At 74.1% G+C, this 44,803-nt stretch carries 38 protein-coding genes, 1 tRNA gene and 2 pseudogenes (1 of these 41 cut by a window edge); 17 read left to right on the forward strand and 24 right to left on the reverse strand.

The genetic code is table 11. The features are described from left to right. Nucleotides 1–264, reverse strand: partial view of a hypothetical protein gene (locus tag AB0P35_RS13105; protein WP_363510045.1) — the beginning only. Its footprint begins 1,074 nt before the window's first position; 264 of the gene's 1,338 nt are visible here — the first part of the coding sequence; it begins with the start codon at nucleotides 262–264; its stop codon lies off the left edge, out of view. Nucleotides 265–415: 151 nt separating this feature from the next. Between AB0P35_RS13105 and AB0P35_RS13110 the strand changes: the two genes are divergently transcribed. The 6 genes from AB0P35_RS13110 to AB0P35_RS13135 all read left to right on the forward strand — a co-directional run bounded on the left by AB0P35_RS13110 (nucleotide 416) and on the right by AB0P35_RS13135 (nucleotide 5,160). Next, nucleotides 416–907 (forward strand): ATP-binding protein, encoded by a 492-nt coding sequence (locus AB0P35_RS13110; protein WP_363510096.1) that lies wholly within the window; start codon nucleotides 416–418, stop codon nucleotides 905–907. 157 nt (nucleotides 908–1,064) lie between these two features. Continuing rightward, a complete protein-coding gene (locus AB0P35_RS13115) occupies nucleotides 1,065–1,202 on the forward strand; it encodes a hypothetical protein (protein WP_363510047.1) in 138 nt (45 codons plus the stop codon). A 14-nt stretch (nucleotides 1,203–1,216) separates the two neighbouring features. Beyond that, entirely contained in the window at nucleotides 1,217–2,407 is a 1,191-nt protein-coding gene (locus tag AB0P35_RS13120; protein ID WP_363510049.1) for a cupin domain-containing protein, read from the forward strand. After that, the gene (locus AB0P35_RS13125; protein ID WP_363510051.1) at nucleotides 2,404–3,309 is read left to right on the forward strand and encodes an aldo/keto reductase; all 906 of its coding nucleotides are present in this window, start codon (nucleotides 2,404–2,406) and stop codon (nucleotides 3,307–3,309) included. Before AB0P35_RS13120 ends, AB0P35_RS13125 begins: the two co-directional genes overlap by 4 nt. Continuing rightward, on the forward strand, nucleotides 3,290–4,138 hold the full coding sequence (locus tag AB0P35_RS13130; protein WP_363510053.1) for a hypothetical protein: 849 nt from the start codon (nucleotides 3,290–3,292) through the stop codon (nucleotides 4,136–4,138). The genes AB0P35_RS13125 and AB0P35_RS13130 overlap by 20 nt, the downstream gene beginning before the upstream one ends. Before the next feature lie 410 nt (nucleotides 4,139–4,548). Beyond that, on the forward strand, nucleotides 4,549–5,160 hold the full coding sequence (locus tag AB0P35_RS13135) for an amino acid transporter (protein ID WP_363510054.1): 612 nt from the start codon (nucleotides 4,549–4,551) through the stop codon (nucleotides 5,158–5,160). Nucleotides 5,161–5,507: 347 nt separating this feature from the next. Here AB0P35_RS13135 and AB0P35_RS13140 read toward each other — a convergent pair. Continuing rightward, a tRNA-Pro gene (locus AB0P35_RS13140) sits at nucleotides 5,508–5,581 on the reverse strand. Between the two features lie 153 nt (nucleotides 5,582–5,734). Then, nucleotides 5,735–7,078 carry an MFS transporter gene (locus AB0P35_RS13145; protein WP_363510056.1) on the reverse strand — a complete coding sequence of 448 codons (1,344 nt, stop codon included), beginning with the start codon at nucleotides 7,076–7,078 and terminating at the stop codon, nucleotides 5,735–5,737. A gap of 65 nt (nucleotides 7,079–7,143) precedes the next feature. Between AB0P35_RS13145 and AB0P35_RS13150 the strand changes: the two genes are divergently transcribed. Next, the gene (locus tag AB0P35_RS13150) at nucleotides 7,144–8,256 is read left to right on the forward strand and encodes a DUF2804 domain-containing protein (RefSeq protein WP_363510058.1); all 1,113 of its coding nucleotides are present in this window, start codon (nucleotides 7,144–7,146) and stop codon (nucleotides 8,254–8,256) included. Nucleotides 8,257–8,275: 19 nt separating this feature from the next. Here the strand turns inward: AB0P35_RS13150 and AB0P35_RS13155 are convergent, their stop codons facing one another. The 3 genes from AB0P35_RS13155 to AB0P35_RS13165 form a co-directional block, all read right to left on the reverse strand. Continuing rightward, nucleotides 8,276–9,076 (reverse strand): DUF1684 domain-containing protein, encoded by an 801-nt coding sequence (locus tag AB0P35_RS13155; RefSeq protein ID WP_363510060.1) that lies wholly within the window; start codon nucleotides 9,074–9,076, stop codon nucleotides 8,276–8,278. A gap of 82 nt (nucleotides 9,077–9,158) precedes the next feature. Then, nucleotides 9,159–10,022, reverse strand: a complete 864-nt coding sequence (locus AB0P35_RS13160; RefSeq protein ID WP_095872598.1) for an acyl-CoA thioesterase II — start codon at nucleotides 10,020–10,022, stop codon at nucleotides 9,159–9,161. A 155-nt stretch (nucleotides 10,023–10,177) separates the two neighbouring features. Then, nucleotides 10,178–10,855 carry an alpha-ketoglutarate-dependent dioxygenase AlkB gene (locus tag AB0P35_RS13165; protein WP_363510062.1) on the reverse strand — a complete coding sequence of 226 codons (678 nt, stop codon included), beginning with the start codon at nucleotides 10,853–10,855 and terminating at the stop codon, nucleotides 10,178–10,180. Nucleotides 10,856–11,090: 235 nt separating this feature from the next. Here AB0P35_RS13165 and AB0P35_RS13170 point away from each other — a divergent pair, with 235 nt between their 5' ends. Next, complete coding sequence (locus tag AB0P35_RS13170; RefSeq protein WP_363510064.1) at nucleotides 11,091–11,894, forward strand: MBL fold metallo-hydrolase; 804 nt, start codon at nucleotides 11,091–11,093, stop codon at nucleotides 11,892–11,894. A gap of 58 nt (nucleotides 11,895–11,952) precedes the next feature. Here AB0P35_RS13170 and AB0P35_RS13175 read toward each other — a convergent pair whose 3' ends face one another. Next, nucleotides 11,953–12,405: a transglycosylase family protein gene (locus tag AB0P35_RS13175; RefSeq protein ID WP_363510066.1), complete on the reverse strand. Its 453-nt coding sequence runs from the start codon at nucleotides 12,403–12,405 to the stop codon at nucleotides 11,953–11,955. Between the two features lie 154 nt (nucleotides 12,406–12,559). Continuing rightward, nucleotides 12,560–13,315 carry a transglycosylase family protein gene (locus AB0P35_RS13180; RefSeq protein WP_363510068.1) on the reverse strand — a complete coding sequence of 252 codons (756 nt, stop codon included), beginning with the start codon at nucleotides 13,313–13,315 and terminating at the stop codon, nucleotides 12,560–12,562. Between the two features lie 573 nt (nucleotides 13,316–13,888). On the opposite strand from AB0P35_RS13180, the gene AB0P35_RS13185 reads away from it, so the two are divergent. Both AB0P35_RS13185 and AB0P35_RS13190 read left to right on the forward strand, forming a co-directional pair. Then, nucleotides 13,889–14,788, forward strand: a complete 900-nt coding sequence (locus tag AB0P35_RS13185; protein ID WP_363510098.1) for a hypothetical protein — start codon at nucleotides 13,889–13,891, stop codon at nucleotides 14,786–14,788. 121 nt (nucleotides 14,789–14,909) lie between these two features. Then, nucleotides 14,910–15,500, forward strand: coding sequence for a hypothetical protein (locus tag AB0P35_RS13190; RefSeq protein ID WP_363510103.1), 591 nt, complete (start codon nucleotides 14,910–14,912; stop codon nucleotides 15,498–15,500). A gap of 87 nt (nucleotides 15,501–15,587) precedes the next feature. Here AB0P35_RS13190 and der read toward each other — a convergent pair whose 3' ends face one another. The 3 genes from der to AB0P35_RS13205 all read right to left on the reverse strand — a co-directional run bounded on the left by der (nucleotide 15,588) and on the right by AB0P35_RS13205 (nucleotide 19,121). Continuing rightward, nucleotides 15,588–17,042: a ribosome biogenesis GTPase Der gene (gene der, locus AB0P35_RS13195; RefSeq protein ID WP_095872604.1), complete on the reverse strand. Its 1,455-nt coding sequence runs from the start codon at nucleotides 17,040–17,042 to the stop codon at nucleotides 15,588–15,590. Between the two features lie 121 nt (nucleotides 17,043–17,163). Continuing rightward, the gene (gene cmk / locus AB0P35_RS13200) at nucleotides 17,164–17,880 is read right to left on the reverse strand and encodes a (d)CMP kinase (RefSeq protein ID WP_095872605.1); all 717 of its coding nucleotides are present in this window, start codon (nucleotides 17,878–17,880) and stop codon (nucleotides 17,164–17,166) included. Between the two features lie 155 nt (nucleotides 17,881–18,035). Continuing rightward, nucleotides 18,036–19,121, reverse strand: coding sequence for a prephenate dehydrogenase (locus tag AB0P35_RS13205; RefSeq protein ID WP_363510070.1), 1,086 nt, complete (start codon nucleotides 19,119–19,121; stop codon nucleotides 18,036–18,038). Between the two features lie 249 nt (nucleotides 19,122–19,370). Here AB0P35_RS13205 and AB0P35_RS13210 point away from each other — a divergent pair, with 249 nt between their 5' ends. Genes AB0P35_RS13210 through AB0P35_RS13220 form a run of 3 tightly spaced genes read left to right on the forward strand, consistent with a single transcriptional unit; the run spans nucleotide 19,371 to nucleotide 23,535 of the window. After that, nucleotides 19,371–21,506, forward strand: coding sequence for a DUF4139 domain-containing protein (locus AB0P35_RS13210; protein ID WP_363510072.1), 2,136 nt, complete (start codon nucleotides 19,371–19,373; stop codon nucleotides 21,504–21,506). Between the two features lie 2 nt (nucleotides 21,507–21,508). Beyond that, nucleotides 21,509–23,125 (forward strand): mucoidy inhibitor MuiA family protein, encoded by a 1,617-nt coding sequence (locus tag AB0P35_RS13215; RefSeq protein WP_363510074.1) that lies wholly within the window; start codon nucleotides 21,509–21,511, stop codon nucleotides 23,123–23,125. A gap of 47 nt (nucleotides 23,126–23,172) precedes the next feature. Next, the gene (locus AB0P35_RS13220; RefSeq protein ID WP_095872608.1) at nucleotides 23,173–23,535 is read left to right on the forward strand and encodes a DUF952 domain-containing protein; all 363 of its coding nucleotides are present in this window, start codon (nucleotides 23,173–23,175) and stop codon (nucleotides 23,533–23,535) included. A gap of 31 nt (nucleotides 23,536–23,566) precedes the next feature. On the opposite strand, the gene AB0P35_RS13225 is transcribed toward AB0P35_RS13220, so the two are convergent. The 10 genes from AB0P35_RS13225 to AB0P35_RS13270 all read right to left on the reverse strand — a co-directional run bounded on the left by AB0P35_RS13225 (nucleotide 23,567) and on the right by AB0P35_RS13270 (nucleotide 36,160). Further along, on the reverse strand, nucleotides 23,567–24,547 hold the full coding sequence (locus AB0P35_RS13225) for a helix-turn-helix domain-containing protein (protein WP_179419343.1): 981 nt from the start codon (nucleotides 24,545–24,547) through the stop codon (nucleotides 23,567–23,569). 208 nt (nucleotides 24,548–24,755) lie between these two features. Beyond that, complete coding sequence (locus AB0P35_RS13230; protein ID WP_363510077.1) at nucleotides 24,756–26,096, reverse strand: pseudouridine synthase; 1,341 nt, start codon at nucleotides 26,094–26,096, stop codon at nucleotides 24,756–24,758. 86 nt (nucleotides 26,097–26,182) lie between these two features. Then, nucleotides 26,183–26,806 (reverse strand): SMC-Scp complex subunit ScpB, encoded by a 624-nt coding sequence (gene scpB / locus AB0P35_RS13235; protein WP_257019249.1) that lies wholly within the window; start codon nucleotides 26,804–26,806, stop codon nucleotides 26,183–26,185. Nucleotides 26,807–27,150: 344 nt separating this feature from the next. Continuing rightward, nucleotides 27,151–28,044, reverse strand: a complete 894-nt coding sequence (locus AB0P35_RS13240; protein ID WP_363510079.1) for a segregation/condensation protein A — start codon at nucleotides 28,042–28,044, stop codon at nucleotides 27,151–27,153. Nucleotides 28,045–28,168: 124 nt separating this feature from the next. Next, nucleotides 28,169–28,609, reverse strand: coding sequence for a hypothetical protein (locus tag AB0P35_RS13245; protein ID WP_095875365.1), 441 nt, complete (start codon nucleotides 28,607–28,609; stop codon nucleotides 28,169–28,171). A 41-nt stretch (nucleotides 28,610–28,650) separates the two neighbouring features. After that, on the reverse strand, nucleotides 28,651–29,808 hold the full coding sequence (locus AB0P35_RS13250; protein ID WP_095872612.1) for a ParA family protein: 1,158 nt from the start codon (nucleotides 29,806–29,808) through the stop codon (nucleotides 28,651–28,653). Nucleotides 29,809–30,176: 368 nt separating this feature from the next. Further along, nucleotides 30,177–31,292 (reverse strand): alanine dehydrogenase, encoded by a 1,116-nt coding sequence (gene ald, locus AB0P35_RS13255; RefSeq protein WP_095872613.1) that lies wholly within the window; start codon nucleotides 31,290–31,292, stop codon nucleotides 30,177–30,179. 243 nt (nucleotides 31,293–31,535) lie between these two features. Further along, the gene (locus AB0P35_RS13260) at nucleotides 31,536–33,566 is read right to left on the reverse strand and encodes a tetratricopeptide repeat protein (protein WP_363510082.1); all 2,031 of its coding nucleotides are present in this window, start codon (nucleotides 33,564–33,566) and stop codon (nucleotides 31,536–31,538) included. Nucleotides 33,567–33,729: 163 nt separating this feature from the next. Then, the gene (locus tag AB0P35_RS13265) at nucleotides 33,730–34,371 is read right to left on the reverse strand and encodes an NUDIX hydrolase (protein WP_363510084.1); all 642 of its coding nucleotides are present in this window, start codon (nucleotides 34,369–34,371) and stop codon (nucleotides 33,730–33,732) included. A gap of 157 nt (nucleotides 34,372–34,528) precedes the next feature. Beyond that, the gene (locus AB0P35_RS13270) at nucleotides 34,529–36,160 is read right to left on the reverse strand and encodes a CTP synthase (protein WP_363510086.1); all 1,632 of its coding nucleotides are present in this window, start codon (nucleotides 36,158–36,160) and stop codon (nucleotides 34,529–34,531) included. Nucleotides 36,161–36,836: 676 nt separating this feature from the next. On the opposite strand from AB0P35_RS13270, the pseudogene AB0P35_RS13275 reads away from it, so the two are divergent. From AB0P35_RS13275 to AB0P35_RS13285, 3 genes and pseudogenes are all read left to right on the forward strand, one after another. Continuing rightward, nucleotides 36,837–37,010: pseudogene (locus tag AB0P35_RS13275) on the forward strand (trehalase-like domain-containing protein); the annotation flags it as partial. A gap of 129 nt (nucleotides 37,011–37,139) precedes the next feature. Beyond that, nucleotides 37,140–38,798 (forward strand): annotated as a pseudogene (locus AB0P35_RS13280) (glycoside hydrolase family 15 protein); the annotation flags it as partial. Between the two features lie 99 nt (nucleotides 38,799–38,897). Then, nucleotides 38,898–39,275, forward strand: a complete 378-nt coding sequence (locus tag AB0P35_RS13285; RefSeq protein WP_363510088.1) for a VOC family protein — start codon at nucleotides 38,898–38,900, stop codon at nucleotides 39,273–39,275. 18 nt (nucleotides 39,276–39,293) lie between these two features. On the opposite strand, the gene AB0P35_RS13290 is transcribed toward AB0P35_RS13285, so the two are convergent. The 3 genes from AB0P35_RS13290 to AB0P35_RS13300 all read right to left on the reverse strand — a co-directional run bounded on the left by AB0P35_RS13290 (nucleotide 39,294) and on the right by AB0P35_RS13300 (nucleotide 43,126). Further along, the gene (locus tag AB0P35_RS13290; protein ID WP_363510090.1) at nucleotides 39,294–40,463 is read right to left on the reverse strand and encodes a glycosyltransferase family 4 protein; all 1,170 of its coding nucleotides are present in this window, start codon (nucleotides 40,461–40,463) and stop codon (nucleotides 39,294–39,296) included. Nucleotides 40,464–40,720: 257 nt separating this feature from the next. Then, a complete protein-coding gene (recN, locus tag AB0P35_RS13295; RefSeq protein ID WP_095875366.1) occupies nucleotides 40,721–42,454 on the reverse strand; it encodes a DNA repair protein RecN in 1,734 nt (577 codons plus the stop codon). Nucleotides 42,455–42,592: 138 nt separating this feature from the next. Then, nucleotides 42,593–43,126, reverse strand: a complete 534-nt coding sequence (locus AB0P35_RS13300; protein ID WP_363510101.1) for a hypothetical protein — start codon at nucleotides 43,124–43,126, stop codon at nucleotides 42,593–42,595. A gap of 266 nt (nucleotides 43,127–43,392) precedes the next feature. On the opposite strand from AB0P35_RS13300, the gene AB0P35_RS13305 reads away from it, so the two are divergent. After that, a partial coding sequence (locus AB0P35_RS13305) for a PLP-dependent aminotransferase family protein (protein WP_363510092.1) occupies nucleotides 43,393–44,803 on the forward strand: 1,411 nt, incomplete at its 3' end.

Consider the following 44,803-nt stretch of genomic DNA (forward strand, 5'->3'; position numbering starts at 1 on the left):
GGCGATACGCTCGATGACGGCGATGTTAGTGATCTTCGGTTTGCCCTTCATGACCTCACCAACCCGACTGGGCGTCAGCTCGCATGCTCGGGCGATCCGCGAGGGGTGAAATCCGCCCTTGCGCTTGGCGAGTTGGAAGACCACGGCGAAGTCCCGCACTGCGCATGCGGCGATCATCTCGGGGTCGCCGAGCAGTCGGCCCGGCAGCCCAGGTGACGCCGTGGAGTCGGTCATGTCCGGCACCCCCAGCACCGGGAAGATCATCGCGCAGTGTCACTTGAGATAACTGACGGCGAGTTTACCCATCGTGGGTACACGTGCTGGCCTTATCGCGAAATGGACCGTGCCGCGATTCTGGGATTCCTCCGGGCGGCAGTCCCGGACATCCGATCGAGACGGAGGGCGGTCCGTGCTGATGAGCCTCACCAACGCCGTCGCGTTACCGCAGCCGCGCACTTGGGACGTCAGCCCCGACCCGGCGGACGTCCCAACGGCACGTCGCTTGATCAGAAAGATCGCCGAGTCCTGGGACGTGCCGCTGTCCGACAGCGCACTGCGGGATATCGAGCTGTGCGCCGATGAGCTACTGGCCAACACGATCGAGCACAGCGGTATCCAGTGCCGCATCACGGTCCGCTGGAGCGGCCAGTGCCTGCGGGTAGAGGTCGCGGACTCGAGCCTGCGGCCGCCCCGCCCGGATCGCGCTGGCGGAACCGCCACCGGCGGCCGAGGCCTGGCCCTCGTGGAGGCGTTCTCCCGCTCGTGGGGCTGGTACCCGGTGAGGACAGGCAAGGTCGTCTGGTTCGAGGTCGCAGCCGACGAGCTCACCCCGCACGGTGCACCGCTGGTGGTGCTCGTGCGGGCAGCACGAACCGGGCCGGATCTTGGGCTCGAGCGACCCGCCTAATCGATCGTGGAGTCTCCACCCGTTCGCTCCTGGGGAGTTGCGGCCGGGTGGATCACGGCGCCGGCCGACGCCACCCCTTGCCCTCGGCCGGCGCCGCCCCTACGTCTTCCCGCCGGGATCCCGGCGGGAGTGTCCAGAAGAAGGGAAGTACAACCCCATGGTGCACAACAGCACCCCGGCAGCCGAAGGCACCGAGGGCGGTCTCCTCGTCGCATCGCGGAAGATCGCCGCTGCCCGGACCCGTACCGAGCAGCCGTCCGACGTCAGCAGCGGCCGTTCCGACGGCAACGACTGATCCGGGCGCCCACGATGCATGACGCTGCTTCGTGGGCGGCGCGTCTGGGTGGGGAATCCTTCCTCGCCCAGACGCTGCACCGCTCCTACGCCGTCTTCCCCGGCCAGGCCGCCGACATGGCCGGTCTCCTGTCCTGGGACGACCTGAACACCATCCTCGCCACCCAGCGCTTGGAGCCCCCTCGGCTCCGGCTCTCCATGGACGGCGAGATGTTGCCCCTCCACCGGTACTCGCTGCCGGTCACCACCCGCCGCTCCATGACCTGGCACCGTATCCAGCCCGCCGAACTGCACGCCCGGCTGGCCGAGGGCGCTTCGCTGGTGCTGGACTCAATAGAGAAGATCCACCCACCGATCGGCTCCGCCGCCGAGGCCCTGGAGCGCTTCCTCGGCACCCTCGTACAGGTGAACGCCTACGCCTCGTGGACCGAACGAGAAGGCTTCGGCACGCACTGGGACGACCACGACGTGGTCGTGGTCCAGATGTACGGGGCCAAGCGCTGGAAGCTCTACGGGCCGACCCGGACCGCACCTACGTTCCGCGACGTTGAAGCCCCGGAGCAGCCCGACGGCGAGCCGCTGGCCGACCTCGTCCTGACGGCTGGCGATGTGCTTTACCTGCCGCGCGGCTGGTGGCATGCGGTCACGGCCGACCAGGGGACGGCCTCCCTGCACCTGACGTTCGGCCTGGTGTCCCACACGGGCGCCGACCTGCTGACGTGGGTGGTCGATCAGCTACGGTCCCGGCTGGCGCTGCGGCTGGACGTGCCGCGCTTCGCCTCCCCGCGCGAAAAGTCCGCCTTTGCGGACGGGCTGCGCGAGGAGATGCTCGCCGAGCTGTCCGATCCCGGCCTCGTGGCGCGGTGGGCCGAGTCGGTGGACACCACGCACTACGGCCGGGCCGTGACCTCGCTGCCGTACATCGAGGGCCTGCCCGCACGGCCGGAGATCTCGGTGCGGCTCACCGCCCCTCGGGCCAGGATGACGGAGAGCGGCACTCAGGGCACCGTGGCCCTCGCGGCGGCGGGGACCGTGTGGGACTTCGCAGCCCAGGCGGCACCCCTGATCCGCATCCTGCTGAGCGGCCAGCCGGTAACTCTCGGGCTGCTCGCCGAGGCGGCCGGCCTGGAGGTCAAGGACGTGGCGTCGCTGGTGTCGGTCCTGATTGAGGGGCAAGCCGCCTCCGTCGTCGGGACGGCGCTGTGACAGCCGCTCTCGGCCTGGGCACGTATCGGGTGCGCGCCGCTGGCCAGGCGGCGCGCACCGCCCTTCCTGCCGGTGCCACCTGGGTGGACACCGCCCCGAACTACGGACACGGGAAGGCCCACCACGACCTCGCCCCCATACTCGCGCAGTACCCGGACGTGCGGGTGGCGACCAAGACCGGATTCCACACTGGGGCCCAGCGCCGGGCGGCTTTCCAGGCGGGGTTGCTGTCGGCGGAGGAGGCCGCGCACGGGCACAGTCTCGATCCGGGCTTCGTGCGCTGGCAGACCGAGGACTCCCTCGGAACGCTCGGCCGCGCCGACATCGTGTTCGTCCACAACCCGGAACACACCGCCCATCACGACGGGATCGGTGCCGCCACCGACCAGCTTCGGGCAGCCTTCGCCGAGTTGGAAGACCTCGCGCTCCAGAGGGCGATCGGCGGCTACGGGGTGGCGACCTGGTCCGGGCTGAGCCGCGGAGTCTTCTCCGTCTCTGGGCTGCTGGCGCTCGCCTGCGAGGCCGCCGGATCACCAAACCACCACTTCCACGGTCTCCAGATGCCGGTCAGCCTGGTGATGGCCGACCCGATTGACCTGGCGCTTCGAGGAGGTGGGCCGCTCGTGCAGGCTCGCGACGCCGGAGTGGTCACCTTCGGTTCTGCGCCCCTGCACGGCGGCGAACTGCCCGACCTGATGACACCCGAACTGGTGGAGCTCATCCGCCCCGGCCGGTCCGCTCCAGCTGCTGCGCTGCTGGCCGCGGCCTCGGCCCCAGGCCTGGATGTCGTGCTGCTGTCCGCCAGCAGTCCCGGGCACTGGCACGATGCACTCACCGCCGTAGCTGAGCCGCTGGCCGCCGACCAACTCAGGAGAGTGATCGATGTACTCGCCGCCGGATGACGAGACCAGGATCCGGATGCTGACCGCCCACGCGCTGGCCGCCCAGCAACTGGACATCGCCTGCGCCGGCGAGCCCGTCTGGGGATTTGCCGGCTGCACCATCGGCCAGCGCGCCGGCGACCGATGGCTCCGAACCGCCTCGACCGCCAAGGGAAATGCTGGCCGGAGGGCCGGGGAAGGCGTCCTCGGCGCTTCCACGCTGATCCCTGACGACGTGCCGCGCCCCCGGCTGCACGACGTGCTCGACTGGACCGACGGCGACTTCGCCTACACGGCCGACGTCATCGACTTCATCCCCCACCCCGTGATCTCACCCCACCGTGCAGACCTCGACCACGATCCGGACCTCACGGACGAATGGTGGACCACCCTGCACCGCTCGCTCACGCGCCTCGGCCAGGCCGACGGGATCCGCACCACCATCCGCGACCGGTGGATCGAGAAGGCCTTCCCCCAGTTCCTCGGCATCCCCGCCCCGGAGAAGATCGAGCGGATGACCGGCCACGGCGACCTGCACTGGGGCAACCTCACCGCACCCCTCGTCATCCTGGACTGGGAGCGCTGGGGAAAGGTACCCGTCGGCTACGACCCCGGACTGCTGCACGCCAACAGCCTGCTCGTCCCCGCCGTGGCTAAGCGGATCCGCGCCGAGTTCCCCATCCTGGACACCCCCAGTGGCCGGATCGGGGAACTCGCCGCCCTCGCCGAGATGCTGCAAGCCGTCGCCCGTGGCTGGTACCCGGAACTCGCACCGCTCCTCGCCGTCCGCGCAAGGGAACTGACTGGCATTCAGCCACCAGCCCCGGCCCACTCCGAGGTCGCGGGCTGACCAACCCGCGGCGTCGCTTCGGCGGGCCATCGTGGACCGGCGTAACTCGCATGTCAGCGGCAAAGCATAAGCCAGCTGAGCAACAACAACCTGGCGGTCCACGCAGGAGCAGTGGCGCTGGAGTTGTGCGCGTTCTGCGGGTCGGGCGGGGGATCCGGCGTGAGCGCCCCGGCTCGCATCCTGCCGCGCCGCGCCCACCGCTTCCGCCGTATCCCCTGACCATCGCTGTACACCGTGGCCCCCCGACGTCCACGCAGGTCGGACGTCGCACCCGGTCCATCGAGCAGCCGGTCACGATTGCATCCCAACCAGCCCCTCGCCATCTCCATGACGGCCCCGGCACCGACTGGGGCCGTCGCTTGTTGGGGCACTTCACCATCAACTCCATACCAAGAGAGGAAACTGACCTGATGACGCGCAGTGAGACCCAATGGGGCCCCTGGGAGCCGGCACCGCTGAATGATGTGGCCGCGCTCTTCTCGACAGCCCAGGTCCGCTGGTGGATCGCTGGCGGATACGCCATCGAGCTTGCTGTCGGCCATTCATACCGGGAGCACGGCGACATCGACGTTCTGCTCCTACGGCGAGACCAGCTCGCGGTGCAAGAAGTGCTGTCCTCGTGGGACTGGTGGGCGGCAGACCCACCTGGAACCCTCCGGTCCTGGCGGCGCGACGAAACCTTGCCGCTTGGCGTCCACGACATCTGGTGCCGGCCTGGGTCCTCGGAGCCTTGGAGGATCCAGATCATGCTGGACGAGGCCGAGAACGACGAGTGGGTCTCCAGGCGGAACAGCGGCGTACGCCGGGCCATCGACCAGGTAGGCGCAGTCTCCGCCGAGGGAATTCCCTACCTCACGCCAGAAGTGCAGTTGTTCTACAAGGCGAAGCAACCGAGGCCTAAGGATGAGCAGGACTTCGCTACGACGCTGCCCACTCTGGGCGATGACCAGAGGCGGTGGCTCGTCGGCGCAATCACCCAGGCGTATGGGCCACATCCGTGGAACGATCGCCTCGGCAACTGAGTACGCCGCGGAGCACGGCGGAAGCCACCACGCAGGCCAGCCACTTCCTCGCTCGAGCAGCGAGCGGTCCACGGCGCCGACAGGAGAGGTCGCCAGAGCGAGATCGAAGCGCTTGGCGAAAGCACGGCTGAGAGGAGAGTGGTGCGACGCGGCGGTGACCGCGTTACTCCTTGCGCGGATACGCGGCGGCCCCAAGTAGTTCTTCGAGGGAAACGTGGGGTCCCCACCTGGTCCCCAGCAAGATTGTTTAGAGGCGCTCGCAGGAGCCGCGTCTCACTGATGAGGCGTCACACAAAAAGCCCTCTGGCCTGGACTTTCGTCCAGGCCAGAGGGCTTCCGACTCATTGTCGGGACGACAGGATTTGAACCTGCGACCCCTTGACCCCCAGTCAAGTGCGCTACCAAGCTGCGCCACGTCCCGTGGTCTCGCTGCCTCCGCTCACCGATCTCGATCGGTGTTCTTCGGCTTCTCGACCTTGTCTCCGGTCTCCCGGCGACGTGGAAAACAATACAGCACGTCGAGGGGTGCTCGCTGCCAGGTTTCGGGTGACGGGCCCGGGGGTGTCGGGGCTGGTCAGGGGGTGGGGTTGCGGGAGTCGTAGCGGAGGAAGGCGGGGCGGCGGGCCGCGAGCAGCAGGACGGCGGCAACGCAGGCGAGACCACCTGTGACGACGGAGATCGTGACGGAGGAGGTGAGGGCGGCAACCGTCCCGGATTCGAAGTCGCCGAGGCGGGGGCCGCCGGCGACGACGACGATGAAGATGCCCTGGAGGCGGCCGCGCATGTCGTCGGGGGCCGCCACCTGCATGATCGTGTTGCGGAAGATCATGCTGATGGTGTCGGCGCAGCCGGCCGCCGCGAGCAGCGCCAGCCCGAGCCACAGCTCGCGGACGACCCCGAAGGCGGCGATGGCGAGCCCCCAGGCGGCGACGGCGGCGAGGACGGCGGCCCCGTGCCGGTGCACCCGCCCGATCCATCCCGAGAACAGGGCGCCCGCCAGGGCGCCCACGGCGGGGGCGGCGACCAGCAGGCCGACCGTCCCGGCTCCGCCGCCGTAGAAGCCGACCGCGATGGCGGGGAAGAGTGCCCGGGGCAGGCCGAAGATCATGGCGGCGAGGTCGGCGAGGAAGCTGGTGCGCAGGTTGGGCCGGGTGGCGAGGAAGCGCAGGCCGTCGAGGACGGAGGCCCGTCCCTTCCGCGCGGTGCCGTCGCCCTGCGGCTTCATCGTGGGAAGCCGCCACATCGCGTAGAGCGTGGCGCTGAAGGCGACGGCGTCGACGAGGTACGCGGACTGGGCGCCGTACGCGCCGATGAGCAGGCCGCCGAGCATGGGGCCGACGGTCATACCGAGGTTCATGCTCATGGTGTTGAGGGCGTTGGCGGCGGGCAGCTGTTCGCGCGGAACCAGTCGGGGGATCATCGAGGACCGGGCGGGCGAGGAGAGTGCGAAGAAGCCGGCCTGGAGGGCGACCGCCGCGTAGAGCAGGCCGACGGCGTGCAGGCCGAGCAGGGCCTGGGCGGCGAGCAGGACGGAGACGGCCGCGAGGCCGGCGGAGCCGATGAGGCCGAGGCGGCGGCGGTCGACGGTGTCGGCGATCGCGCCGCCCCACAGGCCGAAGGTGACCAGTGGGACGAGCGAGAAGAGTCCGACCAGGCCGGTGGCGAAGGTGGACCGGGTGAGGTCGTAGACCTGGACGGCGACGGCCACGGCGGTCATCTGCTGGCCGACGGAGGAGACGGTCTGGCCGAACCAGACGCGCCGGTAGTCGGGGATGTCGCGCAGTGGCCCGATGTCGGCGAGGGCGCCGCGCGCGATCCGCTTCAGCCGCCCGGGAGCCCCGCCGCCGCCCACCGGGGGCACGGATGGAACGGGTGCGGAGGGGGCTGCCTCGGGTGCCTGCGGCTGATCGGTCGACATGGTCAACCATGTTCGACCACGACGTTTCACTTCCGTCCGCCGGGGTTGCCGCTACGGTGGCCGCCGTGGCGTCCTCCGATCGCGAACTGACCGCTCCTGTCGACCTCTGCCGGCCCGACGGGCGGCTCGATCCGGCGGCCGTCGGCTGGTCCCGGCGGCCGCTGCACCGGGCGAACCTCCGCGGCTGGGGCCGCACCAAGCGCTGGGAGTACTGGTGCGTGACCGCGCCGACCCATCTGGTGGCGCTGACCGTCAGTGACCTGGACTTCCTGGCGCTGAACAGCGTGTACGTCCTCCGCTGGGACGACCCTGCCGACCCGGCTGACCCGGCCGACCCGACCGGCGCCCGGGAGCTGGAGCGCACCGCCCTCGTCCCCTTCGGCCGCGGCGTCGCCCTCCCGCAGACGATCGCCGGATCCGACGTCACCGATACATCCGACGGCACCGGTACAGACGTGGTCGTCGGCCCGGAGCGGCCGACCGGCGGCCGGGTCCGGGTGGAGATCCGCGGTGAGGCGGGCGGCACCCGGCTGCGGGCCCGCTGCGTGACACCCGACGGCAGGCCGGTCGAGGTCGACGTGTTCGCGGCGCTCCCGGAGGGCCACGAGACGCTGAGCGTGGTCGTGCCGTGGGACGAGCGCCGGTTCCAGTTCACGTCCAAGCACACCGCCCGCCCGGCGCGCGGCACGCTGCGGATCGGCGACGAGGTCCTCTCCTTCGGCGGCCCGGGGAAGGACGAGGCCTGGGCGGTGCTGGACCACGGCCGGGGCCGCTGGCCGCGCTCGGTGCACTGGAACTGGGGCGCCGCCTCCGGCCGGACGGACGGCCGGACCGTCGGTCTGCAGTTCGGCGGCCGGTGGACGGTCGGCACCGGGACCACCGAGAACGCCCTCTGCGTGGACGGCCGTCTCACCCGGATCTCCGAGGAGCTCGCCTGGTCGTACGACCTCGCCGACCCGCTCGCGCCGTGGACCGTCCGCACCCCCGGCTCGGACCTGGTGGACCTGGTCTTCACCCCGTTCCACGACCGCCGGACGCGCACCGAGGCCGGCCTGCTCGCCAACCGCACCGACCAGTGCTTCGGCCACTACGACGGCACCGTCCGCACCGAGGACGGCCGCCGGATCGCCGTCCACGACCTGCTCGGCTGGGCGGAGGACGTCCGGATGCGCTGGTGAGCAGGTCCCGGACGACCTGTCAGCCGGTCACGACATGCCGCTCCCCCGCCTCGACGGCCACCGGCAGCCGGTTGCCGGGCGGCGGGAAGGGGCAGATGAAGTGGTCGGCGAAGGCGCAGGGCGGCAGGTGGGCCCGGTTGAGGTCGAGCACGGTGCGGCCCTCGGCGTCCGGGGCGGGCAGGGTGATGAACCGGAAGCGGTAGGTCTCGTGCCCGCTGGTGGCGTCCGCGATCACACCGCTGAGCCGTCCGCCGGAGCGGCTGACGGTGAGGGCGTACTCCTCGCCGCAGAGGGTGAAGGCGATCTGCCCGGTGACGGCGAGCGGCCGGTCCTTGCCGTCCGCGCTGGGCACGGTCAGCGCCCGGTCGCCGCTCTCGAACGGGGTGAACACGGCGGGGACGGCCCAGTCCGGCGCGTACGGGAAGGTGTCGATCCCGGCGAAGGCGGTGCGGGCCGGGGCGTCCGGGTCGAAGACCCGCAGGGCGAGCTCGCCCTCCCGCTCGATCGGGACGAGCCGCAGCCCGCCGATCACGGCGCGTTCCGGGGCCGGATCGGTGTCCGGCCGCAGCGCCACCTCCCCGTCCAGTGCCCCGGCCGGCTCCCCGGATTCGAGCCGGATCCCGTACTCGGCCTTGGCGTTGAGGCGGACGGCGCCGTCGACGGCCCACCACTCGCCCGGCAGGCCGGGGATCTGCTCGGGGTCGGGGCCGAGCCAGTGCGTACCGGTCAGCGCGAGCGGCCCGTGCAGGGCGCTGACGGCGGCGGCGCGGGCCTCGGTCCAGCGCTGCCAGGATTCCGCGGCGGTCTCTGCGGCGGTCATCGGCGGTCCTTCCTGAGCGGTGGCGGTGCGGCGGTAGCGGTACGGGACGCTGACGGGGCGGGGCGGCCGAGCGGCCCGCGGGTCAGCGTGCGGTGAGCGGCCGGAAGAGTCCCTCCTGCACGACGGAGACCACCAGCCGCCCGCTGCGGTCGAAGATCTCCCCGCGGGCGAGCCCGCGGGCGCCGTGCGCGATCGGCGACTCCTGCTGGTACAGCAGCCAGTCGTCTGCCCGGAACGGGCGGTGGAACCACATCGCGTGGTCGAGCGAGGCCATGTCGAAGTTCCGCTCGCCCCACAGTGGTTCGACCGGGACGCGGACGGCGTCGAGCAGCGTCATGTCGCTGGCGTAGGTGAGCGCGCAGACGTGGATCAGCGGGTCGTCGGGCAGGGCGCCGTTGGTCCGCAGCCAGACGCCGCTGCGCGGCTGGACCCCGGCCAGGTCCTCCTTGGACCAGCGCAGCCGGTCGACGTAGCGGATGTCGAAGGGCTGGCGGCGGCTGATGAACGGCGGCATCTCGCCGAGCCGGGAGCCGACCTCGTCGAGTGCGCTCGGCAGGTCCTCGGGGGCGGGGACCTGCGGCATCGGGTCCTGGTGCTCGATGCCGCCCTGCTCGGGGAGGTGGAAGTCTGCGGTCAGCGCGAAGATCGAGCGGCCCTGCTGGATGCCCAGCACACGGCGGGTGGTGAAGGACCGTCCGTCACGGATCCGGTCGACCTGGTAGACGATCGGCACGCCGGGGACGCCCGGGCGCAGGAAGTAGGCGTGGAGCGAGTGCACGGGGCGGTCCCCGTCGACCGTCCGGCCGGCGGCGACCAGGGCCTGGCCGGCGACCTGCCCGCCGAAGGTCCGCTGCAGGGCCTCCTCCGGGCTGCGTCCCCGGAAGATGTTGAGTTCGATCTGTTCCAGATCGAGCAGGTCGACGAGCTGGTCGACGGGCGTGCCCATGTCCTGTGTCCTCTCCCGGCCGCCTGGTGCCTGCCCCGGGATCTCCGGTGCGGCGCCGGGCGGCGCTCTACGTCTACCGAGAAGTCTCCTCCGGATCGGGGAATTCCCGCCGCCCGGGCCCGGAATCCGGCGGGCGCCCCGGTGTCGGGCCGGGCTCAGAGCAGCCCGGACTGCCGGACGGTGATGTTCAGCCGCCCGACCAGGCCGAGCGCCGGATCGGCGGTGCCGGGCAGGGTCCTCACCACGCCGTGGTAGGCGAAGCGGGACGGGCCGCCGAAGACGAACAGGTCGCCGCTGCGCAGTTCCAGGTCGGTCCAGGGCCGGGTGCGGGTCTCGGTGTTGCCGAGCCGGAAGACGCAGCTATCGCCGATCGAGAGGGAGACCACGGGGGCGTCGACGCGTTCCTCCTTGTCCTTGTGCAGGCCCATCCTGGCGCCGTGCGGGTAGTGGTTGACCACGGCGATGTCGGGCGCGTAGCCGGCGGCGCCGGGTACGGCGGCGAGCCCGTCCGGCCCGTACGCGGCGGCGACGGCGCGACCGGCGAGTTCGCCGAGTTCGGGCGGGAAGGGCTTGACCGGGGCGCCGTCGCCGTCGACGACGGTCCGCGCGTAGCCGTACGGGTACCAGTGCCAGCCGAGGCAGACGGTGTGCACGGACATCAGGCCGCCGGTGGGCATCCGGACGGTCCGCATCCCGGCGGGCGGCCGGGCCCAGGCACGGCAGGCCTCGACGAGCTCGCGCTGCTCGGCGGCGTCCAGCCAGTCGGGCAGGTGCACGGCGCCGGGCGCCGGTTCGGCGGGCTCACGCGGGAACGGGAGTGGATCGCCGGTCATACGGCCATCCTCCCAGCCGCCCGGGCCTGCGCGGCGGGGTGCGGGCGGCGAGGTGCGGGCGAGGTACCGGCGAGGTACCGGCGGAGGGGCGCTGATCGGGGGGCAGCGGCCGGCCACTCCCCCGGATCGACATGCGGGGCTCCGGCCGGCGGCTCACGCTGGTCGGGGAGCCGACCCCGCCCCGCCCCGCCCGCGGCGCACCGTCTGCGCCGCTCCGCGCCCCGAAGGAGCCGGCATGAGCAGGCTGGACTTCGCCGTCGTCGACCTTCCCGAGTCGTCGCTGCACAAGACCGCGGTGCTGATCGTCGGCGCGCACGGGACGATGCTGGTGGACACCGGCTTCACCCGTTCGGACGGGCGGCGGCTGGCGCAGCTGGTCCAGGGGATGGACCGGCCGCTCACCACCGTGGTGGTCAGCCACGGCGACCCGGACTTCTACTTCGGCACCGAGGAGGTGCAGAACGCTTTCCCGGAGGCCCGGTTCCTGGCGCATCCGCTGGTGATCGAGCACATCGCCCGGACGTACCCGGAGAAGCTGTCGACCTGGGCGCAGCTGGGCAGTGAGCTGCCGACCCGGCCGCCGCGGCTGCAGCCGCTGGACGGTGACGTGATCGAGTTCGAGGGGCACCGATTCGAGGTGCGCGGCTTCGAGCCGAAATTGCCGGACCGGCACTTCCTCTGGGAGCACCGCAGCCGGCTGCTGCTCGGCGGTGTCGCCCTGTACCAGGGGCTGCACGCCTGGACGGCGGACACGCCGGGCCCGGACCTGCGGGCCTCCTGGATCGATCAGCTGGACGCGATGGAGGCGCTCGATCCGCTGACGGTGGTGGCCGGGCACCGCATGCCCGGGGTCACACCGGACGTCGGCGCGATCACCTACACCCGGGACTACCTCAAGGCCTTCGAGCGGGAGGTGGGCAAGGCCGAGGACGCGGCCGCGGCGGAGGAGGCGCTGCTGCGGCTCTACCCGGACGCCGGGCTGAAGCTGGCCGTCCGTCTCGGCACCCAGGTGGCGAAGGGCGAGCTCGCCTGGGACTGACCCGGCCACGGCCGGCCACCGGAAGGAACGGCCACGCGGGCAGCCGGGGAGCGAGCGCTCAGGGCCGACGGTCGAGCAGGCCGATCCGCCGGGCGCAGCCGGACCACGCCTGCCAGCCCTGCAGGCGGCGGATCTCCTCGGCCACGGTGATCTGTGCGGCCCGGTCGGCGAGGTCGGGGCGCGGGGCGTACTGCGGGCCGCCGGCCTCCTGCCAGGTGGCGGGCAGGATCTGCAGGCCGCCGTAGTAGCCGTTGCCGGTGTCGGCCTGCCGGTCGCCGCCGCTCTCGCAGTCGGCGAGAGCGTCCCGGACGGCCTCGGGCGCGGGGGTGCCGACGTCGGCGGCAGGGCCCGTCGGCCGCACCGCGGCGCGGGCGAGGGCGAGGGCGAGGGCCGGACCGGCGATCGGCAGGGCAGCCGGAGCGGCGATCGGACGGGCGGTTAGGGCTGCGGTCAGAGTCGCCGTCAGCAGCAGCGCGGACGCGGGCCCCGCGGCGTTTCGGGCACACAGCACCCGACGCTGGGCGGGGGAACGCGCGGACGCCCGCCGGTCGCCGCCCGTCCGGGGGGTACGGGGCGGCGGCCGGCGGGCGGCGGCGGGTCCGGGGGCGCAGCAGGGGCGCCCCCGGGCGCTGGTGGGGCGGCGGATGTCACCGCCGTTCCGGGTGTCAGACGGAGAGGACCTGGCCCGGGAAGATCAGGTTCGGGTTGCCGCCGATGACACCGGCGTTGTTCTTGTACACGGTCTTCCAGTCGAGGCCCTTGGCGTTGGCGATCTTGCTCAGGGTGTCGCCGGACTTGACGGTGTAGTTGCCGCCGTTGGTGTTCTTCACCGGAGCGGACTTCTTCGGGGCGTCCTGCTTGGCGGCGGTGTTCAGCTGGGCGCGGGCCTCGCTGCGGCTGGCCTTCTGCTCGTCGGCCTTCGGGGCGGCGGGCTTCGCGGCCGGCGCGGCGGGCTTGGCGGCCGGGGCGGCCGGGGCGGCGGCCTTCGGGGCGGCAGCGGCGGCGGTGTCGACCTGCGGGGCGGCGCCGCCCTTGGTCAGGCCGGCCTTGACGGAGCAGACGGGCCAGGCACCCGGGCCCTGCACGGCGAGGACCTTCTCGGCGATGGCGATCTGCTGGTCCTTGGTGGCCAGGTCGGCGCGCGGGGCGAACGCGGTGCCGCCGAAGGCCGCCCAGGTGCTGTTGGTGAACTGCAGGCCGCCGTAGAAGCCGTTACCGGTGTTGATGTGCCAGTTGCCGGTGCTCTCGCACTGGGCGACGGCGTCCCAGGTGGAGACGGAGGCGGCGGAGGCGGAGGTGGCCGTGACGAGGCCGGCCACCGGGAGGACGGCCACAGCGGCGCCGCCCGCGATTGCCAGCCGGACGCGGTTGCGCTTGGTGGCGGTGGTGGTGGCAGCGGCGGACTCGTTACGGAAGATCATGAGTTTCCTCTCGACAGCCCCGGGCGGGCATGCGGAACCAGAGCCGTGAGGCTCGGTTCGCTCGCCGCGTCCGTTGGACGGCCGTGCACGTGTTCGTACGTGCCATGCCGCCCCGGCCACCTTCCGCATCCGGGCGGTGGTCAGCCGCTCGGTGGGCACCTGCGCCGCCGGCGGGGCCGGTGGGTGGTGCTGGGGGTGAACCCGGGAAGTGCTCGGTGCACTGGGCAAAAACCTACGAGCCGCTCGGCCGGGCACCAAACAGTTTCGGGTCGTCCCAGCTCAGCGTGGCGTTACCGCGAGTATTGATCTAGCAAATAACGGCAGTTTGCCCGATTTGCCCATATTTTCCATGATCAATCCTCGGTCGATCGTGAGGCTGCTCACCGTTTCCGGCCTGTGACCTCGGGCACAGCGTCGACAGATTGCGACCGCTCGCCCACCCATCGCAGTCAGATCCGCGGCAAATCCCGTCGGAGCCGGACGCACCCGTGACCCCGGCCACAGCCGCCCGTTGGAACTGGCGGCCAGGCGCGCCCTGCCATCCCGAGACCGGAGGAGTCCCCCTTGCCGCGCATGCTCGAAGTCAGCGACGACGTACGAACCGAGATCGGAGACGACGAGGCAGACCGGCTTCTCGCCGGCGCCCACGCCCCGGACGCCTATGACTGCACCTCGTGCCGGGCCCCCGGCGACTCGCTGCGCGAGCCCACCAGCACGGTTCTCTTCATCGGCGACGAGACGGCCGTCCTCGCCTTCGCCCACGCCCGCTGTGTGCCCTCCCAGGTCGTGCCGGTGGACGAGGACCAGCTGCTCGGCGCCGTCCGCTCGATCAGCCAGGCACAGGGCAGCGTCGGCGCGCCCGCGCCCGCCCCGGCGTACGCCGCCCCCGGCACACCCGACGGCTACGCCGTCCCCGGGATGCCCGACGGCGCCGCCTGGGCCGCCCCGACCGCGCCCGCCCCGACCCCGCAGCCGCAGGGCCCGGCAACCCCGGGCACCCAGCCCGCCGTGCTCGGCGTCACCTGCGGCCTGGTGCTCTGCGGGGACACCCCGTACGCGGCGCTGGTGGTGGAACCCACCGGGCCGATCGCCCGGCCCGGCAGCGGCTCGGCGGAGGACGAGTTCCTCTCGCTGCTCACCGACCACGGCTTCCAGCTGGTGCAGTCGGTGGACCGGGCACCGAGCCGCCCGCTCACCGGCTGGTCGGTGCTGATGGCGATGGGCCAGCTGCACGCGATCCTGCAGCCCTCGGCGAGCGGCGGCAGCGCCGCCTGGTGGCAGGCCCACCAGCCGCTGCAGGTCACCGAGGCCTGGCGGGCCGCGGTCGCCCGCCGCTCCGAGGTGATCATGTACGCGGTACCGGCCGGCACCATCGGCCGCCAGCCCCGCGAGGACCTGCTGCGGATGGCCCTCGACCGGGCGGTCGCGCACGGCGTGCTGGCGGCCGGCATGCTGCCGCTGGCCGGCACCTGAGCCGACCGGCGGGCACCCCCTCTAGCTGCACGTGGCGGCACCCGGCCGGCACCCGCGGGAATGGCACAGGCCTGGCCGCGGAACCCCGCATCCCCGGGCGGCCTCGCTCGTTGGCCCTCACGTGTACAGCTACGACGTCGCCCCGACCACCCGCCCGTCCGCCGGCCGCACCATCCCGGGCATGCGCCCCTCGTACGACGCGGACCTGCCCGTCTCACCGACCCCGATCTACGACTCGCTGTACTCCGAGTACCGGAGACTCTTCAGGGCCCTGCCCGGCGACCGGACGGACGAGGAGCAGCTGCGGTTCAAGGGCTTCGGCGGGTCGGGCGGGTTCGGCGGGTCCTCGGCCGCGTCGTACCCGCAGCACCAGGTGTTCGAGACGTACGCGGGGCACGCGCAGGGCACGCCGCAGTTCGTCCCGGAGAGCCGGGCGGCGGCCGGGCAGCACGGCGGCCGGGGGCACGGGGCCGAGCAGCACCAGCAGGGCCGGTCGGCGGCCCAGCCGGTCACCGTCGGCCACCAGGCCGGGCACCCGTCCGCCGGCCACGCGGCCACGGGACACACCGCGGGGCACGCGGTCGGCGGCACCGGCCAGGGCTGGGTCGCCGCCGGCTACCTGGGGCATCAGCCGGCCGCGGCCACCGGCGGGGGCCGCCACCGCTCACTGCTCTCGCTGCCGCCGGGGCGCTCCGCCGAGCAGGTGCTCTGAGGCGGCACGGAACGACGGCCGGGGCCGGGCAGCATTCGCGCTGCCCGGCCCCGGCCGTCGTCGGTGTCCCCGCTGCTTCGTGCGGCGTTACTTCTTGCGGCGCTTCTCGCGCACCCGGACGGAGATGGAGATCGGGGTGCCCTCGAAGCCGAACTCCTCGCGCAGCCGGCGCTCGATGAAGCGGCGGTAGCCGGCCTCCAGGAAGCCGGAGGCGAACAGCACGAACCGCGGCGGGCGGGTGCCGGCCTGGGTGCCGAACAGGATGCGGGGCTGCTTGCCGCCGCGGATCGGGTGCGGGTGGGCCGCCACCAGCTCGCCCAGGAAGGCGTTCAGACGGGCCGTCGGGATGCGGGTCTCCCAGCCCTGCAGCGCAGTCTCGATCGCCGGGACGAGCTTCTCCATGTGGCGGCCGGTCTTCGCCGAGACGTTGACCCGCGGCGCCCACTGCACCTGGACGAGATCCTTCTCGATCTCCCGCTCCAGGTAGTAGCGGCGCTCCTCGTCGAGCTGGTCCCACTTGTTGTAGGCGATCACGACGGCCCGGCCGGCCTCGACGGCCATCGAGATGATCCGGGTGTCCTGCTCGGCGAGGGTCTCGCTGGCGTCGATCAGGACGACCGCGACCTCGGCCTTCTCCAGCGCGGAGGCGGTGCGCAGCGAGGCGTAGAAGTCCGCGCCGGCGGTCAGGTGGACCCGGCGGCGGATACCGGCGGTGTCGACGAACTTCCAGGTCTTGCCGCCGAGTTCGATCATCTCGTCGACCGGGTCGCGGGTGGTGCCGGCCAGCTCGTTGACGACCACCCGCTCCTCGCCGGCGACCTTGTTGAGGAGGCTGGACTTGCCGACGTTCGGCCGGCCGATCAGCGCGACCCGGCGCGGGCCGCCGATCGGGCCGTTGCCGAAGGTCTGCGGCGGGGCCTCGGGCAGCGCGTCCATCACGGCGTCCAGCAGGTCGCCGGAGCCGCGGCCGTGCAGGGCGGAGACGGGGTACGGCTCGCCGAGGCCGAGCGACCACAGGTAGGCGGCCTCGGCCTCGGTGGACGGACCGTCGACCTTGTTGGCGCAGAGCACGGTGGGCTTGCCGGCCCGCCGGATCAGCTTGATCAGGGCCTCGTCGGTGTCGGTGGCGCCGATGGTGGCGTCGACGACGAAGAGGACCGCGTCGGCGGACTCGATGCCGTACTCGGCCTGGGCGGCGACGGCGGCGTCAATGCCGAGGACGTCGACCTCCCAGCCGCCGGTGTCGACGAGCTTGAAGCGGCGGCCGTTCCAGGTCGCCTCATAGGTGACCCGGTCGCGGGTGACGCCGGGGCGGTCCTCGACGACGGCCTCGCGGCGGCCGATGATGCGGTTGACGAGGGTCGACTTGCCGACGTTCGGGCGGCCTACGACGGCCAGCACGGGCAGCGGCCCGTGCGCGGCGCCGTCCAGGTCCGCGTCGATCTCGTCGGCGTCGAAGCCCTCCTCGGCGGCGAGCGCCATGAACTCGGCGTACTCGGCGTCGCCGAGCTCACCGTGGTGTGTGGCGGTCTCGTTGCTCATGTGTGTTTTCCGTTTCCCGACACGGCCCTTCCCAGGGGCGTGCCGTGCGTTCCTGCCCTCGCGGGCAGCGCGAAACTACGTGTCCCGTAGTCGGAGGACGGGCCGGACGGCCCGAGGGTGGTCAGACGGCGGACGGCTGCTGGGCCCGCTCCTCGACCAGGGTGGCGACGGTGTCGATCACCTGGTCCAGAGTGAGCTCGCTGGTGTCCACCAGGACGGCGTCCCGGGCCTGCGCGAGCGGAGCCGTCTCCCGGGAGGAGTCGGCTGCGTCCCGGCGGTCCAGGTCGGCGGCCATCGATGCGATGGTCGCCTCGTCCACGCCCTTGGCGCGGAGCTCGGCCGCGCGGCGCGCGGCGCGGGCGGCGCCCGAGGCGGTGAGGAAGATCTTGGCGGTGGCGTCCGGGAAGACGACGGTGCCCATGTCGCGGCCCTCGGCGACTATGCCGCGCGGCGCGACCTCGGCGCAGCCGCGCTGCAGCTCCACCAGCCGGGCCCGGACGGCCGGCACGGCGGAGACCGCGGAGACCTTGGCGGTCACCTCGGGGCCGCGGATCGGGCCGGAGACGTCCTGGCCGTCGACCGTGATGGTCGGGCCGGCCGCGTCCGTCCCGGAGACGATCACCGGCTTGCCGCAGGCGATCGCGACCGCCTCGGCGTCGTCGACGTCGATGTCGTTGGCGAGCATCCACCAGGTCATCGCGCGGTACATGGCGCCGGTGTCCAGGAAGCTGAGCCCGAGCCGGGCGGCGACCGCGCGGGAGACGGTCGACTTGCCTGATCCGGAGGGTCCGTCGATGGCGACGACGACCGGGGCGTGCGCTCGGTCGGCAGTGTCCACGGGGCGAACCTCTCTCTCGGGCCGGCGCGCTCGGGCCGGGATGACTATCTCAAGGTTAATGGACCGACGGAGGCTCCCGGTCCGGTCGCCTCCCGGGCCCTTCCCCACCGTGCTCCCGTCCCTGCCGGTCGTCCCGGACGGTCGGTCGCGCAAGGTCAGTCGCGGACGCTCCAGCCGCGGTCGCGCAGGCCGGCGGTCAGCAGCCGGACGGCCGCCGGAGCGACGTCCAGGTGCACATGGCCGACCTGCTGGCCGTCGGAGTGCTCGATGGTGACGTCCTCGATGTTGACGCCGAGCGTGCCGACCTCGCCGAACAGCCGGCCCAGCTCGCCGGGCTGGTCGCCCAGCACGACGGTGACCGACTCGTACCGGGTGGGCGGGGCGCCGTGCTTGCCGGGGATCCGGGCGTGGCCGTGGTTGCCGCGCCGCATGACCGCCTCGATCCCGGCCGCGCCGGCCCGCCGCTCGCCCTCGTCGGCGGCCTGCAGGGCGCGCAGCGCCGTCACCGTCTCGTCGAGGTCGGCGGCCACCTCCTGCAGGATGTCGGCGACCACCCCGGCGTTCGCGGAGAGGATGTCCACCCACAGTGCGGGGCTGGACGCCGCGATCCGGGTGACGTCCCGGACGCCCTGTCCGGACAGCCGGACGGCCGTCTCGTCGGCGTGCTCCAGCCGGGCCGCGACGATCGAGGCGACCAGCTGGGGGGCGTGCGAGACCAGCGCGACGGCGCGGTCATGGGCGGCCGCGTCCATCACGATCGGCATCGCGCCACAGAGCGCCACCAGCTCCAGTGCGGCGTTCAGGGTGTCGGTGTCGGTGTCCTTGGTCGGGGTGAGCACCCACGGCCGGCCCTCGAACAGGTCGGCGCGGGCGGCCAGCGGACCGGACCGCTCCCGGCCGGCCATCGGGTGGCCACCGATGTAGCGGACGGTGTCGCAGCCGAGCGCGGCCACCTCGGCCCGCGGCCCGGCCTTCACACTGGCCACGTCGGTGTAGCAGCGGGCCAGACCGCGGCGCTGGCAGTCCGCCAGCACCTTGCCCACCAGCGCCGGGGGCACCGCCACCACCGCCAGGTCGACCGGCCCGTCCGGCAGCTCCGTGGAGCCCGCGCCGAGCGCGGCGGCCGTGCGGGCGGCGTCCGGGTCGGCGTCCTCCAGATAGACCGCGACCCCGCGGGCGGTGAGCGCGAGGGCGGCGGAGGTGCCGATCAGTCCGGTGCCGATGACGGCGGCTGTGCGCATGACGGGGCTGGTCTCCTGGTGCGGACGGAACACTGTTCCGCCCATCCTCTCGCAGCCCCCGCCTCCGCGGCGAAGCCGCCCGCCCCGCGAGATGCGTGCACCGCCCGGGGGCGCCGGGGGCACGCCCGCAACCGGGGTGGGGGCCGGGGCCGTCCCCCCATCCGACGCGCAGCGCAAATCCACGGCGGACGGGCGCCGACCCGGGCAGACTGGCGGCCCGGACCGGGGACGGACGAAGGGCAGGGCGGGGTGGCAGCAGAGACGGCAGCGGCGGATCGGTGGGAGTCGGTACTCGACTCGGTGGTGGTGTACGCGAGCGGGGCGCTGTGCCGGCGCCGGGCGCGCGGCACGGTGCCGGCGGACGGCAGGGTGCGGCTGACCGGCCTGCCGAGGGTGGCGGACGCGGGTTCGCTCCGCGCCGCCGTGCTCTCCGGCGGGGCCCGGGTGACGGCGGCCCGGCTGGAGCCGGAGGCGGAGGTGCGCAGCCGCTCGGACCTGCCCGGGCTGCGCCGCCGGGTGGAGCGGGCGCAGGACGCCGCGGAGGCCCTGCGGCAGCGTTCGGCGCGGCAGGAGGCGCGGATCGCGGAGGTCTCCGCGGTGCGGGCCGTGCCGCCGCCGCTGCAGGCGGACGAGCCGCACCGCCGGACGCCCGCCGACGCCTGGCTGCAGCTGGCCGACTTCGTGGACGAGCGGCTGGCCGCGCTGCACGGCCGGTCCGCCGCCCTGACCGAGGAGCTGCGCTTGGCCGAGCACGAACTGTCGCTGGCGGAGGACGCGTTGGCGCGGGCCTCGTCCGCGGTGGCGGTCGGCCCGGTGACGCTCGGCTGTACCGCCGTGGTGACCCTGGAGGGCGCGCCGGAGGGTGCCGAGGTGGAGCTGGAGGTGGAGTACGGGGTGCCGGGCGCGGTGTGGGTGCCGACGTACCGGCTGACCTACCGCCGGGGCGAGGACACCGGGACGCTGCTGCTGCGCGCCCAGCTCGCCCAGCGCACCGGCGAGGACTGGTCGGGGGTGCGGATCGGCCTGTCCACGGCGGACCTGCAGCGCCGCACCGATCTGCCGCAGTTGCGCTCGTTGCGGATCGGGCGGCGGCAGCCCGCGCCGGCGCCGTCCGGCTGGCGGGAGCCCCCGGCGGGGCTCGGCGATCTGTTCACCGGGTACGACGCGGCGGGCCGGCCGCCGCAGCCGCGCCCGTCGCGCGGGGTGAGGCCGATGGCGGGCGGCGGGCGTCCGGGCCGGGCGGCCCGGCCGGGCGGCGGCGCGGACGCGACGCTGGCCGGGGGTGTCCCGGCCGCGGAGGTCGCGCTGCCGTTCGCCGCGCCACCGCCCCCTCCGCCGCCGGCTCCCGGTGCCGCGCCGCAGGCCTTCCCGATGCCGGCGCCGGCCGCGCAGGCGTACGGCGCGGCCCCGCAGCCGCCGGGGGCGATGCCGCCGCCGGCGCCGGTGGCGTCCGCCCGGATGTCACGGAGTCGGGGGATGTCCGGCGGCGGGCTGCGCTCGGCCTCGTTCGCCGCGTACGACGAGCCGGTGCCGGAGCCGCTGCCGGAGCCGGTGCCGGCGGGCCCCTCGCCGGCGCAGCTGGACTACGCGGGCCTGGTGCTGGACGGCCCGGACCGGCCGGCGCACCGGCGCGGTCTGCTGTTCCCGGGGGCGGTGCACGACCCGTCGACGACGGAGTCCCGCAATCTGGCGGAGTCGGTGGCCGGGCTGGCGCTGCCCGCGCACGCGGTGCGGCCGCGGGTCTCCGCGGGCTCCTTCGACCAGCGGTACGACGCGGCGGCCCGGGCGGACGTCCCCTCGGACGGCACCTGGCACACCGTCACGGTCGGGGAGGTGCCGGTGTCGCTGAGCACGGAGTACGTCTGCGTGCCGGCGGTCGAGGAGGCCGTGTACGGGACGCTGGTGCTGGCCAACGCGACCGCGTCGGCGCTGCTGGCGGGGCCGGTGGAGGTCACCGTGGACGGCGACTTCCTGCTGACCGCGGCGCTGCCGACGCTGGCCGCGGGGGCGGCCCGCCGGGTCGGCCTCGGTCAGGCGGAGGCGGTCCGGGTGGCCCGGCGCACGGAGCTGAAGGAGTCCACCGCGGGCATGCTCAACAGCACCACCGTGCTGGACCACCGGATCCATGTGGAGCTGGCGAACCGGCTGTCGCACCCGGTCACCGTGGAGGTGCGCGAGCGGGTGCCGGTCTCCGCCGACCAGGACGTGCGGATCGAGGAGCGTGCCGACTGGCGCGGCCCCGACCACCCGTCCGAGGAGTTCCCGGCGAGCACCCGGCGCTGGCGGGTGGAGCTGCCCGCCGGCGGCACCGCCGAACTCGACGGCGGCTACGAGATCCGCATCCCGGCCGGCAAGGCCATCGTCGGCGGCAACCGGAGGAGCTGACCATGACCGACACACCCGACACCCCGCCGACAAACACCCCGCCGGCCGGCCACGCGCTGCCCGACCACCCGCTGCCGGTGACGGCGGTGACGTGCCTGGAGGACCGCGCGCACGTCGAGCGGACGGCCCGGGTCGAGCTGGCCGCCGGCGTCCACCGGCTGCGGCTCGGCCCGATCTCCGCGCTCGCCGTGGACCGCACCCTGCGCGCGGAGGCGACCGTCCGGGAGGGCTCCGCCGAGGGCGGCGTCCGGGTGCTGGACGCCCGGGTGGTGCGCGGCTGGGCGCCGCGGGCCCCGCTGCCGCCCACCGGCGAGGACTCCGAGCTGCGGCACCGGGTGCACGCCCTGGAGCAGGAGCAGCTCGCCGAGACCCGGACCCGGGAGCGGCTGGAGGCCCGGCTGGCACTGCTCGCCCAGCTCGCCTCCGATCTGCTGCGGGAGATCGGCGAGGGCGCCGGCCGCGGAGAGCTGGAACGCAGCCGCTGGAGCCGCGAGCTCGACCGGATCGACGGCGAGCGCGACACGCACGGGGAGAAGCTGCGGGTCTCCCGGGCGAGGCTGGAGGAGCTGGCCGTGGACCTGGCGGCGGCCCGGCGGGCGCTGGACGCCGCCGAGCAGGAGCCCGCCGAGCTGTTCGCCCACGTCGAGGTGACGGTGCAGGCGGAGTCCGCGGGCCCGGTCGAGCTGAAGGTCGGCCATCTGACGCCGTGCGCGCTGTGGCGTCCGGCGTACCGGGCGTCGCTGTCGGGCGGCCGGCTGGTGCTGGAGACCGAGGCCGTGGTGTGGCAGCGGACCGGCGAGGACTGGTCGGGGGCGCGGCTGACCTTCTCCACGGCCCGCTCGGCGCTGGCCTCGGAGCCGCCCCGGCTGACCGAGGACCTGCTGACACTGCGGGAGCGCACCGCGGAGGAGCGACGAACGGTCGAGGTGGAGCTGCGCGAGGAGGCGATCGGCACCACCGGGCCGTCCGCGGACGGCCTGCCGGGCGTGGACGACGGCGGCGAGGTACGGGTGCTGAGGGCGCCGTCGCCGGCCTCGGTGCCGGCCGACGGCCGGGCGCACCGGATCCCGCTGACCGTGTTCGACACCGCGGCGAGCAGCGAGTTCGCGGCGGCGCCGGAGCTGTCGCCGCTGGTGACGCGGGTGGTGCGGTTCCGAAACGACGCGGGGCACGCGCTGCTCGCCGGCCCGGTGGACCTGGTGCAGGGCAGCGGCTTCACCGGCCGCGGTGAGCTGCGGTTCACCGCCCCGGGGGCGCCGGCGGAGCTCGCCTTCGGCAGCTCGGACGGCCACCGGGTGGTCCGGGAGACCGAGGAGAGCCGCGGCACGGCCGGCATCACCGGACGGACGGTGGTCACCCGGACGGTCCGGCTGCACCTGTCGCGGTTCTCCGGGCCGCAGGAGCGGGACGAGCAGGTGGTGACGGTGCGCGAGCGGATCCCGGTCTCCGAGGTGTCCTCGGTGGAGGTCAAGCTGCGCAAGGAGCTCTGCTCGCCGGCACCGGACGAACTGGACGCGGAGGGCGTCGTCCGCTGGGACGTGCCCCTGCCACCGGACGGCCGACGCACCCTCACCCTGGTGTACGAGGTGTCGGCGGCGGCGAAGGTGGCGGGCCTGTGAGCCCGGTCAAGCCGGATTTGTTCCGTCAACTCCGGTAGAAATGACCCATGATCTACCATCTCGCCCCGCTGGACGACTGGCTGCGCGACCCGGGGCGGCCGTACGCGGCCGCCTCGCTGCTCACCGACGGCTTCATCCACTGCTCGGCCGACGAGCAGACGGTGCTGGCCGTCGCCAACCTGTTCTTCGCCGACACTCCCGACCCGCTGATGGCGCTGCTGATCGAGGAGAAGCTGGTCGAGCCGATGGTGAAGTGGGAGGCGCCCTCCGGCCCGCCGCCGGAGGGCGCCACGCCCGGGGTGCTGTTCCCGCACATCTACGGCCGGCTGAACCGGACGGCCGTGATCGGCCTGGAGAAGGTCGAGCGCGGTGCGGACGGCCGCTGGGAGCGCCTGCTGCCCTGGAGCTGAGCCGGGCCCGCCCCGCCGGGCGGGGCCGCGGTCAGAGCCAGCCGCGCTCGCGGGCCGCCATGCCCGCCTGGAAGCGGGTGGTGGCGCCGAGCTGGCGCATCAGGCTCTGCAGCCGGCGCTGCGTGGTGCGGGCGCTCCAGCCGAGCGAGCGGGCGATCGACTCGTCGGTCAGGCCTGCGGCGAGCAGGCCGAGCAGCTTGCGGTGGTCGGCCTCGGGGCCGGTGTCGGCCTCGCCGTCGCCGATCGCCGCCTGCAGGGGCACGGCGCGCTCCCACTCGGCCTCGAACAGGGCGTCCAGGGCCTGCAGCAGCGCCGAGGGGTGGATGACGTAGGCGGCGTCCAGCACGCTGTCGCCGACGGTGATCGGGATGATCGCCATCTTGTCGTCCGACATCATCATCTTCATCGGCAGCGCGGGCCGTACCCGGGCCTCCTCGCCGTCCTCGACGCCGATGAGGATCTCCTTCTCCAGCCGCCCCGGCCAGGCCACCGCGTCCTTGTCGTACACGGTGCGGAACCGCACGCCCGCCTTGAGCTTGGCCCGCTGGCGGGGCATCTGGGCGACCGGGTCCTGGATGTACGGCGGGCAGTCGAAGCCGCGCACCTGGTACTGGCTGGTGTCGACGAGGTGCTCCAGCCGCTGGGCGATCGCCTCGCCGCCGGTGAGCACCTCGACCGAGTGCGCCGGGTCCGTGTAGCGGGACGCCTCACGGAAGGCGTCCATCAGCCGGTGCATCTCGGCCCGGGCGCTGCGCAGCTCCGCCTCGCGGTGGCCGATGAGGGTGCCGATGGCGACGTCCGGTGCGACCGCGAGGTACCGTTCCCGGTCGACGGGGGCGCGGGTGGCCATGCCCTGCTCGGCCAACCGGTCGAGGGCGTCCTGGCTCTGCTGCAGTGTCAGGTCGCACTGCCCGGCCAGCTCCTCGGCGGTGGACTGCGGCGAGACCACCAGGGCCGCATACACCTGTCCGTCCGGCCGTCCGAGGCCGAGCGCTCCGAATGCGTCGAGCACGCCGCTCCTTCCCCCATGCGGCCAGGACCCCGTGGCGCAGTTCCGCCACTCCTCGAGCCTCTGTCCGGTGGCCATCCTGCGCCACAGATCCACATGATGACAAGGCGGTGCGTCGAGGTTCACACGGGCCCCCCGCCGATGAGCCGGAAGGCCTCCCCGCCGGACGGCGGGGAGGCCTTCGATTCGAAGGTGCGGCGGGGGCCGATCCTTAGAGGCCGACCTCGCGCATCAGCTGGCCGACCTCGGGGTTGGTGAGGCGGCGCAGCCAGCCGGACTTCTGGTCGCCGAGCGCGATCGGCCCGAAGTGGGTGCGCACCAGCTTCTCCACCGGGTAGCCCATCTCGGCGAGCATCCGCCGGACGATGTGCTTGCGGCCCTCGTGGAGGGTGACCTCGACCAGGTAGTTCTTGCCGACGTTGGAGACCACCTTGAAGGAGTCCGCGCGGGCCCAGCCGTCCTCCAGCTCCACGCCCTTCGCGAGCTGCTTGCCGAGGTCGCGCGGGATCGGGCCCTGGATGGCGCACAGGTAGGTCTTGGTGACGCCGTACTTCGGGTGGGTGAGGCGGTGGGCCAGCTCGCCGTGGTTGGTGAGAAGGATGATGCCCTCGGTCTCGGTGTCGAGGCGGCCGACGTGGAAGAGCCGGGTCTCGCGGTTGGTGACGTAGTCGCCGAGGCACTGGCGGCCGTCCGGGTCCTCCATGGTGGAGACGACGCCGGCGGGCTTGTTCAGCGCGAAGAACAGGTAGGACTGGGTGGCGACGGTCAGGCCGTCGACCTTGATCTCGTCGTTCTCCGGGTCGACCCGCTTGCCCTGCTCGGTGACGCGCTTGCCGTTCACCTCGACGCGGCCCTGCTCGATGAGCTCCTCGCAGGCCCGGCGGCTGCCCATGCCGGCCCGCGCGAGCACCTTCTGCAGGCGCTCGCCCTCGGGCTCGCCGAAGGTCTTCGGGGTCTTCACGGCCGGCTTGTCGTGCCGGGCGAGCACCGCGTCCTCGATCTTGGCCTGCAGCTCCCGGGAGCGCTGCGGCTGGCGCCGCGGGTCGCCCGGGGCGCCCTGGCCCTCACGGCGGGGCTTGGGCGCCGGGCCGGGACGGCGCGCGGTGTAGCCGCTGCGGCCGGGGGTGGCGTTCGGGCCGCCGCCGTACTCGGGGCGGTCGTAGCGGCGCTCCTCGGGGCGCAGCGGGCGGTCCGGGTACCGGCGGTCGTCACGCCTGTCGTCGCGCCTGTCGTCACGCCGGTCGTCGCCTCGCCGCTGCGAGGAGCCGCCGCCGTACGACGAGCCGCCACCGTAGGAGGAGCCGCCGCTGCCGCGGCCGTACGACGAGCCGCCGCCCGACGAGGAGCCGCCGCTGCCGCGGCCGCCGCCGTGCGACGAGCCCCCGCCGTACGAGGAGCCGCCGCCTCCGCGGCCGCCGCCGTACGAGCCCCCGCCGGACGAGGACCCTCCGCGTGAGCCGCCGCCGCTCCGGCCCCCGCCCTGTCCGCCGCGTCCCTGGCCTCCCCGGCCCTGGCCGCCGCTGTTGTTCCTGCCGTTGCCACTGCTGCGCATCAAAATGTCCGTACGTCGTGTCCGTCGTGGGAGTGCGTGTCGTGCCGGCCGACCTCACCGCCCCCTCACCGATCGGACGCGGACCGTCAGGCGTTCTCGCCGTCGGCCGCGCGGGCGGCAGCCACCGCCTCCGCGATCATCGTGCCCTCGAGGGACTCCGCTTCCACGTCGTCGACCTCGGGCAGGAAGGGCGCGAGCTCGGGCAGCTCGTCCAGGCCTCGCAGCCCTGTCCGTTCCAGGAAGTAGTTCGTCGTCCGATACAGGATCGCACCTGTTTCGGGCTCGGAGCCGGTCTCTTCCACCAGTCCTCGCTGTACCAGGGTACGCATCACGCCGTCACAGTTCACACCGCGTACTGCGGAGACCCGGCTGCGCGACACCGGCTGGCGGTAGGCGACCACCGCGAGCGTCTCCAGCGCGGCCTGGGTGAGGCGGGCCTGCTGGCCGTCCAGCACGTAGCGGTCGACGGCGGGCGCGCAGTCGGCCCGGGTGTAGAAACGCCAGCCGCCGGCGACGTTCCGCAGGTCGAAGCCGCGGCCCTGGGCGGTGTACTCGGCGGCGAGTTCCCGCAGCGCGGCGGCGACCTCGGCCCGCGGCCGTTCCAGGACGGCGGCGAGGTGCGTCTCGGTGGCGGGCTCGTCGACGACCATGAGGATCGCCTCCAGGGCGGCGCGCAGCGGCACGCCGGTGCCGGTGGCCTCCTCGGGCAGCTCCGGTTCCGGCTCGGGCTCCGGCTCGGGGACGGGCAGCGGGGCGGGGTCGGGCATCGGTTCGGGCTCGGAGGTGTCCGCGGCCGGCTCCGCCGCGGGGCCGGGGATGTACGGGCGCTCCGGGGCGGCCTCCACGGCCGGAGCGGCTCCCGCGCCCGGGGCGGTCCCGGTGCCCGGCGCGGGCGCCGCCTGCGGCCCTGCGGGGGCGGCCTCGGCCCGGGGTGCGGCGCCGTCCGCGGCGTGCTCCGGCTGCTCGGGGCCGTACGCGGGCTCCAGCCACTCGTCGGGGCGGGTCTGGCCGGGGAGGCCGAGGGTGCGCCGGGAGGGGCGCGGCTGCTCACCGTTCACTGCCGTTCTCCGTCCTTGCCGCGACCGTCCGCGCCCTCGCCGGGCGGGCGGTCGAACTCGTCGGTCACCTCGACGCGCAGTCCGGTGTCGGCGACCCAGTGCACCAGCAGCTCGCCCAGCGCGTCCGGCTGCTCGAAGTCGAGCACCTTCTCCCGGTACAGCTCCAGCAGGGCCAGGAAGCGGGCCACCACCACCAGCGTGTTGTCGGCGTCCTCCACCAGCCTGCCGAAGGTCGCGCTGCCGAGCGCGGTGAGCCGGTCGACGACGACCTCGGCCTGCTCGCGGACGCTCACCGGCGGGGTGTGGATGTGGTCGACGTAGACCACCGGTTTCGGCTTCGGCGCCGTCGCCCGGGCGGCCAGCCTGGCCAGCCCCTCCGGGCCGATGGTGATCACCACCTCGGGCAGCAGCAGCGCGTGGTGCGGCTCCAGGCCGACCGAGCGTGGGCGCGTCAGCTGTTCGGCGGCCCAGCGCTCGGCGAACAGGGCGGCCGCCTGCTTGTAGGCGCGGTACTGCAGCAGCCGGGCGAAGAGCAGGTCGCGGGCCTCCAGGAGGGCGAGGTCCTCCTCGTCCTCGATCTCGGCGGCGGGCAGCAGCCGGGCCGCCTTGAGGTCGAGCAGGGTGGCGGCGACCACCAGGAACTCGGTCGCCGCGTCGAGGTCCCAGTCGGGGCCCATCGCCCGGATGTGCGCGACGAACTCGTCGGTGACCCTGGAGAGCGCCACCTCGGTGACGTCCAGGCGGTGCTTGGCGATCAGGCTGAGCAGGAGGTCGAACGGGCCCTCGAAGTTGTCCAGCCGCACCCGGAAGCCGCCGCGCTCCTCGCCCGGCCCGGCGTGGGCCGGGGCGGCGGGGGCGGCCGGGTCGGGGGGCTCGGGCACGCTCGTCATGACCGGTCCATCTTCACCCGGTCCGGGCGCCGCGCCACCCCCCGGGGCGCCCGACACGCCCGCGCCCGGGTCCGGCCGGCGCCCGGTCGGGCCGGAAGAGGCCCGCTGGGGCCCGCTGGGGCCCTCAGCGGCCGCGCAGCCGCCGCACCAGGATGCTGGCCTCGCCCCGCTGCTCCAGGTCGGCCAGGACGACGGCGATGGCCTCCCGCACGACCCGGCCGCGGTCCACGGCCAGGCCGTGCTCGCCGCGCAGGACGAGCCGGGCGTGCTCGAGGTCCATCAGCTCCTCGGCGGAGACGTAGACCGTGATCTTCTCGTCGTGCCGTTCGCGGCCGGTGGGCCGGCGGGCGGCGCGGCTGCGCGGGCGGGGCCGGCGGGCGGCCTCGGCCTGCTCCTCGACGGCGTGCCGGCGGGCGGCCTCGGCGGGCGGCTGGCCCTGGGCGGCCTCGGTGGCGGCCCCGTCGGCGCCGACGGCTTCACCGGCGGCTGCGGGCTGCTCGGCGGGCCGGGCGGTCTCCGGTCTGGGCGCCTCGGCCGGCCGGCCCAGCGAGGGCGACAGGGCCATCCCCCCGGTGGTCCGGAACAGCTCGTCGGCTCCCGGGAGACTCACTCGGCGGGGCGGCACCGGTCGAGCACCTCCCTGGCGAGCTGGCGGTAGGCGGCGGCGCCGACCGAGTTGGTCGCGTACGTGGTGATCGGCTCGCCGGCCACGGTGGTCTCGGGGAACCTGACGGTACGTCCGATGACGGTGTGGAAGACGTGGTCGCCGAAGGCCTCGACCACCCGGGCGAGCACCTCGCGGCTGTGCACCGTACGGGAGTCGTACATGGTGGCGAGGATGCCGTCGAGGCGCAGGTCCGGGTTGAGCCGCTCGCAGACCTTCTCGATGGTCTCGGTGAGCAGCGCGACGCCGCGCAGGGCGAAGAACTCGCACTCCAGCGGGACGATGACGCTGTGAGCCGCCGTCAGGGCGTTGACGGTGAGCAGGCCGAGCGACGGCTGGCAGTCGATGATGACGTAGTCGTAGTCGGGCAGCAGCGGCTTGAGGGCGCGGGCGAGCGCGGACTCGCGGGCGACCTCGCTGACCAGCTGCACCTCGGCGGCCGACAGGTCGATGTTGGACGGCAGCAGGTCCATGCCGGGGACGGCGGTCTTCAGCAGGACCTCATCGGCCGTCAGGCCCCGCTCCATGAGCAGGTTGTAGACGGTGACGTCGAGTTCCATCGGGTTCACGCCGAGGCCGACGGAGAGGGCGCCCTGCGGGTCGAAGTCGACGAGCAGCACCCGGCGGCCGTACTCGGCCAGCGCGGCACCCAGGTTGATGGTCGACGTGGTCTTGCCGACGCCGCCCTTCTGGTTGCACATGGCGATGATCTGCGCGGGACCGTGCTCGGCCACCGGCGCGGGGATCGGGAAGTACGGCAGCGGACGGCCGGTGGGGCCGACCCGCTCGCGGCGCTGCCGGGCGGCGTCGGGGGCCAGCGTGGCGGCGTACTCCGGGTCCGGCTCGTACTCGGCGTCCGGGTCCTCGTAGGGGCCGTAGCCCAGGTCGGCGTAGGAGAGGCCGTAGGCGCCGAGCTCGGCGTCGTAGTCGACGCCGGTCGTGGCGCTGCTCTGGCGGGCCTCGAAGGTGCGGACCGCGACCGAGCCGATCTCTGCCGTACCCACCGTCGCCGGCCGCGCGTACTCGTCGTTCGGCTGTCCGGCGGCGAGCTCCGCCAGTCCTGGCTGACCACCCCCGGGAGCAAATGTCGACTCATTCACAAGTCGTCTTACCTCCTTGGGCTTCCAGGACTCTATGTCGATACGTCAGCGTGGCAGCATGCCGACGGTTTGCGACTCTAGGCCGTTCCAGGCGTTCGCAGCAACACAATCCACGGTAGTGGGCACGATGTGTCGGCTCCCCGACCGCCCGCTGTCAAGGCTTGCGTCGGCCGAGAACCCTCACGTTTCCGGGTTCGTCGCGTGCCCGGGCGGCGTGACCCGGGGTGACCGGATCCGCAGGGCGGGTGACACGTCGCACATGAATTGACATCGCCCGTCCACCGTTCGGTCACCGCACCGACGGCGTGCGGGCGCGCCGAAGCCCCCGACCTGGGGGGCCAGGTCGGGGGCGTCAGAATGGCGGTGCGTCAGGCGAGCACGCTGTCCAGGGAGACGGACTCCAGGTCGAAGGCGTCGGCGACGGCCTTGTAGGTGATCTGGCCCTCGTGCACGTTCAGGCCCTTGGCCAGCGCGGCGTCGCGGCGCAGGGCCTCCTTCCAACCACGGTTGGCCAGCTCGACGATGTACGGCAGCGTCGCGTTGGTCAGCGCGTAGGTGGAGGTGTTCGGGACGGCGCCCGGCATGTTGGCCACGCAGTAGAAGACCGAGTTGTGGACCTGGAAGGTCGGCTCGGCGTGCGTGGTCGCCTTCGAGTCCTCGAAGCAGCCGCCCTGGTCGATCGCGATGTCGACGAGCACGGAGCCCGGCTTCATGCGGGAGACCAGCTCGTTGGTGACGAGCTTCGGGGCCTTGGCGCCCGGGATCAGCACCGCGCCGATCACCAGGTCGGCCTCGAGGACGGCCTTCTCCAGCTCGAAGGCGTTGGAGGCGATGGCCTTCACCTTGGTGCCGAAGACCCGGTCGGCCTCGCGCAGCTTGTTGATGTCGCGGTCGAGCAGGGTCACGTCGTAGCCCATGCCGATGGCGATGGTCGCCGCGTGCCAGCCGGAGACGCCGCCGCCGATGACGACGCACTTCGCCGGGTGGGTGCCGGGCACGCCGCCGGGGAGCACGCCGCGGCCGCCGGCCGGGCGCATCAGGTGGTACGAGCCGACCTGCGGGGCCAGCCGGCCCGCGACCTCGGACATCGGGGCGAGCAGCGGGAGGGCGCCGTTGGCGAGCTGCACGGTCTCGTAGGCGATCGCGGTGGTGCCGGAGGCGAGCAGCGCCTCGGTGCCGGCGCGGTCGGCCGCCAGGTGCAGGTAGGTGAAGACGGTCTGGCCCTTGCGGAGGCGGTGGTACTCCTCGGCGATGGGCTCCTTGACCTTCAGCAGGAGGTCTGCGGTCTCCCACACCTCGTCTGCCGTGGGGAGGATGGTGGCGCCGGCGGCCACGTACTCCTCGTTGGGGATCGAGGAGCCGAGACCGGCGTTGTCCTCGATGAAGACCTCGTGTCCGTTGCGGACGAGCTCATGCACGCCGGCGGGCGTGATGGCCACGCGGTACTCGTGGTTCTTGACCTCGCGGGGGATGCCGACCTTCACGGCTAAACACGTCCCTCTTGCCTGGGGGTCCCGGCCGGGGAAAGACCGGCGGGCGGCGCGCACGGGGAAGGCCTCCGGAGAGCACCGGGGCACGGATCGCTGCGCGACTGCTGTCGAGTGTAATGAAGCCCAGCGGATCCGTCAGCCTTCCAAACTGAATAAATCAGCTGGACTCATTGGCAGGTTCGTAGGCTTGCACCGCACTCCTATGGCCAAAGGCCTGCGACTGCCGCATATCAGACACTACTCCGCAATAGGGTGATTCCACTCGCCTGCCAGCTGCCGCTGGAGGCGGTCCAGGGCCTGTCCCACCAGGGCCGCACCGCGCTCGTCGCCGAGCCGGCGGAAGATCCCGAACGCCGCCCGGTACTCGCGCAGCGCCTCCTCGAAACGGCGCTGCGCGCTGTGCGCCTCGGCCACCCGGGCGAGCAGCCGGGCCTCGCCCGCGGCGTCGCCGGACTCCTGCCGCAGGGCCAGCGCGCGGCCGTACGAATCACCGGCGCGCACCGGATCGCCGAGCGCCCTGTAGCACCCACCCGCGCTCTCCAATGCGCGGGCGCACCCGGCCTCGTCGCCCGCCGACCGGGCCCGGTCCAGGGCGGCCCGGTACCGTTCCGCCGCCTGATCCCAGCGGCCCGCGGCGGCCTGCAGGTCACCGAGGTTGAGCAGCGCCGCGGCGGCCCGCCGGGGCTTCCCGGCCCGTTCGGCGACCTCCAGGACGAGCTCGTGCAACCGGTGCAGATCGGCGGGGACGGTGGCCGGGGTCAGCGGCAGCGCCCGCAGCAGGGCGGTCACCAGCCGGCCCGCCGAGCCGTCGAGGTCGCCCTGGCCGATGGCGTCGCCGACCGCGGTGAGCAGGTGCTCGCGCTCCTCGTCGAGCCAGCGGGCGGCCTGGTCGGCGGTCCGCAGCCGCAGCGGCCCGGGCAGCGGATCGGGGGCCGGACCCGCCGCGGGAGCGAGCAGCGCCTGGGCCGAGTCGACCAGCCGGACGAGCCGCTCCAGCAGCCGGGCACGGGCGAGTTCGACCTCGGCGGGCCGGTCGGCCTCGGCGCGCAGTTCCACCAGCCTCGGGTACAGCCAGCCGGGGACGCGGTAGCGCGCGGTGCCGTCCGCGGCGGGCGGCTCGGCGGCGAGGAGCTCGCGTTCGGCGAGGTCGGCGAGCAGGCCTGCCGCCTCCGGGGCCGGGCAGCCGACCAGGGCGGAGGCGGTACGCAGGTCGGCGGCCTGCGCGGGGGCCAGGGTGAGCATGCGCAGCATCCGCGCCCGGGCCGGGGTGAGGGTGCGGTAGAGCAGTTCGAAGGCGCCGCCGGACGGGTCGCCTTCGGGGACGGGGACGGGGCCGTCCGCGGGCAGCAGGTCCCGGGCCCGGCGCTCGCCGTCGCCGCCCTCGACACCCTTGCCGGCCTGTCCGCCCTTGCCGTTGGCGCCGCCCTTGCCGTTGGCGCCCCGCCTGCCCGCCGGGCCGTCGCCGGCGCTCTCGGGGGCGGACGGGGTGCGGCCGGTGGCGGCGGTGAGTTCGGCGGCCGCGTCGGTCACCGCGGCGCGGGCGTCGGCCCGCAGCCGGACGGCGGTGAGCCGCAGGGCGGCCGGGCGGCAGGCGCAGGCGTCGGCGAGGTCGGCGGCGCCGACCGGGTCGCAACTGATCCGGGTGCCGCCGACCAGGTCGCCGAGCAGGCCGACGGCGGAGGCCTGGTCGAGCCCTCCGAGGATCACCGGGTCGACGTCCTCGATACCGGTGAGCGGGCCGCCGGTGACGGCCAGCAGCAGCGTGCCGGGGCCCGCCTCGAGCAGCGGCCGCAGTTGGGCGGCGTCCTTGGTGTCGTCGAGCAGCAGCAGCACCCGGCGGTCGGCGAGGGCCGCGCACAGGGCGGCGCAGGCCGGGTCCTCGCCGTCCGGCCCGGCGGGCGGCAGCAGACCGGCCGGGACGGCGCCCAGCTGTTCCAGCAGCCGCCGGGCGGTGCGGCCGGGCGGGACGCGGCTGCCGTCGGGTGCGGTCAGCCGGGCGCAGAGGACGCCGTCGGGGTACTGGGCGGCCACCGAGCGGGCCCAGCGCAGGGCGAGCGCCGTCCGCCCGGAGCCGGGCCGGCCCGCGAGGACGACCAGCCGGGCGGCCATGCCGTCCGGGCCGCCGGTCCGCCCGGCGGCGGCGGTCAGGGCGGCGAGCTCGGCGCGGCGGCCGGCGAAGGCGGCGGGCCCGGGGGGCAGGCCGTCCGCGGCCCCGGCCGCTCCGGGGCCGGCGGACCTCTCGTCGATGGTCGCCGTCTTCCTCGCCACCCGTGCCCACTCCTGTCGGTCGCCCGCGGCGGGCCCTTCGCGGGCCCTGCCGCGAAGCGTAGTTCGCGCAGCCGCCCCCGCCGAGGCCCCCCGCCCGGCCCACCTCCCGGATCACCCCCGCGGGTCAAGCCCGCGGATCAGGCCCTCACGGGCCGGCTCCCTCTCAGTCCTGGCGGAAGGGCCGGGCCGGCCACGGGGAGTCTGCGGGGCGCAGCGAGTCCAGTCCGGCGCCGGTGAGGGCGGCGTGCAGGGCGAGGGTGCCGGTGATCAGGGTGGGGTTGTGCAGCCGGCCGGCCAGGACGAGCCCGATCAGCTCCGCCAGCGGCACCCGGGCGGTCTCGATCTCCAGTTCCTCGCCGTGCGCCTCGTAGCGGTCACCGTCGGCCTCGGAGAGGTCGGTGGCGAGGAAGAGCCGCAGCGCCTCGTCGGTGCCGCCGGGCGAGGTGTAGAAGTCGACCAGCACCCGCCACTCGCCGGCCTTGCAGTGCGCCTCCTCGTAGAGCTCGCGCTGGGCGGCGTGCAGCGGGTTCTCCCCGGGCACGTCCAGCAGGCCGGCCGGCAGCTCCCAGAGCCGCTGGCGGACGGGGTGGCGGTACTGGCGCAGGATCAGCACGCGCTGCCGGTCGTCGACGGCGAGAACGGAGACCGAGCCCGGGTGGGTCTGGTAGTCGCGGCGCGCCCAGGAACCGTCGGGCATCTGCACCTCCTCGGTGCGCACCCCGGTGACCCGACCCTTGAACGGGGTCTCGCCGGCCCGGACGGGCCACTGTTCGGCGGCGTCCCGGATCTGCTGCTGAAAGTCCATCGCACTCCCCTTTTCGTCAGTACGACACAATCTAACCCGACGCATGCTCAGCCTGCGGCCACAACCGTCCGCGAACAGCCGGACGGCGGCCGTGCGGGGGAATCCGCACGACCGCCGTCCGGTCACCGAGAGGACACCGCGGGTGTCCGCAGCGTCACTACGCCCCGGTCTTGATCTTGATGGCCGCGGCGACCAGGCCCGCGAACAGCGGGTGCGGGCGGGTCGGGCGGGACTTGAGCTCCGGGTGCGCCTGGGTGGCGACCAGGTAGGGGTGGACCTCGCGCGGGTACTCGACGTACTCGACCAGGTCGCCCTTGGGCGAGAGGCCGGAGAACTGCAGGCCGGTCTTCTCGAGGTCGGCGCGGAAGGCGTTGTTGACCTCGTAGCGGTGGCGGTGGCGCTCCTCGACGTACTGCTCGCCGCCGTAGACCTCGCGGACGATCGAGCCCTCGGCGAGCTTCGCCGGGTAGAGGCCGAGGCGCATGGTGCCGCCGAGGTCGCCCTTGCCGTCGACGATGGCGAGCTGCTCGGCCATGGTCGAGATGACCGGGTACTTGGCGGCCGGCTCGAACTCGGTGGAGTTCGCCTCGGGCAGGCCGGCCAGGTTGCGGGCGGCCTCGATGACCACGCACTGCAGGCCGAGGCAGAGGCCGAGCAGCGGCAGCTTGTTCTCACGGGCGTAGGTGATCGCGGCGACCTTGCCGTCCACACCGCGGTCGCCGAAGCCACCCGGGATGCAGACCGCGTCCACGTCGCCGAGCTGCTCGCGGGCGCCCTCGGGGGTGAGGCAGTCGTCCGAGGTGACCCACTTGATCTCGACGCGGGCGTTGTTGGCGAAGCCGCCGGCGCGCAGCGCCTCGGTCACCGACAGGTAGGCGTCGGGCAGGTCGATGTACTTGCCGACCAGGGCGACCTTGACGATGTGCTGCGGCTCGTGGACGCGGCGCAGCAGGTCGTCCCAGGTGGTCCAGTCGACGTCACGGAACGGCAGGTCGAGGCGGCGCACCACGTAGGCGTCCAGGCCCTCGCCGTGCAGCACCTTCGGGATGTCGTAGATCGACTTGGCGTCGATGGCCGCGACCACGGCCTCCTCGTCCACGTCGCACATCAGCGAGATCTTGCGCTTGATGGCCTGCGGGACCTCGCGGTCGGCGCGCAGCACGATCGCGTCGGGCTGGATGCCGATGTTGCGCAGCGCGGCGACGGAGTGCTGGGTGGGCTTGGTCTTCAGCTCGCCCGAGGGGCCGATGTACGGCAGCAGGGAGACGTGCACGAAGAAGACGTTGTCCCGGCCGACCTCGTGGCGGACCTGGCGGACGGCCTCCAGGAAGGGCAGCGACTCGATGTCGCCGACGGTTCCGCCGACCTCGGTGATGACGACGTCGACGTCCTCGGTCGCCATCCGGCGGATCCGGGACTTGATCTCGTTGGTGATGTGCGGGATGACCTGGACGGTGTCGCCCAGGTACTCGCCGCGGCGCTCCTTGGCGATGACGGTCGAGTACACCTGGCCGGTGGTGACGTTCGCGGAGCCGTGCAGGTTGGTGTCGAGGAACCGCTCGTAGTGGCCGATGTCGAGGTCGGTCTCGGCACCGTCGTCGGTGACGAAGACCTCACCGTGCTGGAACGGGTTCATGGTGCCCGGGTCCACGTTGAGGTACGGGTCGAGCTTCTGCATCGTCACGCGCAGGCCGCGCGCCTTGAGCAGCGCGCCCAGGCTGGAGGCGGTGAGGCCCTTGCCGAGCGAGGAGGCGACACCCCCGGTGACGAAGAGGTGCTTGGTCGTCACGGCGCGGCCTGCGGCCGACTTACCGGAATGGGGCTGTGCCAAGAGGGGGCTCCCGTGGGTCGCGGTGTCGAGGGTGACTCCCGGTGGCCGGACCCCCCGCTCGTCCGCTCGTCGACGCGACCTGGCGCCGGGGCACCGGCGGAGTCGTCGAATCGGCGGATCGGGGGTGGCCCTCAGCTGTGTGCTGCCCACCAGTCCACGGGATACCAGGGTATCAGCGCACCGGGCGGGACGCGGTCCCGGTCGGTGCGGCGCGCCCGCCGGAGGAGCTCCGCACCCGGTGGAAGGATCAGCTCCGGATGACTCGGAAGGATTACCGGCGATCACCCGAGGGGACCAGCCGGGCTGGTCAATCCGGTGCCAGTCCGCCGGGTGACCACCCCTGCGCGTGCCCCGGGGCCCGCCGCGGACGTATTCTTCTCGGACGCATCGCCGACACCAGAGCACACGGAGGGCGAGGGGGTCGGCCGACTCCGCTCGGTCCCCGATGCGCGGTCCGAAGCCCCCCGTCCCGCCCCGCGCCCGGCCAGAGGCACGGGCCCACCGGCCCCGTCCGGTACTCCGCGAGCCTTCCCGCCACCCCAACGGGCCTCGCGAGTGCCCCCGGTCCCGGCGGGCGGCTCCGGCCCGCCGTGCCCGCCGTCGACGCAGCCACATCGCGAACTGGGAGACCCACGTGGCCGGCCGTATCGAGGACTACGCACTCATCGGGGACATGCAGACCGCCGCCCTGGTCAGCAGGGACGGGGCGGTGGACTGGCTGTGCCTGCCCCGCTTCGACTCGCCGGCCGTCTTCGCCGGCCTGCTGGGCACCGACGAGCACGGCTTCTGGCGGATCGGCCCTGCCGAGGTGGTCGAGCCCGAACCGGTGACCGCGGCCGACCGGGACCACACCTTCCACGCCGACCACTCGGTCGCCGCGGTGCACGACACCGGCGAGCTGCGGATCCCGCCGGCCACCGCCGCCGCCCCGGCGCTGCCCGCCGACCGCCGGACCTACCGCGGCGACTCGCTGATCCTGGAGCAGGAGTGGGACACCCAGGGCGGCACCGTCCGGGTGATCGACCTGATGCCGCCCCGGCACCTGCTCGGCACCCCCGACGTCCCGCAGATGATCCGGATCGTCGAGGGCGTCACCGGCCGGGTGCGGATGCGCTCCGCGCTGCGGATGCGGTTCAGCTACGGCAAGGTCGTGCCCTGGGTCCACCGGGTGGAGCAGCCGGACGGCGGCCACCGCACCGTGGCCGTGGCCGGCCCGGACTCCGTCTGGCTGGACGGCGAGGCCGAGACCTACGGCCGCGACCTGACCACCTACGCCGACTTCACCGTCCGCGCCGGCGAGCGGATCACCTTCGCCCTCACCTGGCAGGCCTCCCACCTGGCCGCGCCCGCCGCGCCCGACCCGGACGACGCCCTGGAGGCCACCGAGCGGTTCTGGGCGGAGTGGGTCGGCCAGTGCACCTACCAGGGCCCCTACCGGGAGGCCGTGGTCCGCTCGCTGATCACCCTCAAGGCGCTCACCTACGCCCCCACCGGCGGCATCGTCGCCGCCCCCACCACCTCGCTGCCCGAGGACGTCGGCGGCGAGCGCAACTGGGACTACCGCTACACCTGGCTGCGGGACGCCGCCATCACCCTCTCCTCGCTGATGCGCACCGGATACCGCGAGGAGGCCCGCGCCTGGCGCGAGTGGCTGCTGCGCGCCGTCGCCGGCGACCCGGAGAACCTGCAGATCATGTACGGCATCGCCGGCGAGCGCGAGCTCACCGAGTCCACCCTGGACTGGCTGCCCGGCTACGAGGGCTCGCTGCCCGTCCGGGTCGGCAACGGCGCCGCCGGGCAGCTCCAGCTCGACGTCTACGGCGAGGTCGTCGAGGCCCTGCACCTCGCCCACATGACCGGCCTGGTCCGCAACGACCACGCCCACCAGCTGCAGCTCAAGCTGATCAGCTACCTGGAGAAGCACTGGCGCGAGCCCGACGAGGGCATCTGGGAGGTCCGCGGCCCCCGCCGGCACTTCGTGCACTCCAAGGTGATGGCCTGGGTCGCCGTCGACCGCACCATCCGCCTGCTGGAGGACACCGCCACCGAGGGCCCGCTGGAACGCTGGAAGGCACTGCGCGAGGAGATCCACGCCGACGTCTGCAAGCGGGGCTACGACGAGCAGCGCAACACCTTCACCCAGTACTACGGCGGGCAGGAGCTGGACGCCTCGCTGCTGCTCATCCCGCAGGTCGGCTTCCTCCCGCCGGACGACAAGCGGGTGATCGGGACCATCGAGGCCATCCAGCGCGAACTGTCCACCGAGGACGGCTTCGTGCTGCGCTACCCGACCCACGACGCGGACGGCGACAACGTGGACGGCCTGTCCGGGCACGAGGGCGCCTTCCTCGCCTGCTCGTTCTGGCTCGCCGACGACCTGGCGATGATCGGCCGGGTCTCCGAGGCCCGCGAGCTCTTCGACCGGCTGCTGGCGCTGCGCAACGACGTCGGGCTGCTCGCCGAGGAGTGGGACCCGCGGGCCAAGCGCCAGGTCGGCAACTTCCCGCAGGCGTTCAGCCACGTGCCGCTGATCGACACCGCGCTGCGCCTGACCGCCTGCGGCGGCGCCTACGGGGCGGGCCGGCAGGACCAGTAGCGGCCACGCCGGGGGCGCCTGCGGGTGCCCCCGGCCCGGTCTGACGCGTGATCGACAAACCGGTGGACGGGCCGCGGACGGCGCCGCAGACTGGCGCGCATGTCATCTCTCGTACGTCACATCACCATCGACTGCGCCGACGCCTACCGGCTCGGCACCTTCTGGGCCGCGGCCCTGGACAGCAAGGTCCACGACGACGACAAGCCCGGCGACCCCGAGGCACTGGTCGAGGCCCAGGGCTCCGCGCTGCTGTTCGTCACCGTGCCCGAACCCAAGTCCGTGAAGAACCGCGTCCACCTCGACCTGCAGCCGCAGGACCGCACCCGCGACGAGGAGGTCGAGCGGCTGCTCGCGCTCGGCGCCGCCCCGGTCGCCGACCACCGCCGGCCCGACGGCACCGGCTGGGTCACCCTCGCCGACCCCGAGGGCAACGAGTTCTGCGTCGAGCGGAGCGCCGCCGAGCGCGCCGGCGCCTGACCCCGGGCCGGGCCGCCGTCAGCCGCGCTGCACCAGCTCGTCGTAGGTGGAGAGCACCTGGGCGACGGTGTCCGCCTCGTCCGGCCAGGTGAGCTGCTGCTGGCGGCCGGCCTCGGCGAGTTCGGCCCGCCGCCCGGGGTCGCCGAGCAGCGAGCGGACGGCCCCGGCCAGCGCGGCGGCGTCGCCGTACGGGACGAGGACGGCGGCGTCGCCGACCAGCTCGGGCACCCCGCCGACCGCGGTGGAGACCACCGGCACCCCCGCCCGCATCGCCTCCTGGACGACCAGCGAGCGGGCCTCCCACCGGCTGGAGACGACCACCAGGTCGGCGGCGGCCAGCAGGTCCGGCACATCGGTGCGGTGGCCGAGCAGCTGCACAGGCAGGCCGTCGGCGGCGACCCGCTCGCGCAGGCTCGGGCCGTCCGGGCCGTCGCCGGCGAGCGCGACCAGCGGGTCGAGGTCGCCGAGCCGGCCGGCCGCGTCCAGCAGCAGGCCGAAGGACTTCTGCGGCACGAGCCGGCCGATGGCGACCAGCAGCGGCCGCTCCGGCTCGTCCTTGCCGCCGAACAGGGCCGCGCGGGCGGCCTCGCGGTCCAGCGTCGCGGGCGGCAGCGGCGGGGCCGCGATCGGGCCGAGCCGGGCGTCGGTCGCGCCGAGCTCGCGGGCCCGGGCGACCAGGTCGGAGGAGGCGCCGAGCACCAGGTCCGCGGCGCGCGCCACCCGGCGCTCCATCAGCCGCTGCAGCCGGCGGTCCAGGCCGGTGGCCAGCATCGCGTGGTGCGACGTCACCACCAGCGGCGTCTCCGGGCGCAGACCGGGGAAGCGGCCGGCGGTGCGCAGCGCCAGGTCGGAGAGCAGGCCGGCCCGCAGGCCGTGCGCGTGGACGACCTCCGCGCCGGTGAACGCGCGGCGCAGCTCGCCGATCGCTGCGGCGTCGCTGCGGGCGCCCGCGGTCGGGGTGATGTCCACCGGGTGGAACCGGGCGCCCGTGCGGGAGAATCCGAACCGGGTGTCCGCGCTCTGCGGCGCACAGACCGTCACGGTCACCCCGTGCGCGACCAACCCCTGGGCGAGCGACCGCACATGGGCGCCGATGCCCCCGGTGCCGGCCGACAGGACGAGCACCGCCCGTAGCTGGCCGGGTTCTTCATGGGCCGCTGCGGCGCCCTTGGCGGCGGAATGGTCCACGTCGTCTCGCTCCGACTCGTTCAGGTGACGAGCACCGTCGCCGGACCCCCTGCCCCGGCCCGGGTCGGCCGACAGCTGCCCCCGCCCGCCGGTGGGCGGGGAAGGCGGGTTCCCGCGGACGGTCCTCGGGACTGGAAAGCCATTGTCCAGCCGCCACCATGCCAGGTCGGGCCGGGTCTTGGACAGTCGGCGCCGCGTGCGGGCGCGTCGGGGGCCGCTCCCCCGGTCGGAGGAGCGGCCCGGCATCGGGCCTGCCGTCAGCGGCTGCGCGGCGCACGGGCCGCGGCGAGCAGTTCCTCGGCGTGCGCACGGCCGAGTTCGGAGTCCTCCAGGCCGGCGAGCATCCGGGACAGTTCGCGGACCCGCTCCTCGTCGGTCAGCGCCTTGACGCCGCTTCGGGTGACGGTGCCGTCGTTGGTCTTCTCCACCACCAGGTGCCGGTCGGCGAACGCCGCGACCTGCGGCAGGTGCGTGACGACCACGACCTGCGCGGACTCGGCGAGCTTCGCCAGCCGGCGGCCGATCTCCACCGCCGCCTTGCCGCCGACGCCCGCGTCGACCTCGTCGAAGAGGTACGTCGGCACCGGGTCGGCACCGGCGAAGACCACCTCGACGGCGAGCATCACCCGGGACAGCTCACCGCCCGAGGCGCCCTTGGCGATCGGCCGCGGCTGCGCGCCCGGGTGCGGGGCGAGCAGCACCTCGACCTCGTCCACGCCGTGTGCGCCGTAGGCCACGGTGCGCTCGCCGACCTCCAGGCCGGACGGGTCGTCGACCTGGGTGATCGCGAAGCTCACCCGGGCGTGCGGCATGGCGAGTTCGGCGAGTTCCGCGGAGACCGCGGCGGCGAACCGGTCGGCGGCGCCGTGCCGGGCGGCCGACACCTCCGCCGCCAGCTCCGCCAACTCGGCCCTCAGCTCGGTCTCCTGGGCGCCGAGCTCGTCGATCCGCTCGTCGTCGCCGTCGAGTTCGGCGAGCCGCAGCGAGCCGGCCCCGGCCCACTCCAGGACCTCGGCGAGGGTGCCCTCGGCGCCGGCGTACTTGCGCAGCAGCTGGCCGAGGACGGCCCGGCGGTCCTCCACCGCGGCCAGCCGCACCGGGTCGGCGTCCAGGTCGTCGGCGTACCCGGCGAGGTCGCCGGCGACGTCGGCCAGCAGGTAGCCGACCTCGTTGAGCCGGTCGGCGAGGGCGGCGAGCCGCTCGTCGTGGTGGCGGACGGAGTCCAGCGCGCGGCGGGCCTGGGCGACCAGGGTGCCCGCGTCCACCGCGTCCGGGTCGGCCGGGTCGCCGGCCAGCGCGGCGTGCGCCAGGGTCGCGGCGGAGGAGAGCGCGTCGGCGTGGCCGAGCCGCTCGGCCTCCGCGGAGAGCTCCACGTCCTCGCCGGCCACCGGCTCGGCGGCGGCGACCTCGTCCAGGCCGAAGCGCAGCAGGTCGGCCTCCTGGGCGCGCTCCCGGGCCCGGGTGGTCAGCTCCTCCAGGGTGGCCGACACCTCGCGCAGCCGGCGGTACACCTCGCGGTAGCGGACCAGCGGCTCGGCGACCGCCTCGCCCGCGTACCGGTCGAGCGCGCCGCGCTGCCGGGAGGGGCGCAGCAGCCGCTGCTGGTCGGTCTGGCCGTGCACGGCCACGAGGTCCTCGCCGAGCTCGGCCAGCAGGCCCACCGGGACGGCGCGACCGCCGACGTGCGCCCGCGAACGGCCCTCGGCGGAGACCGTGCGGCTGATGAGCAGCTCGCCGTCGTCCAGCTCGGCGCCGGCCTCCAGGGCGCGGGCCACCACCGGGGATCCCTCGGGCAGGCTGAGCCTGCCCTCGACCACCGCACGGTCCGAGCCGTTGCGCACCAGCGCCGGATCCGCCCGGCCGCCGAGCAGCAGGCCGAGGCTCGTCACCACCATGGTCTTGCCCGCGCCGGTCTCGCCCGTCACGGCCGTGAACCCCGGTGCCAGTTCGACCACGGCGTCGTCGATGACGCCCAGATCCCGTATCCGCATCTCGTCCAACACGGTGACGACCTTACGAGGTACCACCGTCGATGCGCGACGAGCCCGCCCCCCGCAGCGCCAAGTTCATCCCTTCCGGGCCGGTTCCCCCGATCCCCGGGACACCGGACCGGCCGGGCGCCGGGCGGCTCACGCCGCGGGCGCTTCGGGCACGGTGCACCAGCGGAGGAAGAACTGGGCGAGCGGGCCGATGGCCAGCGCGTAGGCGATCGTCCCGGCGCCGAAGGTGCCGCCGAGCAGGATGCCGACGGTGAGCACCGTCAGCTCGATGCCGGTGCGGATGAGCCGCAGCGAGCGGCCGGTGCGCCGGTGCAGGCCGGTCATCAGGCCGTCCCGGGGGCCGGGGCCGAGCCGGGCGCCGATGTAGAGGCCGGTGGCGAGGCCGTTGAGGACGATGCCGGTGAGCAGCAGCGCGATCCGGGCGGGCAGCGACTGCGGGCCGTCGACCAGTCGCAGGGTGGCGTCCATGGCCGCGCCCAGCACCAGCACGTTGCCGACCGTGCCGACCCCGGGCCGCTGCCGCAGCGGCACCCACAGCAGCAGGACGCAGGCGCCGACGATGGTCACCCAGGCGCCGACGCTCAGCCCGAGGTGCCGGGCCAGGCCCTGGTGGAAGACGTCCCACGGGTTGCCGCCGAGCGAGGCGCGCAGCATCAGGCCCATGCTCACGCCGTACAGCACCAGCCCCGTCGCGAGCTGGGTCAGCCGGCGGCCCAGCCGGGAGCGCGCCTTCGGGGCGTTGCCGGCGCTCTGTGCGGCTGTCTCTGCGGCTGTCGGTACGGCTGTCGGTACGGCGTTCTCGTCGGCGGGCGCGGCGGTCGTGGCGGCCATCGGGTCTCCCTTGCGGTGATGCGCGGACTGGCGCCATCATGGGCGGTCCGCACGACCCCCATCCAGGTCCAATTCGAATCAGGTGGACTGGAAGTCCGATGTCCGAGTGGCACACCACCATCACCCCGCCGGCCCTCGCCCGGCTGCTGCGCTCCGCCCGCCTGCCCGACCGGGGCGACGGGCGGCGCTCCGCGTACCGCACGCTCGCCGGCCAGGTCCGGACGCTGCTCGCCGACGGCCGCCTCCCGGTCGGCACCCGGCTGCCCGCCGAACGCGAACTCGCCGCCGAGCTGGCCCTCAGCCGCACCACCGTGGCCACCGCCTACGAGGCACTGCGCACCGACGGCTACCTGCGCAGCCGCCGCGGCGCCGGCAGCTGGACGGTCCTCCCGGAGGGCACCCGGCCGCCCGCCGACGCCCTGCAGCCCGTCCCCCCGGACCAGCGCGACAGCATCATCGACCTCGGCGTCGCCGCGCTGCCCGCCCCGCAGCCCCACCTCGGCCGGGCCGCCGCCCGCGCCCTGGAGCAGCTGCCCGCGTACGCCGCCGGGCACGGCCACTACCCGACCGGGGTGCCGGTGCTGCGCGAGGCGATCGCCCGCCGGTTCACCGCCCGCGGCCTGCCCACCAACCCCGACCAGATCCTCGTCACCACCGGCGCCATGGGCGCCCTGCAGCTCGCCCAACGGGCGCTGATCGCCCGCGGCGACCGGGTCGCCGTGGAGGCGCCCAGCTACGCCCACAGCCTGCAGCTGCTGCGCCGCGCCGGGGCCCGCCTCGTCCCCGTCCCGCTGACCCGGCCGACCGGCCCGGCACCCCAGTGGGACCTCGCCGAATGGCGGCGCGCCCTGCGCGACACCGCTCCGAAGGCCGCGTACGTCGTACCGGACTTCCACAACCCGACCGGCGCGCTCGTCCCGGAGGAGCAGCGCCGCGCCCTGCTGGCCGCCGCCCGCGCGGCCGGCACCGTGCTGCTGGTCGACGAGACCACCGCCGAACTCGGCTGGGGCACCGAGGACAAGGCACTCCCCCGGCCGACCGCCGCGCTCGACCGCACCGCCCAGGTGCTCACCGTCGGCTCGGCCAGCAAGCTGCTCTGGGGCGGCCTGCGGATCGGCTGGCTGCGCGCCACGCCCGCCCTGGTACGGCAGTTGGCCGCGGACCGGGTGTTCGGCGACGTCGGCACCCCCGTGCTCGACCAGCTGATCGCCGCCGAGATGATCGCCGAGCAGGTCGAGGAGATCCGCGCCCACCAGCTGCAGCGGCTGCGGGCGAGCGCCGAGGCCCTCGGCGCGGAACTCCGACTGCGGCTGCCCGACTGGGAGTTCACCCTGCCGCCGGGCGGACTCGCACTGTGGCTCTCCACCGCGGGCGTCTCCGGGACGGCGCTCGCCCGGGCCGGCGAGCGGATCGGCCGGGGCGACCCGATCCCCGCCGCGCAGGACCTGACCGCCGACAGCGAGCCCGCACTCAAGCAGGTCCTCGAGATCCCCGGCTTCCGCGGCGTCT

Origin of the sequence: Kitasatospora sp. NPDC085879 (assembly GCF_040686255.1) — a bacterium.
Taxonomy (GTDB): domain Bacteria; phylum Actinomycetota; class Actinomycetes; order Streptomycetales; family Streptomycetaceae; genus Kitasatospora.

Bases quoted from the DNA above. Each gene is read 5' to 3' on its own strand.
- AB0P35_RS13110 (WP_363510096.1), top strand. From the start codon at position 416: ATGAGCCTCACCAACGCCGTCGCGTTACCGCAGCCGCGCACTTGGGAC.
- AB0P35_RS13115 (WP_363510047.1), top strand. From the start codon at position 1,065: ATGGTGCACAACAGCACCCCGGCAGCCGAAGGCACCGAGGGCGGTCTC.
- AB0P35_RS13120 (WP_363510049.1), top strand. From the start codon at position 1,217: ATGCATGACGCTGCTTCGTGGGCGGCGCGTCTGGGTGGGGAATCCTTC.
- AB0P35_RS13130 (WP_363510053.1), top strand. From the start codon at position 3,290: ATGTACTCGCCGCCGGATGACGAGACCAGGATCCGGATGCTGACCGCC.
- AB0P35_RS13135 (WP_363510054.1), top strand. From the start codon at position 4,549: ATGACGCGCAGTGAGACCCAATGGGGCCCCTGGGAGCCGGCACCGCTG.
- AB0P35_RS13145 (WP_363510056.1), bottom strand. From the start codon at position 7,078: ATGTCGACCGATCAGCCGCAGGCACCCGAGGCAGCCCCCTCCGCACCC.
- AB0P35_RS13155 (WP_363510060.1), bottom strand. From the start codon at position 9,076: ATGACCGCCGCAGAGACCGCCGCGGAATCCTGGCAGCGCTGGACCGAG.
- AB0P35_RS13160 (WP_095872598.1), bottom strand. From the start codon at position 10,022: ATGGGCACGCCCGTCGACCAGCTCGTCGACCTGCTCGATCTGGAACAG.
- AB0P35_RS13165 (WP_363510062.1), bottom strand. From the start codon at position 10,855: ATGACCGGCGATCCACTCCCGTTCCCGCGTGAGCCCGCCGAACCGGCG.
- AB0P35_RS13170 (WP_363510064.1), top strand. From the start codon at position 11,091: ATGAGCAGGCTGGACTTCGCCGTCGTCGACCTTCCCGAGTCGTCGCTG.
- AB0P35_RS13180 (WP_363510068.1), bottom strand. From the start codon at position 13,315: ATGATCTTCCGTAACGAGTCCGCCGCTGCCACCACCACCGCCACCAAG.
- AB0P35_RS13185 (WP_363510098.1), top strand. From the start codon at position 13,889: ATGCTCGAAGTCAGCGACGACGTACGAACCGAGATCGGAGACGACGAG.
- der (WP_095872604.1), bottom strand. From the start codon at position 17,042: ATGAGCAACGAGACCGCCACACACCACGGTGAGCTCGGCGACGCCGAG.
- AB0P35_RS13205 (WP_363510070.1), bottom strand. From the start codon at position 19,121: ATGCGCACAGCCGCCGTCATCGGCACCGGACTGATCGGCACCTCCGCC.
- AB0P35_RS13215 (WP_363510074.1), top strand. From the start codon at position 21,509: ATGACCGACACACCCGACACCCCGCCGACAAACACCCCGCCGGCCGGC.
- AB0P35_RS13220 (WP_095872608.1), top strand. From the start codon at position 23,173: ATGATCTACCATCTCGCCCCGCTGGACGACTGGCTGCGCGACCCGGGG.
- AB0P35_RS13230 (WP_363510077.1), bottom strand. From the start codon at position 26,096: ATGCGCAGCAGTGGCAACGGCAGGAACAACAGCGGCGGCCAGGGCCGG.
- AB0P35_RS13240 (WP_363510079.1), bottom strand. From the start codon at position 28,044: ATGACGAGCGTGCCCGAGCCCCCCGACCCGGCCGCCCCCGCCGCCCCG.
- AB0P35_RS13245 (WP_095875365.1), bottom strand. From the start codon at position 28,609: ATGGCCCTGTCGCCCTCGCTGGGCCGGCCGGCCGAGGCGCCCAGACCG.
- AB0P35_RS13265 (WP_363510084.1), bottom strand. From the start codon at position 34,371: ATGGACTTTCAGCAGCAGATCCGGGACGCCGCCGAACAGTGGCCCGTC.
- AB0P35_RS13285 (WP_363510088.1), top strand. From the start codon at position 38,898: ATGTCATCTCTCGTACGTCACATCACCATCGACTGCGCCGACGCCTAC.
- recN (WP_095875366.1), bottom strand. From the start codon at position 42,454: ATGCGGATACGGGATCTGGGCGTCATCGACGACGCCGTGGTCGAACTG.
- AB0P35_RS13300 (WP_363510101.1), bottom strand. From the start codon at position 43,126: ATGGGCCTGATGCTGCGCGCCTCGCTCGGCGGCAACCCGTGGGACGTC.